This window comes from Ruminococcus sp. YE71 (genome assembly GCF_900119155.1).
In the GTDB taxonomy this organism is placed as follows: domain Bacteria; phylum Bacillota; class Clostridia; order Oscillospirales; family Ruminococcaceae; genus YE71.
This window is the reverse complement of the sequence record NZ_FPIR01000002.1, coordinates 230,686-288,356: the sequence shown is the minus strand read 5'-3', so window position 1 is coordinate 288,356 and position 57,671 is coordinate 230,686. Positions and strand designations below refer to the sequence as shown.

55 protein-coding genes (2 of these 55 only partly in view) are annotated in these 57,671 nt (G+C 54.5%); 20 read left to right on the top strand and 35 right to left on the bottom strand.

The features are described 5' to 3' along the window. The 6 genes from BT142_RS03045 to BT142_RS03020 all read left to right on the top strand — a co-directional run. Positions 1-361, top strand: the 3' portion of a protein-coding gene (locus BT142_RS03045; RefSeq protein WP_242871905.1) for an aminotransferase class I/II-fold pyridoxal phosphate-dependent enzyme. The gene continues 965 nt to the left of window position 1, outside the view; only the last 361 of its 1,326 coding nucleotides appear in the window; its start codon lies off the left edge, out of view; it ends in the stop codon at positions 359-361. A gap of 77 nt (positions 362-438) precedes the next feature. Beyond that, entirely contained in the window at positions 439-879 is a 441-nt protein-coding gene (locus BT142_RS03040) for a GNAT family N-acetyltransferase (RefSeq protein WP_072416723.1), read from the top strand. Positions 880-943: 64 nt separating this feature from the next. Continuing rightward, the gene (locus BT142_RS03035) at positions 944-1,267 is read left to right on the top strand and encodes a cyclic-di-AMP receptor (RefSeq protein ID WP_072416722.1); all 324 of its coding nucleotides are present in this window, start codon (positions 944-946) and stop codon (positions 1,265-1,267) included. Further along, a complete protein-coding gene (locus tag BT142_RS03030; RefSeq protein WP_072416721.1) occupies positions 1,264-2,238 on the top strand; it encodes a DNA polymerase III subunit in 975 nt (324 codons plus the stop codon). The genes BT142_RS03035 and BT142_RS03030 overlap by 4 nt, the downstream gene beginning before the upstream one ends. A 92-nt stretch (positions 2,239-2,330) precedes the next feature. Then, complete coding sequence (locus BT142_RS03025; protein ID WP_072416720.1) at positions 2,331-3,197, top strand: PSP1 domain-containing protein; 867 nt, start codon at positions 2,331-2,333, stop codon at positions 3,195-3,197. Between the two features lies 1 nt (position 3,198). Then, the gene (locus BT142_RS03020; protein WP_072416719.1) at positions 3,199-3,837 is read left to right on the top strand and encodes a hypothetical protein; all 639 of its coding nucleotides are present in this window, start codon (positions 3,199-3,201) and stop codon (positions 3,835-3,837) included. Between the two features lie 79 nt (positions 3,838-3,916). On the opposite strand, the gene recG is transcribed toward BT142_RS03020, so the two are convergent. Continuing rightward, the gene (gene recG / locus BT142_RS03015) at positions 3,917-5,959 is read right to left on the bottom strand and encodes an ATP-dependent DNA helicase RecG (protein WP_072416718.1); all 2,043 of its coding nucleotides are present in this window, start codon (positions 5,957-5,959) and stop codon (positions 3,917-3,919) included. 161 nt (positions 5,960-6,120) lie between these two features. Between recG and BT142_RS03010 the strand changes: the two genes are divergently transcribed. Then, positions 6,121-7,527 carry a hypothetical protein gene (locus BT142_RS03010; RefSeq protein ID WP_072416717.1) on the top strand — a complete coding sequence of 469 codons (1,407 nt, stop codon included), beginning with the start codon at positions 6,121-6,123 and terminating at the stop codon, positions 7,525-7,527. Positions 7,528-7,594: 67 nt separating this feature from the next. Here the strand turns inward: BT142_RS03010 and BT142_RS03005 are convergent, their stop codons facing one another. The 12 genes from BT142_RS03005 to BT142_RS02950 form a co-directional block, all read right to left on the bottom strand. After that, positions 7,595-7,915 carry a DUF1292 domain-containing protein gene (locus tag BT142_RS03005; protein WP_072416716.1) on the bottom strand — a complete coding sequence of 107 codons (321 nt, stop codon included), beginning with the start codon at positions 7,913-7,915 and terminating at the stop codon, positions 7,595-7,597. 12 nt (positions 7,916-7,927) lie between these two features. Next, positions 7,928-8,371, bottom strand: coding sequence for a ribose 5-phosphate isomerase B (gene rpiB, locus BT142_RS03000; protein ID WP_072416715.1), 444 nt, complete (start codon positions 8,369-8,371; stop codon positions 7,928-7,930). 292 nt (positions 8,372-8,663) lie between these two features. After that, on the bottom strand, positions 8,664-9,347 hold the full coding sequence (gene tsaB, locus BT142_RS02995; RefSeq protein WP_072416714.1) for a tRNA (adenosine(37)-N6)-threonylcarbamoyltransferase complex dimerization subunit type 1 TsaB: 684 nt from the start codon (positions 9,345-9,347) through the stop codon (positions 8,664-8,666). Continuing rightward, positions 9,328-9,768, bottom strand: a complete 441-nt coding sequence (gene tsaE / locus BT142_RS02990) for a tRNA (adenosine(37)-N6)-threonylcarbamoyltransferase complex ATPase subunit type 1 TsaE (protein ID WP_072416713.1) — start codon at positions 9,766-9,768, stop codon at positions 9,328-9,330. Before tsaE ends, tsaB begins: the two co-directional genes overlap by 20 nt. Positions 9,769-9,773: 5 nt before the next feature. Beyond that, a complete protein-coding gene (locus BT142_RS02985; protein WP_072416712.1) occupies positions 9,774-10,952 on the bottom strand; it encodes a DUF3810 domain-containing protein in 1,179 nt (392 codons plus the stop codon). A gap of 79 nt (positions 10,953-11,031) precedes the next feature. Then, a complete protein-coding gene (locus tag BT142_RS02980) occupies positions 11,032-12,702 on the bottom strand; it encodes a formate--tetrahydrofolate ligase (RefSeq protein WP_072416711.1) in 1,671 nt (556 codons plus the stop codon). A gap of 95 nt (positions 12,703-12,797) precedes the next feature. Next, a complete protein-coding gene (locus tag BT142_RS02975) occupies positions 12,798-14,018 on the bottom strand; it encodes a transglutaminase domain-containing protein (protein WP_072416710.1) in 1,221 nt (406 codons plus the stop codon). Then, complete coding sequence (locus BT142_RS02970; protein ID WP_072416709.1) at positions 14,008-15,393, bottom strand: hemolysin family protein; 1,386 nt, start codon at positions 15,391-15,393, stop codon at positions 14,008-14,010. Before BT142_RS02970 ends, BT142_RS02975 begins: the two co-directional genes overlap by 11 nt. 168 nt (positions 15,394-15,561) lie before the next feature. Next, complete coding sequence (locus tag BT142_RS02965) at positions 15,562-16,095, bottom strand: phosphoribosyltransferase family protein (RefSeq protein ID WP_072416708.1); 534 nt, start codon at positions 16,093-16,095, stop codon at positions 15,562-15,564. 13 nt (positions 16,096-16,108) lie between these two features. Then, positions 16,109-16,522, bottom strand: a complete 414-nt coding sequence (locus tag BT142_RS02960) for an acyl-CoA thioesterase (protein WP_242871904.1) — start codon at positions 16,520-16,522, stop codon at positions 16,109-16,111. Between the two features lie 433 nt (positions 16,523-16,955). Beyond that, positions 16,956-18,401: a proline--tRNA ligase gene (proS, locus tag BT142_RS02955; RefSeq protein ID WP_072416706.1), complete on the bottom strand. Its 1,446-nt coding sequence runs from the start codon at positions 18,399-18,401 to the stop codon at positions 16,956-16,958. Next, positions 18,355-18,657, bottom strand: a complete 303-nt coding sequence (locus tag BT142_RS02950) for a hypothetical protein (RefSeq protein ID WP_072416705.1) — start codon at positions 18,655-18,657, stop codon at positions 18,355-18,357. Before BT142_RS02950 ends, proS begins: the two co-directional genes overlap by 47 nt. A 141-nt stretch (positions 18,658-18,798) precedes the next feature. Here BT142_RS02950 and BT142_RS02945 point away from each other — a divergent pair, with 141 nt between their 5' ends. The 3 genes from BT142_RS02945 (at position 18,799) to BT142_RS02935 (ending at position 20,909) form a co-directional block, all read left to right on the top strand. Then, positions 18,799-19,158 carry a hypothetical protein gene (locus BT142_RS02945; RefSeq protein ID WP_072416704.1) on the top strand — a complete coding sequence of 120 codons (360 nt, stop codon included), beginning with the start codon at positions 18,799-18,801 and terminating at the stop codon, positions 19,156-19,158. A 162-nt stretch (positions 19,159-19,320) separates the two neighbouring features. Beyond that, positions 19,321-20,211 carry an NAD(P)/FAD-dependent oxidoreductase gene (locus BT142_RS02940; protein ID WP_072416703.1) on the top strand — a complete coding sequence of 297 codons (891 nt, stop codon included), beginning with the start codon at positions 19,321-19,323 and terminating at the stop codon, positions 20,209-20,211. Beyond that, complete coding sequence (locus BT142_RS02935) at positions 20,208-20,909, top strand: elongation factor P 5-aminopentanone reductase (RefSeq protein ID WP_072416702.1); 702 nt, start codon at positions 20,208-20,210, stop codon at positions 20,907-20,909. The genes BT142_RS02940 and BT142_RS02935 overlap by 4 nt, the downstream gene beginning before the upstream one ends. Positions 20,910-20,988: 79 nt before the next feature. Here the strand turns inward: BT142_RS02935 and BT142_RS02930 are convergent, their stop codons facing one another. From BT142_RS02930 to BT142_RS02890, 8 genes are all read right to left on the bottom strand, one after another. After that, positions 20,989-22,308: an aspartate kinase gene (locus BT142_RS02930; RefSeq protein WP_072416701.1), complete on the bottom strand. Its 1,320-nt coding sequence runs from the start codon at positions 22,306-22,308 to the stop codon at positions 20,989-20,991. 515 nt (positions 22,309-22,823) lie between these two features. Then, complete coding sequence (gene atpC / locus BT142_RS02925; RefSeq protein WP_072416700.1) at positions 22,824-23,219, bottom strand: ATP synthase F1 subunit epsilon; 396 nt, start codon at positions 23,217-23,219, stop codon at positions 22,824-22,826. A 3-nt stretch (positions 23,220-23,222) separates the two neighbouring features. Next, the gene (gene atpD / locus BT142_RS02920; protein WP_072416699.1) at positions 23,223-24,617 is read right to left on the bottom strand and encodes a F0F1 ATP synthase subunit beta; all 1,395 of its coding nucleotides are present in this window, start codon (positions 24,615-24,617) and stop codon (positions 23,223-23,225) included. A gap of 527 nt (positions 24,618-25,144) precedes the next feature. Beyond that, a complete protein-coding gene (gene atpG, locus BT142_RS02915) occupies positions 25,145-26,029 on the bottom strand; it encodes an ATP synthase F1 subunit gamma (protein ID WP_072416698.1) in 885 nt (294 codons plus the stop codon). Between the two features lie 67 nt (positions 26,030-26,096). Beyond that, the gene (gene atpA, locus BT142_RS02910; RefSeq protein WP_084659298.1) at positions 26,097-27,908 is read right to left on the bottom strand and encodes a F0F1 ATP synthase subunit alpha; all 1,812 of its coding nucleotides are present in this window, start codon (positions 27,906-27,908) and stop codon (positions 26,097-26,099) included. Beyond that, on the bottom strand, positions 27,901-28,392 hold the full coding sequence (atpF, locus tag BT142_RS02900; RefSeq protein ID WP_072416697.1) for a F0F1 ATP synthase subunit B: 492 nt from the start codon (positions 28,390-28,392) through the stop codon (positions 27,901-27,903). Before atpF ends, atpA begins: the two co-directional genes overlap by 8 nt. A 20-nt stretch (positions 28,393-28,412) precedes the next feature. Continuing rightward, a complete protein-coding gene (gene atpE / locus BT142_RS02895; protein ID WP_347497627.1) occupies positions 28,413-28,637 on the bottom strand; it encodes an ATP synthase F0 subunit C in 225 nt (74 codons plus the stop codon). A 123-nt stretch (positions 28,638-28,760) separates the two neighbouring features. Further along, entirely contained in the window at positions 28,761-29,507 is a 747-nt protein-coding gene (locus BT142_RS02890; protein WP_072416695.1) for a F0F1 ATP synthase subunit A, read from the bottom strand. Between the two features lie 456 nt (positions 29,508-29,963). Between BT142_RS02890 and BT142_RS02885 the strand changes: the two genes are divergently transcribed. Beyond that, entirely contained in the window at positions 29,964-30,371 is a 408-nt protein-coding gene (locus BT142_RS02885; protein WP_072416694.1) for a hypothetical protein, read from the top strand. After that, a complete protein-coding gene (gene nth / locus BT142_RS02880; RefSeq protein WP_072416693.1) occupies positions 30,368-31,018 on the top strand; it encodes an endonuclease III in 651 nt (216 codons plus the stop codon). The genes BT142_RS02885 and nth overlap by 4 nt, the downstream gene beginning before the upstream one ends. 420 nt (positions 31,019-31,438) lie before the next feature. Here the strand turns inward: nth and aspS are convergent, their stop codons facing one another. From aspS to BT142_RS02835, 9 genes are all read right to left on the bottom strand, one after another. Beyond that, the gene (gene aspS, locus BT142_RS02875) at positions 31,439-33,217 is read right to left on the bottom strand and encodes an aspartate--tRNA ligase (RefSeq protein ID WP_242871903.1); all 1,779 of its coding nucleotides are present in this window, start codon (positions 33,215-33,217) and stop codon (positions 31,439-31,441) included. A 25-nt stretch (positions 33,218-33,242) separates the two neighbouring features. Continuing rightward, positions 33,243-34,685, bottom strand: coding sequence for a DUF2130 domain-containing protein (locus BT142_RS02870; protein ID WP_072416692.1), 1,443 nt, complete (start codon positions 34,683-34,685; stop codon positions 33,243-33,245). Continuing rightward, the gene (locus BT142_RS02865; RefSeq protein WP_072416691.1) at positions 34,685-35,215 is read right to left on the bottom strand and encodes a hypothetical protein; all 531 of its coding nucleotides are present in this window, start codon (positions 35,213-35,215) and stop codon (positions 34,685-34,687) included. Before BT142_RS02865 ends, BT142_RS02870 begins: the two co-directional genes overlap by 1 nt. Further along, positions 35,196-35,522, bottom strand: coding sequence for a hypothetical protein (locus tag BT142_RS02860; RefSeq protein WP_072416690.1), 327 nt, complete (start codon positions 35,520-35,522; stop codon positions 35,196-35,198). Before BT142_RS02860 ends, BT142_RS02865 begins: the two co-directional genes overlap by 20 nt. 423 nt (positions 35,523-35,945) lie before the next feature. After that, positions 35,946-37,268 carry a histidine--tRNA ligase gene (gene hisS, locus BT142_RS02855; RefSeq protein ID WP_072416689.1) on the bottom strand — a complete coding sequence of 441 codons (1,323 nt, stop codon included), beginning with the start codon at positions 37,266-37,268 and terminating at the stop codon, positions 35,946-35,948. 14 nt (positions 37,269-37,282) lie between these two features. Then, positions 37,283-37,876: a YdcF family protein gene (locus BT142_RS02850; protein WP_072416688.1), complete on the bottom strand. Its 594-nt coding sequence runs from the start codon at positions 37,874-37,876 to the stop codon at positions 37,283-37,285. Between the two features lie 348 nt (positions 37,877-38,224). After that, positions 38,225-38,638 (bottom strand): methylglyoxal synthase, encoded by a 414-nt coding sequence (gene mgsA / locus BT142_RS02845; RefSeq protein ID WP_072416687.1) that lies wholly within the window; start codon positions 38,636-38,638, stop codon positions 38,225-38,227. Positions 38,639-38,706: 68 nt separating this feature from the next. Further along, the gene (locus tag BT142_RS02840) at positions 38,707-39,444 is read right to left on the bottom strand and encodes a P-loop NTPase (protein ID WP_072416686.1); all 738 of its coding nucleotides are present in this window, start codon (positions 39,442-39,444) and stop codon (positions 38,707-38,709) included. 312 nt (positions 39,445-39,756) lie between these two features. Next, positions 39,757-40,056 carry a hypothetical protein gene (locus BT142_RS02835; protein ID WP_072416685.1) on the bottom strand — a complete coding sequence of 100 codons (300 nt, stop codon included), beginning with the start codon at positions 40,054-40,056 and terminating at the stop codon, positions 39,757-39,759. Between the two features lie 214 nt (positions 40,057-40,270). On the opposite strand from BT142_RS02835, the gene BT142_RS02830 reads away from it, so the two are divergent. Both BT142_RS02830 and BT142_RS02825 read left to right on the top strand, forming a co-directional pair. Then, positions 40,271-40,729, top strand: coding sequence for a DUF4830 domain-containing protein (locus BT142_RS02830; protein WP_072416684.1), 459 nt, complete (start codon positions 40,271-40,273; stop codon positions 40,727-40,729). Between the two features lie 158 nt (positions 40,730-40,887). Then, on the top strand, positions 40,888-41,727 hold the full coding sequence (locus tag BT142_RS02825; protein ID WP_072416683.1) for a prephenate dehydrogenase: 840 nt from the start codon (positions 40,888-40,890) through the stop codon (positions 41,725-41,727). Between the two features lie 242 nt (positions 41,728-41,969). Here BT142_RS02825 and BT142_RS02820 read toward each other — a convergent pair whose 3' ends face one another. The 5 genes from BT142_RS02820 to BT142_RS02800 form a co-directional block, all read right to left on the bottom strand. Then, entirely contained in the window at positions 41,970-42,326 is a 357-nt protein-coding gene (locus BT142_RS02820; RefSeq protein WP_072416682.1) for a hypothetical protein, read from the bottom strand. Between the two features lie 24 nt (positions 42,327-42,350). Continuing rightward, positions 42,351-43,430, bottom strand: coding sequence for a hypothetical protein (locus BT142_RS02815; protein ID WP_072416681.1), 1,080 nt, complete (start codon positions 43,428-43,430; stop codon positions 42,351-42,353). Beyond that, positions 43,427-43,996, bottom strand: coding sequence for an RNA polymerase sigma factor (locus tag BT142_RS02810; protein ID WP_175444878.1), 570 nt, complete (start codon positions 43,994-43,996; stop codon positions 43,427-43,429). The genes BT142_RS02815 and BT142_RS02810 overlap by 4 nt, the downstream gene beginning before the upstream one ends. A gap of 264 nt (positions 43,997-44,260) precedes the next feature. After that, positions 44,261-45,859, bottom strand: a complete 1,599-nt coding sequence (locus BT142_RS02805) for a sensor domain-containing diguanylate cyclase (RefSeq protein ID WP_072416680.1) — start codon at positions 45,857-45,859, stop codon at positions 44,261-44,263. A 45-nt stretch (positions 45,860-45,904) separates the two neighbouring features. Further along, on the bottom strand, positions 45,905-46,480 hold the full coding sequence (locus tag BT142_RS02800) for a hypothetical protein (protein ID WP_072416679.1): 576 nt from the start codon (positions 46,478-46,480) through the stop codon (positions 45,905-45,907). A gap of 521 nt (positions 46,481-47,001) precedes the next feature. On the opposite strand from BT142_RS02800, the gene BT142_RS02795 reads away from it, so the two are divergent. The 6 genes from BT142_RS02795 to BT142_RS02770 all read left to right on the top strand — a co-directional run. Next, entirely contained in the window at positions 47,002-48,108 is a 1,107-nt protein-coding gene (locus BT142_RS02795; protein WP_072416678.1) for a GntR family transcriptional regulator, read from the top strand. Positions 48,109-48,376: 268 nt separating this feature from the next. Continuing rightward, positions 48,377-49,963, top strand: coding sequence for a xylulokinase (locus BT142_RS02790; RefSeq protein WP_072416677.1), 1,587 nt, complete (start codon positions 48,377-48,379; stop codon positions 49,961-49,963). A gap of 46 nt (positions 49,964-50,009) precedes the next feature. Further along, positions 50,010-50,213 carry a hypothetical protein gene (locus BT142_RS02785; RefSeq protein ID WP_072416676.1) on the top strand — a complete coding sequence of 68 codons (204 nt, stop codon included), beginning with the start codon at positions 50,010-50,012 and terminating at the stop codon, positions 50,211-50,213. Positions 50,214-50,685: 472 nt separating this feature from the next. Continuing rightward, the gene (locus tag BT142_RS02780) at positions 50,686-53,286 is read left to right on the top strand and encodes a cation-translocating P-type ATPase (RefSeq protein WP_072416675.1); all 2,601 of its coding nucleotides are present in this window, start codon (positions 50,686-50,688) and stop codon (positions 53,284-53,286) included. Positions 53,287-53,845: 559 nt separating this feature from the next. Then, the gene (locus BT142_RS02775; RefSeq protein WP_072416674.1) at positions 53,846-55,801 is read left to right on the top strand and encodes a CotH kinase family protein; all 1,956 of its coding nucleotides are present in this window, start codon (positions 53,846-53,848) and stop codon (positions 55,799-55,801) included. Between the two features lie 469 nt (positions 55,802-56,270). Next, positions 56,271-57,671 carry the 5' portion of a glycosyl hydrolase 53 family protein gene (locus BT142_RS02770; protein WP_084659296.1) on the top strand. 1,194 nt of this gene lie beyond the right edge of the window, so only the first 1,401 of its 2,595 coding nucleotides appear in the window; it begins with the start codon at positions 56,271-56,273; its stop codon lies off the right edge, out of view.

The window sequence follows — 57,671 nt, the reverse complement described above, 5'->3', positions numbered from 1 at the left end:
CATGGAGTGCGAGTACTCCGACCCCGACGCGGTGGTGCTGATGCTCTCGCCATACAACACCGCCGAGGACTTCGCCCGTCTTGAAGTGTTCCTCACGGGGCTTGAACAGCGCGAAGCCATCCTTCACCCCGACAGCGCCGAGCTCTTCGCCGTGCGCCCCGAGCGGGTGCTCTCCCTGCGCGAAGCCATGCTCTCCCCCTGCGTGAACATCCCCTGCGACGAAGCCGAGGGCAGGATATGCGCTCGGACAGCCATGTCCTGTCAGCCGTCGGTCGCCGCAGTCATGGCTGGCGAACGGATAACGGGCGAAATAATAAAAATTTTAAAAAGGTATGGTATTTTCGGGATAGATGTGTTATAATATAAGGTGGAATATTATTTTTTCTCTTTTTACTATAGAGAGCCGTATCCGAAGCAATAATGTATGGAGATAGACAGATGATCGAAATAAGAGAATGTGATGATCACGAAGCCGCAAAAGAACTGATCCGTGAGTATTCAAAAATAAAGGGTGCGGAATCCTGCTTTATATCCCTTGAAAAAGAACTGGCAGATCTAGAAGGTTTTTATCGGGACGGAGCTCTGCTGCTCGGATATGACGGCGAAAAGCCTGTTGCAACGATCGCGTTCAAGAGGATAGATGATAAAAAAGCGGAAGCAAGGCGATTATTCATCAAACCCGAATACAGAGGGCTCGGCTATGCAAGACCTATGATAAATGCCCTGCTGGATAAATGCCGCGGTTCGGGCTTTGAGGAAGTCCGTTTTACTACAAAGCCCGAAGTGATGAGCGTAGGCTACGCGTTGTATAAGAAAATGGGGTTTGAAGAACTCGAAAACAACAAAGGAACGGTCCTGATGAGAATGGTATTGATCTGATCCCGATCCGTCAGCATAGAACACCTTTTTAAAAAGGGAATATTATTTCAAACGGAGAAACGCTATGAAATTAGTTTACGCTATAGTCAATAACGACGATAACTACGCCGTCTCGAAGGCTCTGCTGAAAAAGGGCATACGCGCCACAAAGCTCGCGTCTACGGGCGGTTTTCTCTCGGCAGGAAACACGACCTTCATCATCTGCTGTGACGACAGTCAGGTGGACACGATAGTCGAGACCTGCCGCGAATACTCACGCAAGCGCAAGCAGTATGTGCCTTCCTCGGCGATACTTGAGACCGAGGGCACAGGCTCGTACCCCGTTGAGGTAGCTATCGGCGGCGCGACCATTTTCGTCACCGATATCGAAAGGTTCGAGCAGGTATGATAAACTTCATCGGAAACGAGACCCAGACAGAGCTGACCGCAAGGCTCATCGCGGCTGACCGCGAACCGCACTCGGTCATCATCTGCGGCGAACATGGGCTCGGCAAACGCACCCTCGCAAAAGTCCTCGCCTCACAGCTTCTCTGCGAGCGCGGCGACGGAACGTTCTGCGGGCAGTGCCGCGCCTGCCGACTTATCGAACAGGGACAGCACCCCGATGTCATGACCGTGCAAAGCTCCGACACGGGCAACTACAAGGTCGAGGACATCCGTGCAGTGGTCTCCGACGCGGTCGTTTCGCCGAACGAGGCGCGGCTGAAGGTCTACATAATCCCCGACCTCGACCGCTCGCGCCAGACGCTCATTCAGGTGCAGAACATCCTGCTGAAGCTCATCGAAGAGCCGCCCGACCACACGGTGATGATACTCACCGCCCGCTCGAAGGAGACTTTCCTCGCGACGATAATCTCGCGAACCCTCCACCTCACAGTCGAGGAGACCGAGCCTGCACAGACCGCGGCGTACCTCGCCGAACAGGGCTGTGACCCTCAGCTTTCCGAGGAGGCGGTCAGACGGTGCGGCGGCAATATCGGCGCCTGCCTCGACTACGTGTCAGACGAAAAAGTCCGCAAACTCGCGGACATCGCGGCGGCGGCTGTTCAGGCGCTTGCCGAGAACGACGAGTACGAACTGCTGAAACTGTTCACGATGGCAGACCAGAAGCGCGACAGCTTCATACGGCTGATGACTTTCATGCAGAGAGCCGTCCGCGACGCTCTGCGGATACACACGGGAACCCAGACTCCCTACGTGTTCTCACAGGAAGCCTGCAAAGCCCTCGCCGCAAAGCGCTCCACCAAGCGCCTGACAGCCGCCTTCGACATCCTCGGCGACTTCTCGGGACGCGCCTCGGCAAACTGCCTGACAAGCATCCTCGTAAACGCCCTCACAGCGGCGCTGATAAAAAGCTGACGCAGAATAAATAAGAGATGTTTTCCGAAAGGGTCGTGCAGTATCTCTTATTTCTAATCTCTTTCATAAAAATCTTTCACGGAGGTCAATATATGGACGTTAAATACATAGGTGTCCGCTTCAAGAGAGTGGGCAAGATATATTACTTTGCGCCCGGCGATATCAATGTCGTCAAGGGCGATAAGGTCATCGTTGAGACGGTTCGCGGAGTCGAGTGCGGCGACGTTGTTATCGAGATACGCGAGATGCCCGAGGAGCAACTCACCTCGCCGCTCAAGACCATTATCCGCATCGCTACCAAACGCGACCTTGAAACTATCGAGCGCAACAAGAAGAAGGAAAAAGAAGCCTTCGCGATATGCGAGGAGAAGATCAAAAAGCACGGCCTGAAAATGGATCTCGTGGACGTTGAATGCACCTTCGACAACAACAAGCTGCTCTTCTACTTCACCGCGAAGAACCGCGTGGATTTCCGCGAGCTGGTTAAAGACCTTGCAGGCGTGTTCCGCACACGTATCGAGCTGAGACAGATAGGCGTCCGCGACGAAGCGAAACTGCTGGGAGGACTCGGCATCTGCGGTCAGCCCTTCTGCTGCTCGCGTTTCCTCGGCGACTTCCACCCCGTTTCGGTCAAGATGGCTAAGGAACAGTCCCTGTCCCTCAACCCCACCAAGCTGTCGGGCAGCTGCGGCAGACTCATGTGCTGCCTGAAGTACGAGAGCGAAGCGTATCAGGATCTTCTGCGCACGACCCCGAAGGTGGGCGCGGTAGTCAAGACCTCGGAGGGCAAGGGCACCGTCATCGACGTAAACCTGCTGACAGGCATCCTCAAAGTCAAGCCCGACAAGAGCGACAACATCCTCACCGTCAAGAAGGACGATGTTGAGGTCATCAAGGACGGCGTGGTGAAGCTCGACAAAAACGAGCTGAGAGCGCTCAAACAGCTGGAGGGCAAGTGATATGCCGTCATCGCTGATACACCTGATGATAGCCGACCTGTTCGCAAAGTCGCACAGCGGCACGGAACGGTGCGTCGGCAGCCTGCCCGACTTCCTGCTGGGCAGCATCGCCCCCGACGCGGTGAACATCGGCGTGGGGATGGCGCCGCAGGAGGTGCGCTACAGGGCTCACCTGCGCTCCCGTGATATCGGCGAATGGCTGGAAAACATACACACCTATCGGCTCGGGCACGAGGAAGAGTTCGCCGACCGCCCCGACCTGCTGAAAGGGGTGCTGATGCACCTGTTCACCGACATCGCATGGGACAACACGGTGCAGCCGTTCCTCTTCGATAGGATGCTGGCTTCGGGCATACCGCGGAACGAGCTCAGCCGCAGGAAATGGGCGGAACTCTCGAAGCTTGAGGACATCCTGCTCACCCTGCCCTACACACCGCCGATACTCGCCGAGCTGAAAAAAGCCGTTCCCCGTGCCGTGACCTCGGTCACCGCCGAACAGCTCACCGACTGGCAGAGCGAAGTCCTCCGCCGCTACGAACACGTCCCCGCCGCCCCCGTCCCGGGCATACTCGACGCAAACGTCATCTTCACCGCCCTGAACGACGCGGACGAGCTCATGAAAAACGAACTCGCACAATAAAAAATCAGAAAAAAAGAGATAAGGTATCACTCCGCGGACACCTTGTCTCTTATCTCTTATTTCTGACTTCTTATCCGTATCAGTTCATTTCCGAGCCTTTTTCTATCAGCCGCAGGGCAAGGTCTTTCAGGACCTTGTTCTCGGGATGTGAGAGGGTCGGGTCGGAGAGGATTACGCGCTCTGCCATTATCTGCGCCTGCCTGAAAACCTCCACGTCACGGGCGAGGTCGGCGATGCGGAAATCGGGCAGACCGTGCTGCTGCTTGCCGAAGAAATCTCCCGGACCGCGGAGTTTCAGGTCCTCCTCGGCTATCTTGAAGCCGTCGTTGGTCGAGCTTATCAGCTTCATGCGCTTTATCACATCAGGGGTGGCGTTCTCGGTGATGAGTATGCAGAAGGACTCGAAGCCGCCGCGTCCCACTCGTCCGCGCAGCTGGTGCAGCTGCGACAGCCCGAAACGGTCGGCGTTCTCGATGACGATGACCGTGGCGTTCGGCACGTCAACGCCGACTTCCACAACGGTAGTCGCCACCAGAAGCTGTATCTCCCCTTCCTTGAAACGGCTCATGACCTCGTCCTTTTCGGCGCCCGTCATCTTGCCGTGGAGCAGCCCGAGACTGTACCCCGAGAACTCCCCTGCGCTCAGCTCCTCGTAGTAGCTCTTCACGTCCTTGATGTCCAGCTCGCTCTCCTCCACCGCGGGACAGACGATGTACGCCTGATGTCCGTCGTCCAGCTGCTTCTTCACGAAGCCGTAAGCCCTGCTGCGGATCCTGCCCGAGATGGCGTAGGTCGAGATGGGTTTTCTGCCGAGGGGCAGCTCGTCGATGATGGAGATGGCGAGCTCGCCGTAGTAGATGAGCGCCAGCGTCCTCGGTATCGGAGTCGCGCTCATGACGATGCGGTGAGGGTCGTTGCCCTTTGCGGAGAGCGCCGCACGCTGCTCCACGCCGAAGCGGTGCTGTTCGTCGGTGATGACCAGCGCCAGCCTGAAAAACTTCACGTTCTCGGAGATGAGGGCATGAGTGCCCACCACCACGTCGTACTCGCCCAGCGAGATGGCGGTCTGCATCTCCTTTTTCTTCTTCGGTGTCAGCGAGCCCTTCAGCAGACCGACCCTCACCCCCAGCGGTTCAAGCAGCCTGCGGAAAGTATCGTAGTGCTGACCTGCCAGTATTTCGGTGGGCGCCATGACGCAGGACTGGTAGCCGTTCTTGTGCGCGAAGTACGCCGCGCCTGCCGCCACCACTGTCTTGCCCGAACCGACGTCGCCCTGAATCAGCCTGTTCATCCGCTCGGGACTGCACATACCCATAACGCAGTCGTCGAGCGCCTTCTGCTGGGCGTTGGTCAGTTTAAAGGGCAGCGACCCCGCGAAATCGTCCAGGTCGCAGTATTTCATGATGAAGTTTGAGTGGCTGTTCTCGTTCTCGCGGCGGTACGCGACTGCCAGCGCATGAACGAACAGCTCGTCGAAGATGAGCCTGCGCCTTGCTTCGGCGGCGCTGTCCATGCTCTTCGGGAAGTGGATGTTCTCCCAGGCGGTGATGAGCGAGCAAAGGCTCAGCTTGCCGCAGACGTGAGGGGGCATAATCTCGGTGACTTCGTCCGAGATGAGGTCGAGGGCACACCTGACCGCCTTGCGCAGGACGTTCTGGGTCAGCCCCTCGGTCAGCGGATAGACGGGCTGGATAAGGTCGGGGGAATCGGCAGGATAAATGGTGGGCGAGGACATCTCCCTGCGGAAAATGTTGCCGCCGAGCCTTCCGTAGAGGATGTAGCTCTGACCCTCCTTCAGCGACGCGAACAGATATTCGGTGTTGAACATGGTGACGGTAACATCGTCGGTATCGTCGGTAAAGACGGCGTGCAGGACGGTCATGCCCTTGCGGATGTGTGCAGGCGGCATTTTCCTGACCAGCCGCGCCCTTATCACCACAGGCTCTTCCCCGAAGTTATCAAGACCCCTCAGCTCAACGGGCGAGGACAGGTCAACATAATCTCTCGGGCAGTACTGTAACAGGTCGTAGACCGAGGTCACGCCCAGCTTTGCAAAAAGTTCGGCGCGTTTCGGGCCTACACCTTTGACATATACTATACTGCGTTCGAGCTTATCGTTCATATCCGCACCTCCGTTGATGGATCATATCATTATTATAGCACACCGTGAAAAAAAAATCAACTTTTTTCAATAAGGGTGTAATATCTCCGCCGCGTTTTGCGTCATATATTGTTGAAGGATGTTTCACACGTACCATCATTTTTCCGAAAGGGGACATTATCATGAAAAAGACAAGATTCCTCGCTGTTCTGCTGGCAGCCGCGATGCTCACCGCCTGCGGAAGCACCGACAGCGATACCGCTACCAAGGAAAAAGCTCAGGCGATGGCAGGCAGTTCGGGCACCGACCCCAACGCACCTTCGCCGAGACTTACCGCCGACCGCATCCACTATGAATTCTCCGAAACGCTCAATGAGGATGTTACTGATAACGAGATCCTCGCTATGGCCGCTATCGAGAACTGGGACAACCGCAAATTCGTTGACGGCTACACCGCTCCCGACACCGCCGAGCCCTACACCCTGCTGCTCGTGCCCGAAGCCGAGGACTTCGACGGCTACATCTCCGAACGCTTCGACCCCACCCGCGAGAACTCCCCAGTCGAGACGGTTGAGGACACCGACCTTTACCTGCTCGTCCGCGCGGATCAGCTCTACCTTATCCCGAGGAATTTCCGCGACGCGGGCAACGGCTTCGCGAAGTATCTCGGCGGCACGGATGAGGAGTCTTTCCTAAAAAACTTCGACCTCATCGCGACTCAGCGCCGCGTCGTCTGCCGACGCTTCCGCGACGACCCCACGGTCAAGTGCTTCTCCTACGATTTCTGGGACATCCGCGTTGAGGACGGCAAGGCGAAGCTGTTCTGGCGATGCTATCTGCCCGACCGCGAAGATATGATGTTTCAGCTCGAACCCGAGTGGTGTACGGGCAAGGAGGTCGATCTTAACGGCGGTTCATCCGACCCCGACAGTTCATCATCCGAACCTGCTCCCCGTCCCGACGTTGACGAAAGCGAGGACATAACCATGGAGCCCGACCGCACCACCCTTTTCGTCGGAAAGGACAGCGGCATGGTGCTTTTCTATGCCACTCCCCTGAACGGCGACACCCCCGACGAGATACAGCTCGAACGGAAAAAGGACGGCGAGTTCGTCTATGCGTCGGTGCTTGTGGACACGGGCGAGCCCGAGCTCACCTACGATGACATAGCAAAGGACGGCATCTACACGGGCATCTACCAGTTCAACACCGACACGGCAGGCGAGTTCGAGTTCAGAGCCGCCTACACCGCCGACGGCGTGACACACATCTCTGTGCCCGTCATTATCAGCATCATCGAAGACAAACCGTCCGACAAGCAGAAGGTGGACAGTGCCCTCAGCGAAGTCACCCGGACTGAAAAGTACAGGTACCAGAAGACCGCCAAAGAGCGCCTTACCGATGTCGAAGCGGTTCTTATCTATCTGAAAGAAAAGGGGCTCGTCACCGACTGGAAGCAAATTAAAGATGACTACGGCGAGTATGTCGAGTTCACATACTCGGACGGTTCGACGGGCGTTGTCGAGATCGACAACTTCATCATGCAGGAAGACCGCCTGAACAATTCAGAACCCGAACCCGAGGGATAACTCAATACAGAAAAACAGCCGTTCGGACGCACATCCGAGCGGCTGTTTTGTACATTATCAGTCAGTCTCAGTCCTCAACGAAGTTGAAGTCATCCTCGTGCAGATCCTTGAAGAGCTCGTAGACCTCGGTCAGCACGCGCTCATCAGTAACAGACACCAGCTGGTCTTCCTCATCGCCCTCGATTATCTCAAGGATAACGACCTCAGCGCTTTCCTCAGCCTCTTCCTCGGTCTCTGCGTAAGGGATGAGAACAGCGTACTGTTTCTCCTCGAAGCCGATAACGTCAACGAGTTCATACTCGTTTTCGTTTCCTTCCTCATCTGTCAGGGTAACTACCTCTACCTCTGCATCTTCAAGTTCCTGGTTCAGATCGATGTTTTCGCTCATTTTTCTTCCTCCTTATTCATTTTCGATAGCCGTGATTTTAGCTATGCGTTTTTCGTGGCGTTCCTCACCCGAGTAGGGTGTCTTTACGAACACGTCGCAAAGGTCGAGAGCCGTACCTTCGCCGACCACTCTTGCGCCGAAGCACAGCACGTTTGCGTTGTTATGTTCGCGTGTCAGCCTTGCCGAGAACGTATCCGAGCAGCAGGCTGCGCGGATGCCCTTGAACTTATTTGCCGCCATCGACATTCCGATGCCCGTACCGCAGATAAGTATCCCGAGGTCTGCCATACCGCTCAGCACCATCTTACAGACCCTGCGTGCCGCGTCGGGATAGTCGCACTTTTCGCCTGCCGCAACGCCCATGTCCATGACTTCAAAGCCCTGTTCTTCCAGGTACTTTGCGCAGGCGAGTTTCAGCTCGGGGGCTGCGTGGTCGTTTCCAATCGCTATTTTCATAGTGGGTTCTCCTTTTCGTGGGTTTATTTTATTGAGTTCTTTTTCGTTTGTTTGTGTTTTCAGGGGGGTGTTTCAGCTTCGCTGAAATCGGGGGTTTGCCGATTTCATGGTGTGGTTGTTCTTTCGTGTGCTTTCTTGTCTGCGGCAATCGAGAGTTTCACTCTCGAGCTCTTGACCAAAGGCTGCCGCCTCTGGACTCTGCCAAGCGCGGTGGCGCTTGACCCACTAATACGCCCCTTTTTTGTGCAGGTTTTTTATTTTGAGCACGGAAGCTTCATTTGAGCCTCTTATTTTATGTTCTGTGGGCTTTGTCTTTTTCGGCTTTTGTGTCCTGGAGGTATGCGGCAGCTAGGTCGTCGGCTTCTGTTGCCCGATCGGGATCTGCCTCGAATATCGCACACAGCGACGACGCTTTTTGCAGTCTGTCCGCAAACGGCGCACACTTCACAGCCGCCTTATCCGCGAAAAATCTCGCCTTTATATCCTCACAGCAATCGCCCGTGATGACAGCTTCATCCAGATCGAGCCCGTTCAGCTCATCCTCGGAACAAACCTTATCGGGCAAAACGCACTTCACGCGCTCCCCGTCCGACTCGTACACGCCAAGGTAAATGACGCCCTTCCTCGCCGCCATCACGCTCACGATCCTGCCGCGGTATGCCGCACAGTTCTGCGCCAGCGCTTCAAGCGTCGAGATACCCGCGCATTTCAGCTGCCCGCACCCCATCGCGATGCCCTTCACCGCCGCGATGCCGATGCGCAGTCCCGTGTAAGAACCGGGTCCCTTCGCGCAGGCGATGCCGTCCAGCTCGCCGAGGGTCAGTCCGCAGTCGTCCAGCAGTTCCTGCACCATCGGCAGTATTATCTGCGAATGGGTCAGCTTGGTGTAAACGCTCTTTTCGGCAAGCACGACTCCCCCGTCCGTCACGGCGGCAGACGCTACCTTGCCCGATGTATCAATTGCCAATAGCTTCAAAGCGATCGTCTCCTGTTATGATTATCTCGCGCACATCGTCGCTCACGCGGCGAAGCTCGATAAAAATGGTGTCCTCGGGGAGCTCGTCCTCAATGTTCTCGCTCCACTCGGCAGCTATCACGCTGTCCTCGTTCATGAAGTCGAAAAAGCCTGTGGTTTCGAGGTCTTCCGCCGAGGTTATGCGGTACATATCGAAGTGGTAGAGCGACAGCTTATCACCGTGATACTCGTTCACCAGTGCGAAAGTCGGGCTCGTCACCTCGTCGCCCAGCCCCATCCCGAGGGAGATGCCCCGTGTGATGGTCGTCTTTCCCGCGCCGAGGTCGCCGCGGTAGGCTATGACCTCACCGCCGCGGAGCAGTCTGCCTATCTTCTCGCCGAGTGCGACCGTTTCATCCGCCGAATTTGTAACGAACCTCAATCCCGTCACTCCTGTTCCATAAAATACCAGTCCAGCAGAAGGTCAACCATTCTGCCGTAGGACTTCTTTCCGTCCTCAACGCCGTTTATTTTCAGCGACGCTTCCATCGCCTTATCGGACGCTTCCGCGACCTTTTTTGAATCCAGCAGACCCTTGTCCGACTCCTGAACCGACTTCCAGTACTCGGAATTGCCGTTCCAGTCGGCGCGGACGCCGTCGGAGATACGGCTGTAAAGCCTGTTTTTCACATCCTCCGAGCAGTTCTCGTCGCACTTGCTCATGACGTATTTCAGCGCCCTGACGTAGCCGCTGTAGCGGTAATCGGTGTTATCGCTGCCCTCACAGGCGAGGAAGGAGATGAAGTTCGCCTCATCCTCGCGGATAAAGCCCTTCGTATGTGCCAGCTCGTGGCAGACGGTGTCGGGCATATTCAGCGCGTACATCTCGGTATTGTAGTTCGCCTCCATCGTGAAGGGGAAGTAGATACCCATCAGGTACTGCTGACTCATGAAGAAGGAATTCTTCACCTTTTTCGGCGTGGTGTAGTAGCCGCCCAGCAGGGGGTATTCTTTTTTCAGCGCCTTGAGGGAAGTCTTCGCGGTCTTGTCCAGATCGGCAGTCAGCACGAACTGACCGTTCTCATCGCGCTTGACCTGCATAGCCAGGTCGTTCGACCGTGTGATGAGGAAATCCGCCAGCTGTTCGAGCTGTGCCGCGGTGTACTTATCCTGCGGATAACCGTACAGCTCGGCAAAAGTCGGTGCGTGGTAGAGCAGGAAGCAGTTGAACGTCTCGGTGAACAGCACGTACACGAACACCCATGCGTAGAACAGCCCGATGACCTTCCCGACCTTCTTCTTCGCTTCGCTGTCGTTCTTCTTGACTATGGCGGTGACGATGCCGATGATTATCGACAGCGGCACGCAGCACAGCCCGATGATGATAAGTATCTCGCCCAGCGAGAACGGCACTTTATCGGTAAAGAACGCAAAGGGCGTCGAAAGCACGGGGAAAACATACTCCTGATAGAACCCGAAAACATCGCGGCTGAGCGTCGGCGCATACTTCTCCATGAACAGATAAGCAAGGTTTGCAAGTCCGCAGACTATCACCAGCAGAACTACTATCGCCGCCTGCATACTTTTGCGGTCGTTTTTGGCTCTTATCGCCGAATGCTCTTCCATTTCGCGTTCCTCCGATCGGTTTGTATCAGATCTGTCCGCATTTTTGATGCGTTATCGTCAGTTTATTTTTTTCGTTAAATCAGAACAGACCCGAGATATTTCCTGCGTTGTCAACGTCGATATTGTTTGCGGCAGGTGCTTTCGGCAGTCCGGGCATGGTCATGATGTCGCCCGTGTAAACCACGATGAATCCCGCGCCCGACGACAGCTTCATGTCGCGGACGGTTATCTCAAAGCCCTCGGGCTTGCCGAGCTTGGTCGGGTCGTCCGACAGGCTGTACTGGGTCTTGGCAACGCAGATAGGCAGGTCGGTCTTGCCGAGTGCCTCGATCTCTTTGAGCGCCTTCTCTGCCTGAGCGGTGTAGATAACGCCGTCAGCGCGGTATATCTCGCGTGCGATGGTGCCTATCTTCTCCTTCACGGGGAGCGCTGTATCGTACAGCGGCTTGTACTGCGAGGGCTTTGTCTCGATAGCGTTCACGACCTTGTCGGCAAGGTCGGCAGCACCTTCGCCGCCCTTAGCGAACACCTCGGTCAGCGAGAACTCAACGCCGCACTGACTGCAAACTTCCTCGATAACAGCTATCTCTGCGTCGGTGTCGTCTGCGAAACGGTTTATCGCAACGACTACAGGCACGCCGAACTTCTGCATATTCTCGATGTGGGTGCGCAGGTTGACAGAGCCCTTTTTCAGAGCCTCGACATTCTCGGTCTTGAGGTCTGCCCTTGCAACGCCGCCGTTGTATTTCAGAGCGCGGATGGTCGCCACCAGAACGACGCAGTTGGGCTTCAGACCTGCGTAGCGGCACTTGATGTCGAAGAACTTCTCCGCGCCGAGGTCGGAACCGAAGCCTGCTTCGGTGATGGTGTAGTCTGCGAGTTTCAGGCAGAGCTTGGTGGCTCTTACCGAGTTGCAGCCGTGTGCGATATTTGCGAAAGGTCCGCCGTGCATGATGGCGGGGGTGTTTTCAAGAGTCTGTACGAGGTTCGGCTTGAGAGCGTCCTTTAAGAGCGCTGCCATAGCGCCGCAGCCCTGAAGCTGACCCGCGTAAACGGGGTTGCCGTCCAGGTCGTAGCCCACGAGGATGCGTTCGAGACGAGCCTTCAGGTCTGCAAGGTCAGCCGCAAGACAGAGTATCGCCATTATCTCGGAAGCGACGGTTATCTGGAAGCCGTCCTCTCTCGGGAAGCCGTTCACCTTGCCGCCGAGACCCACGATAACACTTCTGAGGGCGCGGTCGTTCATGTCCATGCAGCGCTTGAAGAGAATACGTCTCTGGTCGATGCGCAGAACGTTGCCCTGATGGATGTGGTTGTCGATAAGTGCGCAGAGCAGGTTGTTCGCAGCGGTGATGGCGTGCATATCGCCTGTGAAGTGCAGGTTGATGTCATCCATCGGGACTACCTGAGCGTAGCCGCCGCCTGCCGCGCCGCCCTTGATGCCGAACACGGGTCCGAGGGACGGCTCGCGAAGTGCGAGTATCGCGTTCCTGCCCGTCTTTGCCATACCCTCAGCAAGACCTACCGAAACGGTGGTCTTGCCCTCGCCTGCGGGGGTCGGGTTGATAGCGGTCACGAGTATGAGCTTGCCGTCGGGCTTGTCTGCGGTCTTGACGTAGAGCTGTTCCGAGAGCTTTGCCTTGTAGTGTCCGTAAGGCTCAAAGTCCTCCTCCGCGATGCCGAGCGACTTCGCGATCTCGCCTATTCTGAGCATTTTCGCCTGCTGAGCGATCTCGATATCTGTAAGCATGATGTTAACCTCCAAATAGTTTTTATATAGTAGAAGAATCAGATGGGAAATGAGAAGAGCGGAAGCGGCCCCCTTATCTCTCATATCTTATCTGTTCAAAGTATCGTCACTGTTATCACTCTCGTTCTCGGTTCGTTCGAGAAGGAGTAGCTGATGCTTTCGCCGAGTGAGGCGTAGCTTGTGAGCATTGATTTGAAGCTGCCGCTGCCCTCGCCGAACCATTCGTCGCAGACGCGTTCGTAGGTCTCGCTGTCCTCACAGTAGATCCTCAGCGTTCTGTCCGAACCGCTGTAGAAGCAGCCGTTCAGGAATCTTGCAGCCACCTGACCGATGTCGGTATCGGCGGTAATGACGTTGCCCGTGCGGTAGTACCAGCTGCCGAAGCTGTTGCCTGCGGCAGGCTCGGGCATGAACACATTCTTCTTTTCGGTATGCGAAGCCGAGATGTATTCATCGCTTACCAGCAGGTAGTCGTAGCGAATATTCAGCGGGTCGTCGCTGCCCGTAGGGTCGTCCCAGGTAACATCAACGTTATACCATTCGCCGTCCAGCAGCACCTTGTTCCACATATGCGGCTGACTGCCGCTCTCGGGACTGACTGCGATGCCGCTGACAGGCAGGGCGGTTATCCCCGACAGCTCGCATATCAGCGAGAACGCCTTTGCGTAGCCCTCACAGACAGCCTTGCCGCCGATGAGTGCACCGTATGCGCTGTGAGCGTCGGGGGCGGACGGCTCGTACTGACAGCCGAAGATTATCGTATCGTGTATGTAGCATAGCTTTTCGTAGTCGGAGTCGTAACCCACCGCCTGCTCAGCTATCTCGTATGCGCGTTTCACAACAGCGTCGTAGTGTTCCTTCGAGTCCTCCGAACTGCCCGAAAAGGCGGCCGTCAGGCTTTCCACCGTTTCGTCCGACGCTATCGAGACGCTGTACTTGCTGTCCATCGCGTCAGACCAGGGACTCGTCATAACCGTCATGGAGAGAAGGTCTGAAAAATCCTCGTTCCCTATCACTCCCGAAGGCAGTTTTATCTCTGTGTCATGGTTGAAGATGCCGCTGTACAGCCGCATATATATCCCCCGAACATCGTCGGAACAGTTTTCGAGGAAATACGCCGCCGAAGCAGGTGTCTCGGGTATGAAGCCGTAGAGTTCATCGGGGTCGGCAAGTGTCACCGACTCGGTCTTTTTCTCAGCCGCCGTTTCTATCGCCGAAGCGAGCTTTTCCTCGGGGCTTTCGGGCATTATCTCTGAAACGGAGCATGACGCGAACACCACTGCCGCTGTTATCGGCAGCAGAGCCTTAGCTTTCACCGTTGTCTGTCTCCTTTCGCTCCTTATCTATGACGGCTCTCAGCTTGACGATGCGGTTGTCCCTTGCGGAGATGACTCCGAAAGTGATGTTGCCGTAGCGCACCGCAGGCGTCTGACCTTCCTCGGGAATAAATCCCAGCAGGTCGGTCACGAAGCCGCCCATAGTATCGTAATCGTGGTCTTCGGGCAGCGGCGAACCGAGACGTTCCATAGCCTCATCGGGGTCGGCGCTGCCTGAGATATCGTATGTATGAGGTGTTATCTCTTCTATTTCCTCATCCTCGTCCTCGTCGTACTCGTCGCGGATATTGCCGACGATGCGTTCCAGAAGGTCTTCCATCGTCACGACTCCCGCCGTTCCGCCGTACTCATCGAGCACCACCGCTATCTGACGGTTGTTCTCGGTGAAGTAGGTGAACAGTTCGCCGCAGCTTCCCGATTCGGGGACGTATTTTATCTTGTGCATATATTTTGAGGCGGGTATATCCGAGCAGTCGGACTGTAGCACCAGCGGCAGCAGGTCTTTCACATAGATGACCCCGCAGATGTCGTCCACAGTCTCTCTGTAAACGGGTATGCGTGAGAAGCCCGTATCCACAGCGAGCTTTACCACGTCGCCCACCGACGAAGATATCTCCGCGGCACAGACCTCAGTCCTGTGAGTCATGACCTCATGCAGTTCAAGGTCGCCGAACTCGAAGATGTTCGATATCATCTCCGCCTGTTCCTCTTCGATACCGCCGTCCTCGCTCTGGGCGTCGATAAGCTGTATCAGGTCTTCGCCCGTTTCGTCGATGACCTCGGGCTGAACTCCGAAGGGCTTTGACAGCAGTGCCAGAAATCCCCTTCCGAGGAAAGTCACGGGAGCGAACACCCCCAGCATCAGCCGCAGAAAACCCACCGTCCGCAGAGCGAATCTCTCGCCGTTCTCGCCCGAGAGCGAGCCTGTTTTGGCGGCGCGTCTCGGAAGTTCGGTCACGAGCGCTCCGTAGAGTATCATCATGAGTGCGATGGGCAGAGCCGCCGTGACAGCGGTCACCATCTGTATCGAATCCGAGTAGAGACCGCCGCTGAGATTTCTGTAGAACTCATAGCATTCGCGCTTGACGAAATTCCCGAGCAGTATCCATTCGGCGGCGGCGCAGAAAGCACCGCAGAAAATCTGCACGAGGATGACCTTGAATCGGGTAAGCTCGGAGCGTTCCTGCAAAGCGGCGATAGCCGCTGCCCTTTTGTCCCCGCCCATACGTTCGAGTTTTGCGTCGGGGAAACGGGTCACGGTCTGCATGGCAAGTCCGAGAATGTGCATAAAAAGGCAGACTGCCGCAAAGACAGCCGCCCCGATGATAAGATATTGTCGTGCAATACTATCCATATACGCTCTCCTGACCCAGATACAAACGAAGTACTATCTTCTATTTTACACTATTATATCAATGCTGTCAAGTAGGTTTTGCGCAAATCCACACTTTGCTTGCGGGATAAGAAGCGATACTTATCCCTTATCTAAAAAAGGCTGTACGGAACAGTACAGCCTTTTTTCTCACTTCGGGAATACGGGGAGTTTTTCGAGAAATACGATGTCGTCGCGGTCGGCGGCTTTGCCCTCTGCGAGGACTGCTGCCTTGCAAACGATGTTTCCCTCGGCGGCTTCGACCAGCTTTTCAAGCGCGATCAGCGATTCGCCCGTGCTTATAACGTCGTCGATTATCAGCACGCGCCTGCCTCTGAGCTGTGCCGCGTCCTCCTGCGAAAGGTACAGCGTCTGCATCTTCGCGGTGGTGATGGACTTCACGTTCACCGAGATAGGGTCGGTCATGTACAGCTTTGTGGATTTTCTGCCTACGATGTACTGCTTTCCCGACTGCCGCGCACACTCATACGCAAGCGGTATGCCCTTCGATTCGGCGGTCACGATAACATCGAACTCGCCGACCTTTTTCAGCAGCTCAGCCGCACAGGCAACGGTCAGCTCGACATCCGAAAAGATGACGAACGCCGCTATGTCAAGACTGTCATTCACAGGACACAAAGGCAGTTCCCTCGTAAGCCCTGCAACGTGTAATGTGTATGTCATTTTCAGTCACCTCTTAAACGGTCTCATCGGTATCACCCGAAACAATCTTCTCGTAAAGCTCGGGGTATTTCTTTTTCAGGCTGACTACCCTGCCGTCCTTCATGAAGCAGTGTCTGCTCTCGCCCCTGAAGCACACCGAGCCATCCTCCTTGTACATGGTGTAGCCAACGTGCATACGGGCGCCCGAAAAATCTGTGATATGCGCTTCTACCGTCACGGTATCGCCGAAGCGCACCATGCCGACGTACTCGGCGGAAAGCCCCAGCACAGGGCATACCAGCCCCATTTCCTCTATCATGTCGAAAGGTGCGCCGACCTTTTCGAGGTAGACTATCCTCGTTTCCTCCATCCACCTGATGTAGTTGGAATGGTTGACGATACCCATCTTGTCCGTTTCATAATAGAAAACCCTGCGCCTGTAGTTCAAAGAAAGTGCCCTCCCAGCAAAAGTCAGCAAAATATCCCCCATTTCGCTATGTATTGCCGCAAATGATGATTTACCGTGCTGACTGCGTGACCTGCTGGGGAAAACCTTTCTGAAGAAAGGTTCTTCCCCAGACCCCTTTCCAAAGACTTTTAAAACTTTTTGGCAGGGGGCAGACATTCTTTCAAAATGCGGCGAATGACCCCATTTGACTATCCTTTTTGAAAAGCAGCTGCCCCCTGCCAAAAAGAATCAGAAGTTTTAGGGAGGGGGCTTGGGGGAGGATCCTTTTTCAAAAGGGTCTCCCCAAATAAATCACGCATTCCGTATGATAACTCATCATTTATAGCAATACACAACAGGATCGGGGATCAAGATAACGGATATGTCCGCCGAGCGGACGCCGCATCTCTCGTCTTTAATTTCTTATCCGAGATCAGTATGCCTTGCCCCAGAGAACCATGCACTTCGCAGGCTTTCCGCAGCATACGCACTTATCGGAGATCTCATGCTGCTCGAAGGGGATACAGCGCGAACCTGCGCCTGTCAGCTCCTTCACCTTGTCCTCGCAGGCCTCGTCGCCGCACCACATAGCCTCGATGAAGCCGTCGCCCTTTTCGGTAAGAGCCGCGTTTATCTCGTCGATGGTGGTACACTTGTAGGTCTTGTTTGCGCGGTTTGCAGCAGCCTTGTCGTACATACCCTTCGGGATGACGTTGTTCAGTAGGTCGGTCACCTTCTCGGAGAGCTCGCCGAACGCAACGTTCATCTTCTCGCCGCTGTAGCGGACAGCAACAACGCACTGACCGTTCTCGATGTCCTTCGGGCCTACCTCGATACGTACAGGAACGCCGCGCATCTCGTGCTCAGCGAACTTCCATCCCGGGGACTGGTCGCGGTCATCGACCTTGACGCGGATGCCTGCCGCTTTCAGAACGTCGGCAAGTTCGTTAGCCTTTTCGAGAACGCCTTCCTTGAACTGCTGGATCGGCAGGATAACAGCCTGAACAGGTGCCACCGCAGGGGGCAGTACAAGTCCGCTGTCGTCGCCGTGTGTCATGATAACAGCGCCGATAAGACGTGTGGTAACGCCCCAGGAAGTCTGGTGCGGATACTCCAGCTTGTTCTCACGGCCTGTGAACTGGATGCCGAAAGCCTTTGCGAAGCCGTCGCCGAAGTAGTGGGAAGTACCTGCCTGGAGCGCCTTGCCGTCGTGCATCAGCGCCTCGATAGCGTAGGTGGATACCGCGCCCGCGAACTTGTCGCTCTCGGTCTTCTTGCCCTTTACTACAGGCATAGCGAGGGTCTGCTCGCAGAAGTCCGCGTAAACGTTGAGCATCTGCTCGGTCTCGTGAACAGCTTCATCGGCAGTCTCGTGGATGGTGTGACCTTCCTGCCACAGGAACTCTCTCGAACGCAGGAACGGACGGGTTGTCTTTTCCCAGCGAACTACCGACACCCACTGGTTGTACAGCTTCGGCAGGTCGCGGTAGGAGTGAACGATATTAGCGTAGTGCTCACAGAACAGTGTCTCGGAGGTCGGGCGCACGCAAAGGCGCTCTTCGAGCTTCTCCGAGCCGCCGTAAGTCACCCATGCAACTTCGGGAGCGAATCCCTCAACGTGGTCTTTCTCCTTGTTGAGCAGGCTCTCGGGGATGAACATCGGCATACAAACGTTCTCGTGACCCAGCTCCTTGAAGCGGCGGTCGAGGTCGTGCTGGATGTTCTCCCAGATAGCGTAGCCGTAAGGACGGATGACCATACAGCCCTTTACGCTGGTGTACTCAACGAGCTCTGCCTTCTTGCAGATGTCGGTGTACCACTGTGCGAAATCCTCATCCATCGAGGTTATCGCTTCTACCATTTTGTTTTTCTTTGCCATGTCTAAAATCAACTCCATATATATCTTTATTGTATATCTTGTAATTAAGGTCGTACTCGGGGTCGCTCTGAGCGTCGAAAGCTCCGCGCACCTCTGGAGTACCGTCGGGCGTGCTGTCCGCAGGCGGTGTTTTCCTGTGGGAGTCGATGAATTTCGCGAGCCTCGGCGTAACGACGCAGCACACCATGATGACCGCCATCAGTCCCATCGACGTGAGCATCACCCTCACCAGAAGCTTTACAACTTCATTATCCACGCAAACACCCCTCTCATTACATATCCTATCTTTTGATTATACCATATTCCGTCAGAGTTTTCAAGTATTATTTTCCCGAATTTTAAATTTGTTCAACACAGGTACATCATTATGTGGTATCATCTGTTTGAGGTGATATTGATGACTGTCAACTATGTTCACGAGCCCACCGACCTGCAGTGCGGACAGGCTGTGCTGGCGATGGTGACCGGCATCCCCGTCGGCGAGGTCGCACGCATCCTCTGCAACGACCGCGAGACCACCCTTAAAGAGATGAAATCTTTCCTGCGTTCCCGCGGCTTTTATGTCTCGGATGAGCGCGTGCAGGTCGCGGACAAGTCGGCACTTCCGCCGCTCTGTATGCTGAGCCTTGAAACTCCCCGATGCTGGCACTGGTCGCTCTTCTGCGAGGGCGTTTTCTACGACCCCGAACACGGCGTTATGGACGACTTCCCCGCCTCGAACCGCAGATACTACTTCGAGATAAGAGATAAGAGGTAATAAATGCGGCGTTTTGTCGGCTTTGACTTATCGCCGACGGCGATACCTTATTTCTTATCTGAAAAAAATTTTTCTCTCCCTCTTGACAAATGGGGAGTTTTGTGGTATATTTAGTTTAGGCAAATTCAATTTAGCTAAATTTATTTTAAGGAGGACAGGTTTATGTATGATGTTGTTATCGTCGGGAGCGGACCTGCGGGATTGTCTGCGGCGGTGTATGCAAGCCGTGCCGAGCTCTCGTTCGTTGTTGTGGAGCGTGAGTTCATGGGAACGGGGCAGATAGCCGTTACCGACCGCGTGGACAACTACCTCGGTCTGTACGGTATGGGCGGCTACGACCTCGGGGCGAAGTTCCGCGAGCACGCCGAGGCTCTCGGTGCGGAGTTCGCCGAGGGTGAAGTCAGCACCCTCGAAAAGACCGCCGACGGCTGGGACGTTCACCTCGAAGACGGTTCGGTCATCAGCGGCAGAGCCGTTATCTACGCGGCAGGCGCTTCCAACCGCAGGCTCGGCATCAAGGGCGCGGATATGAAGGGCGTCAGCTACTGTGCGGTCTGCGACGGTATGTTCTACAAGGGCAAGACGGTGGCGGTCATCGGCGGCGGCGATACCGCTCTCGGGGACGCGCTCTACCTCGCAAAGCTGGCTGAGAAGGTCTACCTCATCCACCGCCGCGCCGAGTTCCGCGGCAATATGAGCCTGCAAAAGAAGATAGCCGAGACCCCGAACATCGAGCTCGTCCTCGAAGCTGTTCCCACCGAGATAACGGGCGAGGGCAAGGTTTCCGCCATCGTTGTCGAGCAGAAGGGCGAGAGCCGTTCGATCCCCGTGGACGGCGTGTTCACCGCTATCGGTCAGATACCCAACACCAAGCCCCTTGAGGGCGTGGTCGAGCTTGAGGGCGGCTATATAAGGGCTGGCGAGGACGGCAGGACTTCCGCTGAGGGACTGTTCGCGGCAGGCGACGTGCGCACAAAGGCTCTGCGTCAGGTCATCACGGCGGCTTCGGACGGCGCGAACTGTGCCATCTCGGCTGAGGAGTACCTGAGATGAGCACCGCACTTGTCACGGGTGCGAGCGGCGGCATCGGCTCGGCTGTGGCAAGGACGCTGGCAGGCGAGGGTCACAGGGTAATCATCGGGTATCACAGCGGCAGGGACACCGCCGAACGGCTCGCGGAAGAGCTGGGCGGAAAGGCTGTCTCCTTCGACCTTTCACGGCCTGAGAGCCTTTCGGCATCCCTTGAAGAGTGCGGCGAGGTCGGCATCCTCGTCAACAACGGCGGCAGTGAGCACATCGGGCTGTTTCAGGACATGACCGCCCCACAGCTCGCCGCGCTGATGAACACCGACCTGCTTGGTGCGATGGAGCTGACAAGGCTCCTCCTGCCGCAGATGATAAGCCGCCACAGCGGCGTTATCGTGAACATCGCAAGTGTTTGGGGCGAGGTGGGCGCAAGCTGTGAGGTGGCGTACTCGGCGGCGAAGGCGGGTATCATCGGCTTCACGAAGGCGCTCGCGAAGGAAGTCGCCCCCAGCGGCATCCGCGTCAACTGCGTCTCCCCCGGGTTCATCGACACGCGCATGAACTCACAGCTGAACGCCGACGAGCGCGAAGCCCTCATCGGCGACATCCCCCTCTCACGCGCAGGCACACCGCAGGAAGTCGCCGACGCGGTGAGCTTCCTCTGCTCGGAAAAGTCCGCCTACATCTGCGGTCAGACCCTCCGCGTTGACGGAGCGTGGATCTGAACAATAAGATAAAATGACAAGATAAAATGACCCCGCGAGTGTCTCTCACGGGGGCATAATTATTATCAATTATCCATTATTACAGTCTCTGAAGCACGAAGATATCGTAAATAGCCTTGACTGCCTTCTCGAAGTCCTTCTCGCTTACGCCGATGATGATGTTCAGCTCGCTGGAGCCCTGGTCGATCATCTTTACGTTAACGTGAGCGTGTGCGAGTGCCGAGAAGATGCGTCCTGCGGTACCGCGCTCGCTCTTCATGCCTCTGCCCACAACTGCGATAAGTGCGAGGTCGGTCTCGATGTCGATAACATCGGGCTGAACGTTTCTGTGGATACCCGAGAGGATCTCCTGCTCGTGATCGCCGAACTCTTCCTGATGAACGACAACGCTCATGGTGTCGATACCCGAAGGCATATGCTCGATGCTGATGCCGTTCTTCTCGAACTGTTCAAGCACCTTGCGGCAGAAACCGAGCTCACCGTTCATCATGTCCTTCTCGACGTTGACAACAGCGAAGCCCTTCTTGCCTGCGATACCTGTGATGGTATAGAGCGGCTTCTGGCTGGTGGACTCAACGATGAAAGTACCCGGATCTGCGGGCTTGTTGGTGTTCTTGATGTTTATCGGGATACCTGCCTTGCGAACGGGGAAGATAGCGTCCTCGTGAAGAACGGTAGCGCCCATGTAAGCGAGCTCTCTGAGCTCCTTGTAGGTGATGGTGCGGATAGGCTCGGGCTCGTCAACGATGCGGGGATCGCAGATAAGGAAGCCCGAAACGTCGGTCCAGTTCTCGTAGAGGTCAGCGCCTGTGCCGGCCGCCACGATAGAGCCTGTGATATCGGAACCGCCGCGCGAGAAAGTCTTGATAGTATCGTTAGGCATGGAGCCGTAGAAACCGGGAACTACCGCGCGTTCAATAGTCATAAGTCTCTCACCGACAGCCTTGAGGGTGCGAGCGGAATCGAAATTACCGTCATCGCGGAAGTAGATCATCTCAGCGGGGTCAACGAACTCATAGCCGAGGTAAGCGGCAAGCACGATACCGTTGAGGTACTCACCTCTCGAAGCGGCGTAATCGCGGCCTGCGCGTCCGATGAAGCAAGCCTTGACGGTCTCGAACTCCTGAGTGAGGTCAACGTCAACGTTCAGCTCATCGATAATGTCGTTGTATCTCTTCTTGATAGCCTCGAATTCCTTCTCGAAATTCTTGCCCTTTACAGCCAGCTCATAGCAGCCGTAGAGCATATCGGTGACCTTGGTATCATCCTTGAAGCGTTTGCCGGGAGCGGAAGGAACAACATATCTTCTCGACTCATCAGCGTGGATTATCTCTGCCACCTTACGGAACTGTTCTGCGCTTGCGAGCGAGCTTCCGCCGAACTTTACTACCTTTACCACAATACAAAACTCCTTACTTACCGACCATTTTTCTCGGTTCGGTTTCATTATTTTTTTGACCTTTTCTATTATAGTTTATTGCGTTAAAATAGTCAATGTGCAAACAGTACAAGTAATTGTAAATTTTTTATGTACTTGATGTGCGTACTGTTGTACGCGTGCTGCGGACAGTCGAAGACAACACAATGCGGTCTGTTCGCTGAGTACGGACAGACCGCGGTTTTTTGGGTGTTTTTGTTTGTTGTGGGAGCGCTTTTTTGTCGGTCTTGCGACCGACTTGGGGGTTTGCCGATTTCATGATGTGGAACTGTTATTTGGTGCGCTTTTTTGGGGTTTGTGATTGTCGCTTTTCTTGCCTGCGGCAATCGAGAGTTTCACTCTCGAACTCTTGACCAAATGCTGCCGCCTTCGGACTCTGCCAAGTGCGGTGGCGCTTGACCCACTTATACGCCCCTGTTTAGTGCTGGGTTTTTATTTTGAGCACGGAAGGTTCATGGGTGCATTTCTTGTATTTCTTATTTTGTTGCGTTGATTCGGGCCATGGCGCGTTTCAGTGCCATCTGTGTGTGCGCGTACTGTCTCGTCGATAACTGCTGTCTCAGACGCTCCTCGGCACGCTCCTTCGCGGCTTCGGCTCGCTTGCGGTCTATCTCCTCGGGTCTCTCCACCGAATCTGCGAATATCCTCACAAAATCAGGCATGACCTCCAGAAATCCGTCCGAGACTATCGCCCTCTGCCACTCGCCGTTCACCTTGAATCTCAGCTCTCCCGACGTCAGACAGCATATCATCGCTTCATGCCCGGGAAGAACTCCCCTCATGCCGTCCGTGCAGGGAAATTGCAGTGACTCGCACTCCCCGTGGAAGAAATTGCGGTCAGCCGCCAGTATGTCGAGCTTAAAGGTCGCCATAGCTTACTCCTCCTCAAGCTTCTTCGCCTTCGCGACAACGTCGTCAATGGTGCCGACGTTGTGGAACGCCGCTTCGGGATAGCCGTCCATCTCGCCGTCGAGTATCGCCTTGAAACCTCTAAGCGTCTCTTCGAGCGGTACATAGCATCCCGGCACGCCCGTAAACGTCTCCGCAACATGGAACGGCTGCGAGAGGAATCTCTGTATCTTTCTCGCTCTCATAACGGTCTTCTTGTCGGCTTCGTCCAGCTCTTCCATACCGAGTATCGCGATGATGTCCTGAAGTTCCTTGTATTTCTGGAGCACTTCCTGAACGCGTCTTGCGATGCGGTAATGTTCCTCGCCCACGATATCGGGTTCGAGGATACGGCTGGTGGAATCCAGCGGATCGACTGCGGGGTAGATACCCTGTTCAACGATCTTTCTCGACAGAACGGTAGTCGCGTCGAGGTGAGTGAACGTGATAGCAGGCGCAGGGTCGGTCAGGTCATCCGCAGGCACGTATACCGCCTGAACGGAGGTGATAGAACCGCTCTTTGTGGAAGTGATACGCTCCTGCAAAGCGCCCATTTCGGTAGCAAGAGTCGGCTGATAGCCAACTGCGGAAGGCATTCTTCCCAGCAGAGCGGAGACCTCGGAGCCTGCCTGCACGAATCTGAAGATATTGTCGATAAACAGAAGAACGTTCTGATGTTCAACATCGCGGAAGTATTCCGCCATAGTCAGACCCGTCTGAGCGACTCTCATTCTCGATCCGGGGGGCTCATTCATCTGACCGAACACGAGAGCGGTCTTAGCGAGAACGCCCGAATCGGTCATTTCGTGCCAGAGGTCGTTACCCTCACGGGAGCGTTCGCCGACACCCGTAAAAATGGAGTAGCCGCCGTGTTCGGTCGCAACATTTCTGATAAGCTCCTGGATAAGAACGGTCTTACCAACGCCTGCTCCACCGAAAAGACCTATCTTACCGCCCTTAGCGTAAGGTGCGAGCAGGTCGATGACCTTGATACCCGTTTCGAGTATCTCAACAACGGGCGACTGATCCTCGAAAGCAGGCGGAGTGCGGTGAATCTCCCATTTTTCGTCAGCGCCGCAGTCGCCCTTGCCGTCGATAGTCTCACCGAGGACGTTGAACATTCTGCCGAGGGTCGCCTCACCGACGGGGACCTTGATGCAGCTTCCCGTAGCGGTAACTTCCATACCCTTGCAGAGGCCGTCGCTTGCGGCGAGCATTATTGCTCTGACTATATTGTGACCCATGTGCTGAGCGACTTCCATGACTCTTGTCCTGCCGTCGAGCTCGACGGTCAGAGCGTCACGGACGTGCGGCAGTTTTCCCGACGCGAACTCCACGTCGATTACTGCGCCCAGTACCTGAACTATCTTACCTTTTTCCATGTCTGTTTTTCACCTTTCGTAAAGTGATTATGACCTATCTGATGTTATTTTTATGCGCATCCTGCCGTACTCGTCCGAACCGTTTTCTTGCTGCCCGCGCAGGGGCTTGCTCGCACCGTGGCTTTGAGCTTATTTCAGCCTTTGGGCGTATGGTTGCGATGTTGTGTGCGGTTTGTCGGTCTTGCGACCGACTTGGGGGGTTCGCTCGAATCGCTGCGCTCTCTCACGAAATGAAATCGGCAAATTCTGTGTTCTTGAACATTTGTGATGTTCTCTCATTTCGCGCCTTTCGGGGCGTGTTCTGTTTTTGCCGATTTCATGGGGTGGGTTGTCATTTTGTGCGCTGTGGGGGTGTTTGCGGTTGGTGCTTTTCTTGCCTGCGGCAATCGAGAGTTTCACTCTCGAGCTCTTGACCAAAGGCTGCCGCCTCCGGACTCTGCCAAGCGCGGTGGCGCTTGACCAACTTATACGCCCCTGTTTTGTGCGGGTTTCTTATTTTGAGCACGGATGCTTCATGGCGTACTTTTTTATGTGTGCTTCTGTGCTCTTGCTCCGCCGACTATTTCCGTTATTTCCTGCGTTATCGCGGCTTGTCTTGCTCGGTTATAATCCAGCGTCAGCTCGGCTATCATGTCCTTCGCACTCGTCGTCGCAGCATCCATCGCCGACATTCTCGCATTCTGCTCGGAACAGAAACTCTCCGTCAGCGCTCCGAATATCACACCCTTGATGTAGTTCGGTACAAGCGTGTCAAGCACTTCCTCGGGCGACGGCTCGAATACCGCTATGTCATGCCTGTCCTCCTCGTCGGAATTCGCTTCCGCAAAATCCTCACGGTCAAGAGGCAGCAGCTTGAACGTCCTCGGTATCTCGGTGTTTCGCTGCATATCCGTGTAGATGACGTGTACTTCGTCCAGCCGCCCCGCCAGAAACAGCTCGGTCAGCGTCTCCTGAATGCGCCTTGCGTAGTACAGCTTCGGGTCCTGCGCCGAGTACAGAAACTCCGCGTCAACATTCTGACCCGTCCTCAGAAAATAGTTCCTACCCACCGAACCGATAACATACAGCGTGTTGTTCTTGTGCTTTTTCAGCTCCTGCTCGGCGAGTTTGAGTATGTTGTGGTTGTACGCGCCGCAAAGTCCCTTGTCGCCTGTGATGACGATGTAGCCGTACATCTTCTCATCGTCGGGCTTGTTACGCCCCCTGTCGAAGAACGGATGCTCAGCCACCTCGGCGTGTTTGAGGATGTGGTGGATGGTGTATTGCAGGCTGTCAGAGTACGGCTCGGTGCGTTCCAGCGCCGCTCTCGCCTTTTTCAGCTTTGATGAGGAAATGAGATACATGGCATTGGTTATCTTCATTATATCCTTGATGCTGATAATGCGCTCTTTTATCTCACGCATATTTGCCATCGGTATTCACTCCTTTGGTGCCTGTGTTGATGATAATGAATATAGTGTCGCTTTTGGTTTATTCGGCTCACTTATCCTTGGTCTTGAAGTCCTTGACAGCGCCGATTATCTCCTCTTCAAGCTCGGGAGAGAGAACTTTCTTCTCGTTCAGCTCTGCGATTATCTCGGGATAAGCCGCCTTGATGTACTCCATCAGCTCGCCGCGGAAGAACACAACTTCTTTCAGCGGCACGTCCTGCAACAGCTTGTGGTTAGCCGCACAGAGCAGGATGACCTGCTCGTACATCGGCAGAGGACGGTAGAGGGGCTGTTTGAGGAGCTCCATGAGTCGGTCGCCGAAGTCCAGCATATCCTTTGTCGCCTTGTCCAGGTCAGAGGAGAACTGTGTGAACACTTCCATCTCGCGATACTGTGCCAGATCCATACGCAGAGTACCCGAGACCTTCTTCATCGCCTTGGTCTGAGCCGCACCGCCCACACGCGATACCGAAAGACCAACGTTGACCGCAGGTCTGACGCCCGCGTTGAACAGCTGAGTCTCCAGGAATATCTGTCCGTCGGTGATGGATATTACGTTTGTCGGGATGTAAGCCGAAACGTCGCCCGCCTGAGTCTCGATGATAGGCAGAGCGGTGATAGAACCGCCGCCGTGCTCGTCATCCAGTCTCGAAGAGCGCTCAAGCAGTCTCGAATGCAGATAGAATACGTCACCGGGGTATGCCTCACGTCCGGGGCTTCTTTCCAGCAGAAGGCTCATGGCTCTGTAAGCAACGGCGTGCTTTGACAGGTCATCGTACACGATGAGAACGTCCTTGCCCTGCTTCATGAAGTACTCCGCCATAGCCGTGCCCGAATAAGGCGCTATCCACTGGAGCGGTGCGAAGTCCGAAGCCATAGCCGCCACGACGATGGTGTAATCCATAGCGCCGTGCTTCTTGAAATCGCTGACTACCTTCGCCACGGTAGAAGCCTTCTGACCGATAGCGACGTAGATGCAGATCATGTTCTGACCCTTCTGGTTGATGATGGTATCGGTAGCGATAGAGGTCTTGCCCGTCTGACGGTCGCCGATGATGAGCTCACGCTGACCACGGCCTATCGGGAACATGGAATCAATCGCCAGTATGCCCGTCTGCAACGGCACCGAAACGCTCTTTCTCACGCAGACGCCGGGGGCTTCTGCCTCAACGGGGTAGTAATCGTCCGCTTCGATGGGATCGCTGCCGTCGATAGGCGTACCGAGAGCGTCGATAACGCGCCCGATGAACTTCTCGCCCACGGGGACGCCTGCACGCTTCTTTGTGCGGATAGCCCTCGAACCCTCGGTCAGGCCGTCCTCTGAACCGAACAGAACAACGCCCACAGAATCGCGGTTGATGTTCTGCACCATGCCCCTGACGCCCGTCTCGAACTCAAGCAGCTCGCCGTACATGGCGTTGTCGAGTCCCGTGAGATTTACGATACCGTCGCGGATATTGGTGATAACGCCCGTCTCCGCCACCGAGACCTTCGCCTCGAAATCGCCTATCTCGCTCTTTATCATAGAGATGACGCTGCCGTCGCTGCTGACGCCTTCAAGACGTTCCAGCACGCCTGATTTCAGGTCTTTGACAGCGCTCTTCACGCTCTTGTCGTAGGTGATGCCGTCGATGTCGAGCATATAACCGCCGATAAGGCTCTCGTCGATGATGACGTCGAGCTTAACGTTCTCCTTGCCGACCTTTTTGGCTATCGAACGCTCGAACTCCTCTACGAGTGCATCGTCGGGCTTTTCGGCGCAGTATAATCTGTATTCCGACCCTCCCGAACGCTTCTTACGCTCATAGCTCTCGATAAGCTCGGGAAGTTTCTCGGCAAGGCTCTTAAATTCGTCAGTCATTGCCTGCACCTACCTCCGCCAGTATCTGCTTGGCGAATTCCTTGTTGCTGTCCTTATCGATATTGCGCTTGAGGACCTGCGAAGCCGCCATAACAGCAAGCTCAGCTATCTCCTCGCGTGCGTTCTCGACAGCCTGCTCACGCTCACGCTCGATGGTCTTTCTTGCGCCTGCAAGAAGCTCGGCAGCCTCTTCCTCAGCGTTAGCGACGATATCCTCGCCCTGCTTTTCGGCTCTCTTCTTAGCGTTTGCGATTATCTTGTCAGCCTCGTCGTCCGCCTTAGCCAGACGCTCGTCGAGCTGTGCCTTAGTGGAATCAGCCTCTGCAAGTGTTTTCTCAGCAGTCTCGATATCCTTCTGTATCTTAGCCTGACGCTCGTCCATTATCTTTGTGACGGGCTTGAACAGGAATTTTCTGAGAAGCAGGAAGAACACGAGCAGGTTTATCACTGTCCACAGAATATCCCATGGATTAATGTTTAACATATTGTCTCATTCCTTCCGAATCACTTAACAACGAATATGAGCATGATAGCTATCAGCAGACCGTAGATAGCGGTAGCCTCGGCAAGTGCGCAGCCGAGCAGCAGCGCGGTATTGATAGCACCCTTAGCCTCAGGCTGACGTGCGATAGCGTCACAGGCATGACCTGTAGCGATACCGATACCGATACCTGCACCAAAACCCGTTAAAACTGCGATAGCAGCTCCGATTGCAATATTCATAATAATACACTCCTCTTTTACTTTAAAGTAGAAATTAGAAAGCAGAAATAAGAGATCAGACAGATGCGGCGAGCAGTTTTCAGATGCCGTGACCTGCACAGACCGCTTTTCTTATTTCTTATTTGATTCTCACTCTTCGTCCTCAATGGATTCGTGTATGAACAGCGAGGTCAGGAACACGAAAATGTATGCCTGCAAACAGCCGTCGAAAATATCGAAGTAGAGAGAGAACGGCAGCGGCAGTACGACAGGACATACTATCTTCAGCAGCTCCATGATGATGAACGCTGCAACAACGTTACCGAAAAGTCGCAGACAGAGCGACAGCGGACGTATGCCTATCTCGAGGATGTTCATCGGCAGCATGACGGGCGTAGGCTTGAGCAGCGACTTGAAGAAGCCCTTCACGCCTCTGTGACGGAAGTTCGCTCCCTCGATAAGGCAGATGCTCATGAGAGCCAGTGCCATCGTGACGCTCAGATCCTTTGTCGGGGGTTTGAGACCGATCAGACCGATAACGTTCGACACGCCGATGTAGATGAGTACCGTTCCGAGATACGGGAAGTATCTCATTCCGCCCTCGCCCATATTCTCGCGGCAGAAGTTGCGTATCCAGCCCACAGCGGCTTCGAGCACCAGCTGCTTCTTGTCGGGCACGAGCTTCAGATTCCTCGTTGCGAGCGCACACAGCACAGTGACCACTGCCATGATGAGCCAGGTGATTATCGTGGATTCATAAACGGGTATACCGCCCGAAACTCCCGGTATAGGTATGCGGAATATGACCTCACAATTTATCTGCTCCAGTATCTCCTCGGAAATGCTCTTTCCTGCAAACAATGTCGGCTGTACCGACGCGATATCTGAAAGTACCATAAAGTTTCACCTCCTGTGATATTCCACTTTCCACCGCACCGCACGCAAACAAAAAACCGACAGGCTGACCGCAGCAAACAAATCTTTCTGGCGATCATCTTATCGGTAAAATCGTCGTTATTGTGAAATGCCGTAGAAAATGAAAATATATAAAGTAGATATTTCCATACTTTATCTTTATTATATACCACTTTAAATGGTTTGTAAAATTCATTTTTGGAATGGCACACATATAAATTCATACATAATGCAGCACTTTGTACAACTACTGTTCCCCACTCCGATCTTTTTTATAAAAATAGTCTATTATCGCCCCTTTTCGTGATTGACATTTATTGATTTTTATGGTAAAATGAAAACAGCAAAAAATTCGGATCAGAGGTAAGAGATGATGTGTCCGCTCCGCAGGCGATACCTTCTCTCTCATCTCTTATCCAATTCTTCGGAGGTATTTCTATGAGTCAGATAAAGTACAATGAAAAACAGGAAGCGTTCGAGCTGCCCTATAAGCTGTGGGATAAGGATGTCACTGTGCTCTTCTACGTGGAGGAGGAACAGGAGATAATGGATAACATCGCCGTTATCGCCGACGCTCTCGCGAAGGTAGACCGCAACCTCGAAAAGATCGCCGAGGTCATCCTCCGCGACGCAAAGGGCTGCGGAAAGCTCCGCCCCGACCCGAAGGAGTTCTCGAAGGCACTGTCCATCACCGACACCTTCGTGGAGCTTGACGAGGGTGAGGTCTACATCCGTTTCGTTGTCGCCGACAGCTCGGGCTATCTCAAAGACAGGCTTGAGCTCGAATACGGCGAGTCGATAGGCGTTGAGGTCATCGGCTGGTACGGCGAGGAACTGGGTCTGTGAGAGAGTCGAAAGCGAAAAAACGCGGCCGCGCCGAACAGGTCATAGCTCTCCTCGAACAAAAATATCCCGACGCGCTCTGCTCCCTCACCTATCAGAAGCCCCACGAACTGATGATAGCAGGACGGCTCTCCGCTCAGTGTACCGACGCGAGGGTGAACATCGTCACGAAGGAGCTGTTCGCAAAATACACGAGTATCGAAGATTTCGCGGCTGCCGACGTGGAAGATGTCGCGGAGATCATCAAGCCCTGCGGTCTCTACAAGACCAAGGCGCAGTCGGTGGTGGGGATGTGCCGCAAACTGATGGAAGACTTCGGCGGCGAGATACCCGACACCCTTGAAGAGCTGACCACCCTCCCCGGCATCGGGCGCAAGACCGCGAACCTCATACTCGGGGACGTGTTCGGGAAGCCTGCCGTGGTCGCCGACACCCACTGCATACGCATCTGCGGAAGGCTGGGCTTCACGACGACGAAAGACCCCGTCAAGACCGAGACCGAGCTCCGCGAACTGCTCCCCCCCGAGAAGTCCTCCGACTTCTGCCACCGCCTCGTCCTCTTCGGACGCGAGACCTGCAAAGCACGCGGACAGCGCTGCGGCCAATGCGAGCTGAAAGACTTATGCCCGAGCTTCAACAAAACCACCTAAGGCGGAGAGTTTCTCTCCGCCTTTTTTGCTGACTGCGGGTACTTCTTGGGGGAGACCCTTTTGAAAAAGGGTCTTCCCCAACCCCCCCTCACTAAAACTTTTAATACTTTTTGGCTTTTGGGTGATTCTTCCTTACTTTGTGCAGATTGGGAAGAGTTGCGCTCTTCTCTTCAATGGACAGTCCCTTGCCAAAAAGACGTACACAAGAGCGTAACGCTTCATTTGCGGTATTTATCAGATAGTCACTCTTGAAACGGTGATAGTCTATCTTCCCGACCACATCTATCAGACGACATATTAAAAGTCTTTGGAAAGGGGTCTGGGGGAGAACCTTTCTTCAGAAAGGTTTCCCCCAGTAAAACCTGCACTCTCCCCGCAAAAAAGGGCGGGAGAAAGCTCCCGCCCTTTGGTCAGACCGAATTATTCTTTTATTGCGATACCAAGCTCGTCAAGCTGCTCGCTGTCAACAACAGACGGGCACGCGCTCATAAGCTCGGAGGCGTTCTGCACCTTCGGGAAGGCTACGACGTCGCGGAGAGAATCCGCGCCGCAGAGCATCATGGCAAGTCTGTCGAGACCGAAGCCCATGCCGCCGTGCGGGGGCGAAGCGTAGCGGTAAGCGTCCACTAAGAAGCCGAACTTCGCCGCGATCTCCTCGTCGGTGAGACCCAGCGCCTCGAACATCTTCTGCTGGAGCTCGAAGTCGGTGATACGCATGGAACCGCTGGAAAGCTCGGTGCCGTTGAGCACGAAGTCGAACGCCTGCGCACGTACCGAAGCAGGGTCGCTGTCGAGGTCTTTGAGACACTCCTCCATCGGCATGGTGAACGGATGATGCATAGCCAGCCACTTGCCGCTCTCGTCGTCGTACTCGAAGAAAGGCATCTCGGTGATAACGAGGAAGTTGAGCTTGTCGGCAGGGATGATGTCGAGTCTCTTAGCCACGATGAGACGCAGTGCGCCCAGTACAGGCAGAACGACCTTGTCCTTGTCCGCCGCGATGAGCACGAGGTCGCCTTCCTTAGCGCCCAGTGCGTTGGTTATCTTTTCGAGGTCGCCGTCCTTTAAGAACTTCTTGAAGGAGCAGTTTGCGCCCTCGGAAGTCCAGCGGATGTATGCAAGACCCTTCGCACCGATGCCCTTTGCGTGCTCGGTGAGCTTGTCGATCTCCTTGCGGGTGTAGGTAGCAGCGCCGCCCTCGGCAACGATGGCACGCACCGAACCGCCTGCTTCAACAGCGCCCGTGAACACGGGGAACTCGATGCCCTCGACAGCCTTGGTGATGTCCTGTATCTCCATGCCGAAGCGGGTGTCGGGCTTGTCCGAGCCGTAGCGGTTCATCGAATCCGCGAAGGTCAGTCTCGGCAGCGGCAGAGTAACTTCCTTTCCGAGCACGGTCTTCACAACGTGTGCAAGGAAGCCCTCGCCCGTAGCGATAAGGTCGTCAACGTCCACGAAGCTCATTTCAAGGTCGATCTGGGTGAACTCGGGCTGTCTGTCAGCACGCAGATCCTCGTCGCGGAAGCAGCGTGCGATCTGCACGTAGCGGTCGTAGCCCGATACCATCAGCAGCTGCTTGTAGATCTGGGGCGACTGGGGCAGAGCGTAGAAGCTGCCCTTGTGTACTCTCGAAGGCACCAGATAGTCTCTTGCGCCTTCGGGGGTCGAACGCATCATCATCGGGGTCTCGATCTCAAGGAAGCCGTTGGAGTAGAAGTACTCTCTTGCCGCCTTTGCGATCTCGTGACGCATGATGAGGTTCTTTGTCAGCTTGGGGTTTCTCAGGTCGAGGTAACGGTAGCGGAGTTTCAGCTCGTCGTTTACCTTGTCGGAGTTCGTGACCTCGAAAGGAGTGGTCTGCGCCTTCGAAAGGATGCGCAGGTCGGTGACAGCCACCTCTACCTTACCCGTCTTCATGTTTGGGTTAGCCTGGTCTCTGTCGCGGATAACCCCCTTCGCCATCAGCACGTACTCGCTCTTGACCTGCTGAGCCTTAGCGAATACTTCCCTGTCGGTCTCGTCGTTGAACGCCAGCTGGACAAGTCCCGTGCGGTCGCGCAGGTTGATGAAGATGATGTTTCCCACATCTCTTACCCTGTCCGCAAAACCGCATACGACTACCTCGCCGCCGTCCAGCGGGACCTCCGCGCAGTAGTGAGTCCTTTTCAGACCCTTCATTGTGTCAAGTTTCATTTCCATATGATCTCTTCCTCTTTATAATATATTAGTCAGTGATGTCTTCTTCGTCGTCATCGTCCTCCGAGACCGTGAGAGCCGCCTGCTTCTGAGCTTCCAGCATATCCTTCACGCTCGGAGCGTTCTTGGTGAGCTTCTTGATGGTGAGCTGTTTCTGCGCCTTGTCGTTTGCGAGCCGCAGGTTATCAGCCGACTTTTTCAGGTCTCTCTTCACGTCCTCCAGCTTCTTGATGGAGTCGTCTATCTCCTTGATAGCCTTCTCGAACTGAGTGCTTGCGAGATTGTAGTTTCTCGCAAAGCCCGTCTTGAAGCTCTCCATATTGTTCTCGAAGTTGGTCAGGTCGATGTTCTGACGTCTGGCTTCTTCCAGCTGTTTCTTGGTTTCCAGCGACTTCATAGCCGCGTTCCTCAGCAGAGTTATCATGGGTATGAAGAACTGGGGACGGATGACATACATCTTCCCGTACTCGTAGGACACGTCCACGATACCCGCGTTGTAGAACTCGCTGTCCTGTTCCAGCATCGAGACCAGAACGGCGTACTCGCAGTTCTTCTCGCGTCTGTCCTTGTCCAGCTCCTTGAAGAAGTCCTTGTTGTGATGTTTGGTCTTTGTGGTGTCGTTCTCGTTCTTCATCTCGAACATGATGGAGATGAGTTCCACGCCGTCTATCTCCTCGCGGTAGATGTAGTCGCCCTTGCTCCCCGACTCGCTTATCGCGTTGTCCTTTGCGAAATAAGCGTTGGGGAACGCCGTCATCCTGAGCTTGTTGAACTCGTCCTCGCAGTGCCGTTCAAGGCTCTCGCCCACCATTTTTGTGGTGAGCATCTTCTTGTAGTTCTTCTCCTGTTCAAGCTCTTCTTCCTTGTGCTTGAGCAGGGTCTCATACCTGGTCTTCTGGGAATCCAGTTCGCTTTCAAGCTCTATCCTGACGTTCTTCTTTTCCAGCTCGAACTTCTCCTCCATGACGGACTTATCCTTGTTCATCGAGGAGATAGTATTTTCAAGCTCGTTTATCTTCTTATCCTTTTCGGCGTTCGCCTCTGCGAGTCGGAGTTTCGCGTCCGAATCCGCCATTTCGAGCTTATGTTTCAGGTCGGCTATCTGCGAATCCCTGTCCGCGACAGACTTTCCTATCTTTTCCAGCTCGGCGTTCTGTTTCCGTGCAAGTTCTGCGCTCTGTTCCGAGAGTGCGTGTTCCTGCCTTTCCTGCGCAAGCTCTGCATCGCGTTTCAGCTCAGCTATCACGCTGTCCTTATCCAGTAGCGCCTTTTCCTGCTCGGCCTTCAGGCGTTCCATCTCGCTGTCGAACTTCTGCTGTGCGATAGTTCTTTCGTCCTTCAGCTTATCATTGAGACGTTTTTCCAGCTCATCGTTGAACTCATGCGTCCGCACCTGCTGTAATAGCGCGGCGTAGTCGCTCTCATCAACGGTGAACACCTGCCCGCATTTCGGGCATTTCAGCTCTGTCATCAGCCATCATCCTCCTTCTTGTCCGCTTTCGCGAAAGTGTCAAGATAACTTCTGATATACGATTCCGAGCGGTCGTAAGCCATCAAGAGCAGACCGATGACCATGACAGCCCCCGTCACTCCTGCGCCGACGTATTCTTTAAGTGCGGCGAGCGCCAGCACCAGAGCGATGCAGACCAGCGTCCACAGCCAAGCGACCACCATCACGCCTATATTGCGTCTGATATGCCCCGTGAACACGGCTCTCGTACCGTCAGCCGCCTTATCGTCGGGCTTTGAAATGACCCCGTAGAACCCTGCCGACGAGCCGTCGTGCTTTTTCGCGCGGTGATAGAATATTTCCGTCCTGCCCGTCTTATCGGTGCTCCCGAAGTAGCAGCTTGTCAGCTTATGCTTCTTGATGAACTCGCTTGCCGCCACGAAGCTGGGTCGGCGTGTGTAGTCCTCCATCTCGCGGTTAAGGCGTGTCCTGCACTGATTCGGGGTCATCTTGGTCTCTATCCTTACCTTCTTAGGTATCAGCAGAAACATTTTTGTACTCCTCGGGAATGAACACCTTATCGTTCATCTTTATCTCGCCGCCCTCGGCAACGTCGCAGTACATTCCGTAGATGCTTCCGCAGGCAGGGCACTTGAACTGGTGGAATATCTTCCTCTTGTACCACTTGCCGTCAACGTACACCTTATCGAGCGGACAGGTCTGATAAACGATCTCAAGGTCGTTATGCATGACCATCCTGATAAAGCTGTCCAGACACAGGAAATACTCCTGCGGATTGTGTATCGTCACGAGGGGTATATTCTCGCAGATGACACATCTTTTGCTTTCGTCTGCCATGATCTTCCTCCGTTTATTTTTTTGGTTGATTATTTTTAGGGGTTGGTGTCTTTGGTCGGGTCGGGCAGGGGATCTGTTTTGGCTTCGCCAAAATCGGGTCTTCGCTCGAATCGCTTCGCTCTCTCACGAAATGAAATCGGCAAATACTGTGTTCTCGAACATTTGTGATGTTCTCTCATTTTGCGCCTTTCGGGACGTGTTTCAGGGTTTACCGATTTCATGGGGAGGAGCTGCTTTGGGTGTGCTTTCTTGCCTGCGGCAATCGAGAGTTTCACTCTCGAGCTCTTGACCGAAGGCTGCCGCCTCCGGACTCTGCCAAGCGCGGTGGCGCTTGACCCACTGATACGCCCCTGTTTTGTGATGACCTTTTATTTTGAGCTCGGAAAGTTCATTTGTGCGCTCTTGCGGACACCTTATCTCTTATTATTTCAGAAGTTCCAGGCCTTCAAATTCTTCGCCGCTCAGCTGCTGTGCTATCAGCATGGCATTGAACACCTGACCGAATCTGTCGTCGAGGGGGATGTCCGTCTCTTCGCCGCTTACCATATTCCTCAGCTTCGCAACGCCTGCTTCAAGCTCGTTTCCGCCGATGATTACCGAGAACTTCGCCTTGACTTTATCCGCATACTTCATCTGCGCTCTTACGCTCCTGCCGACAACGTCGCACTCGGCTCTCACACCGTCCGCTCTCAGCGCACGGCATATCTGCATAGCCTTCACCGAAGCGTCGTCGCCCATCGAACCCACGTAGATATCACAGGTCTCCTCCTGTGCGAACTCAACGTTCAGGCTCTCCATCGTGGTGATGAGTCTCTCCAGTCCCATGCCGAAGCCCAGCGCAGGACACGGCTTGTCGCTCAGCGTCTCGATAAGACCATCGTAGCGTCCGCCGCCGCATACAGTGCTCTGCGCACCGATGCCCTCAGCCACGAACTCGAACACCGTCTTGGTGTAGTAGTCCAGACCGCGGACGATGTGCGGGTTCACCTCGTACTTGATGTCCATAGCGTCGAGGTAGCTCTTGAGCTTGTCGAAGTGCTCGCTGCACTCCTCGCACAGGTAGTCGAGGATGATGGGCGCCTCAGCCGCGATGGAAGAGCATATCTCGCTCTTGCAGTCGAGTATTCTCATGGGGTTGCGTTCAAGTCTGCCCTTGCAGGTATCGCAGAGCTTGTCGAGGTGCTGTCCGAAGTACTCTCTCAGTGCGCTCTGGAACTTTGCTCTGCAAGTCGGACAGCCGATGGAGTTGATGTACAGCTTAACCTGCTCAAGACCTGCCGCGTCGAGGATGCCCCTCGCCAGCGAGATGACCTCAGCGTCTGCGCGGGGGTCTTTCGTGCCTGCCATTTCCACGCCGAACTGGTGGAATTCTCTGTAGCGGTTCGCCTGTGCCTTCTCGTGACGGAAGCAGGAGAGGATGTAGAACAGCTTCTGGGGGAGACCCTCATTGAGCAGTCCGTTCTGGATGATAGCGCGGACGGTGCCTGCCGTTCCCTCGGGGCGCAGAGTGAAATCCTCGTCGCCTGCCGCCGAAACGGTGTACATCTCCTTCTGAACAACGTCGGTCGTATCGCCCACCGAGCGGACGTAGAGCGCAGTGCTCTCGAAGGTCGGGATGCGTATCTCCTTAAAGCCGTAAGCCTCAGCGTGGGACTTCACCAGTCCCTCAACGGTATTCCACTTGTACATCTGCGAGGGTACGACGTCCCTCGTGCCCGTAGGTCTCTGGATCAATAACTGTGCCATTTTTCACTTTCCTTTCATATGTCAATGTTTTCGATCTTGCCAATGTTTGCGTAGTATGCGAGCTTCATGCACTCCTCTTTCGCAGTGCGTCTGCCCTTATCGGTGAGCATCCAGTTCGAGCGTCTTGTACTGCCGAAGTCGGCAGGTGCGGTGACGAAGGTATACTGCGGAAGTATCGCCCGTGCGAGAAGCACAGCCCGTCTCATGTGGTAAGCGGTCGTGACGAGGACTATCCGTCCGCAACCTTCTACGCGCCCGAGAATGGGCTCCGACAGCAGAAAATTCTCTTCTGTAGTCATAGACTTGGTCTCGGTGAGGATGTTCTCCCGTCCGATACCGAGTTCATCCGCGGCTCTGAGCATCGACTGATACTCGGGCATTTCCCCGAACTTAGTCATCTGCACCCTGCCGCCGCAGAACAGATATTTTTCCGCGCGCGTCTGCCCGAATATCTCATGTGCAAACGGCACTCTGTACTCGCAGGCCTTCCTGCTCCCCGGCACCATCACAAGGTCGCCCGACTGTCCCCGATATTCCAGCCCCCCGAACAGCAGCCTGTCAACGACCGCCTCAGAGAGCAGGTTTTCTTTCAGTTCAGTTAATCTCATAAAAACAGTTCAAAAGTCAAGAAAACCATCGCCGAAAGCGATACCGTTTCCCTGATCTCTTATCGAAAAAAAGCGGCAGTCCCCCGCAATACAAGGGACAGCCGCGGCTGTGATACCACCCTTATTCGTCGGGAAAATGCCCCCGACGCACTCATCATCTCTTTAACGCAGAGGATACGCATACGCTTTATCACGCACGGACTCGGAGGGTGTCATAATCATCGGCGCAGACTGCGGACGCTCACACCGTACCGTCCTCGCTTTGCAGCTGCCTCTGCCGACGCTGCTTTCCCTCGTCAGCGTCTTTATCAGATAATCAAATAATTGTTTACAGACAATATCCTGTCATCAGTACTCGGCAGAAGTCGGGTTAACGATATTTCTCCAGTCGAGGTCGCCTCTGTCAAGGGCATGGATGAGCGCCTCGGCAGTAGCTATATTGGTAGCGACAGGGATATTATGCACGTCGCACAATCTGAGAAGGTCAGCCTCGCTCGGCTCGTGCGGCTTTGCGCTTATAGGGTCTCTGAAGAACAGCAGAAGGTCGATCTCGTTGCAGGAGATACGTGCCGCTATCTGCTGTGCGCCGCCCTGTACTCCGCTCATATAACGCTGTATCCTGAGCCCAGTAGCTTCAGAAACGAGCTTGCCCGTTGTACCGGTAGCGCAAAGAGTGTTTCGGCTCAGAACTCCGCAGTATGCGATGCAGAACTGTACCATAAGCTCCTTTTTGGTATCATGAGCGATCAATGCTATATTCAATGTCGATACCCCCTCAATGTTCTTCACAGGTAATTTCGCGACCCGTAAGCCGCGGTGATGTTCTATAATTATGCTTTGATGGAGAGCGGGATGTGCTCGCCCTTAATTCTTCTTGAGATCGCCGAGAATGCGATGAAACCCATCGAGCTCGACGACAGCGGTGCGCCCTTTCCTGTTGCCAGCGGGATCGCCGAATCCTCGGGGATAACGCCGAGAAGCTGAACGCCTACGGTGTCGATGATAGCATCGAGGTCGTCCATATCCTCATACTCGAAAATGCGCTTGTTTGCTTTATTTATAAGAAGTCTCTGCTTCTGGTTGCCTCTCTTGTAGAACTCATCCGACATCATGCGTGCGTCTCTTACGCAGACAGGGTCGGGAGTCGTAACGATAAGGATGAGGTCGGAATTCGTAACAATGTTGAATACCGAGCCGTTGATACCCGCCGAGGTGTCAACGATGATGTAGTCAAAGTACTTTCTCATCTCGGTAGTGATATTCTCGATATCCTCAGCTCTCAGCTCAACGAACGGGTCTGACGGAGCGCAGAGCACCGACAGGTTCGATGCGAGCTTAACAGTAGTAGTAGCCTTGTAAACGTCGCAGGTGCCTTCGATAACGTCACCGAGATCGTAGGTGATATTTCCCTGCATACCGAGCATTATATCCATACATCTCAGACCGAAGTCGAGCTCGATGATAAGAGTACGGTTGCCCTGCTTAGCGAGTGCGTAACCGAGGCACGCGCTGATAGAGGACTTGCCGGTTCCTCCCTTGCCGGAAGTAACAGCGATGATTTTCGACATATATAGATCTGCCCCTTTCGTATACGGCATCAATGCCATACATGGCAAGTACCGTCCGCAGAGGAATCTTTCTGCGGGGTATTATGACGACTGAAACAGCAGGGCGCACCCCACCGCACAGTGTTACCTAATATATATTTTACCACATAATTTGAAATTGTCAAAGAGATTTTGACCAAAAAATTGAATTTCGTTAGTTTAATAAAATTCCCACATACCTTTTTGTGCAACTTTCACGAAGAAAACCGAGTGAAAATGTGCCAAAATAAGCAAAAATATTATTACCCTTTTACAGAAGTATTTCCGAGGTACTCAGAGGGAAGCCCTGACGGAGCGTATCCTGAATCTCATGCCCTTAGAGAGTGCAAATTTAGTGACCGAAGCCCTCATCCGCTCCTCGTTCTTATTGAGCAGGCTGACGATGAGCTTATCCTTGAAATCCTGGGGCAAAGCGTTCACCGTCCTGACGATGAAATCGCTGTCCCCTGCCCTTGCAGCCAGCATCCGTATCATGGGGTTCTGAGCGTCCTTCAGCTTCTCCCCCACCACGGGCATGAGCGCCGCCGCCACGCTGCCGTAGTCAATATCATCAAGCTCTATCTCGATCTTCATATAAACCTCCAAAAATATGAAATAAGAATAAGCGATAAGAAAGAAGGCAGCATCCGCGCAGCGGACACCTTATTTCTTATTTATTCTCTCTTATTTATTATTTACTATTCTACCACACGGTCATGGGTTTGTCAATCTTGCTCCGTCGGGCTTGTTCTATTTGTCCGCTTCGGCGCATATATTACAGCAAATCCATTTAAGCGAGGAGATACATATGTATATCAAGACCGTTAAGCTGAAAAAGCCCGTACTTGTCGTGCTGATACTGACCGTTGCCGCCGCTGTGCTGCTCGTCGGGGTGCTGACCGCGCTTCGGCTCGGCAAGGACAAGAACGTTTATCGCACGTCCACCGAGCAGCAGCGTCAGTCGCTCATTAGCGAGCTCGGCTGGGAGACCTCCGCCGAACCCTCCGAGCACAAGACCATCACCATCCCCGAAGAATTCGACGAGGTGTACAAGAGCTACAACTCCCTCCAGAAGGAACAGGGCTTCGACCTTGAGGACTTCAAGGGTCAGAAAGCCGAAGTCTACACCTACCCCATCCTCAACTACCCCGACCGCAAGGACTCCATGCAGCTCACCCTCATAAGTGTCGGCGGCGTACTCATCGGCGGAGATGTCTGCTGCACCGAGCTCGACGGCTTCATGCAGGGGCTTCTTCCCTGCGAGTGAGAAAACCGCCGCGATATTTCCTCTTTTTTTAGGCAGGACGGAGAAATTTCGTCCTGCCCTGTTTTTGCTGTTGACATTTCCGCTTTTTGGTGCTATACTTTAAAGGACAAAAACATTAAAGCGCACAGACTGCGCTTTTTTAAGGAGTGCATTCAAACATGAAAATAGCTATAGTCGGACTCGGACTGATAGGCGGTTCGCTGGCAAAGGCGATAAAGAAAAACACCGATGACACGGTATACGGCATCGACATCTCGGGAACAACGGTCGCATCCGCTCTTTCCGAGGAAGCCATCGACTACCCCATCGAGACCGAGCGTCTGAACATCTGCGACATCGTGATCGTGGCTCTTCACCCGAACGAGACCATCGACTTCATCCTCAGCAACAAGCAGAATTTCAAGAAGGGCGGCATCGTCATCGACTGCTGCGGCGTCAAGGAGACGATAGTTAACGCTGTCGAGCAGCCGCTTGCGGACGAGGGCGTGCGTTTTCTGGGCTGTCACCCGATGGCAGGCCGTGAATTTTCGGGATTTGCGTACTCGCTGGACAACCTCTTCGAGAAAGCAAGCTTCATCATGACCCCCACCGACAACACCCCGATAAGCGCGGTCAAGGAAGTCTCGGCATTCGCGTACAAGATCGGCTTTGCGAAGTGCGTGGTATCATCGCCGTCCGAGCACGACGAGATAATCGCGTTCACGAGCCAGCTCGCCCACGTTGTATCGAGCGCCTACATCAAGAGCCCGACCCTCGACAAGAAATCGGGTTTCTCGGCTGGCAGTTTCAAGGACCTCACCCGAGTTGCGAAGCTGAACGCCGATATGTGGACAGTCCTTTTCGAGATGAACTCCAAGGCTCTGACCAACGAGCTTGACAGCATCATCAGTGCGCTGACCGACTATCGTGACAGCATCAAAGCCCACGACTCCGAGCGTCTGCACCAGCTCCTCGAAGAAGGCACACGCCTTAAAGAGAAGAGCAACAATATGTACTGATCTTGGGTTTCGCTATTAACTTGTCTGTTATTAAAGCCGTATCGCTCTTTTTGTGTCAGAGCGGTACGGCTTTGTTGTTTTTATTTATTTTTTATGGTGTGTGTTGTTGAAATCGCTTCGCGATTTTGGGGGTGTTTCGCTCGAATCGCTTACAGGTCAGAGCGACCTTCTCGGGGGGCTCCCTCCCTCCTAAACTTTTTGAGACTCTGGCGAACACAAGACGGTGGTTCTTGTCAAAAAAATTAAAAGTCTTCGGAAGGGGGTACGGGGGAGAACCTTTCTTCAGAAAGGTTTCCCCCGTCAAGACCCGCACTCCCTTCCGTCCTCAGCACAAACACCCGCACCGCAAACGCGATGCCTGCTCCCAGCGCCGTCGTTCCGATAAACAGCCCCATCAGCTCCGCCATGTAATTATGCCCCACAACGTTCAGCAGTACCTCACACAGCCCGTATACCACCGCCGAAACAGCCGCCGCTCTCACCGCCGACCTCTTTAGCCTTACAGCTCCGCTCGCCGCGAAACCCACCGCGAAACCTATCAGCAAAAACCAACAGCTGTCCGATCGGAAAAGCTCCTCAAGTATCGGTAAATATTTCATAATGTTCTCCCCTTTCTTTTTTCGTCACGCGCCGAACATATCTGTTATCGCCGCCGCCGAATCGTTCGTGAAGCACAGCAGACTGCCGTCCCCCGTCGAAACGTACATATATCCTTCTTTGTTCAGTGATATCTCTATATTGCAGTAAGTCTCGTTATCGTCCCCGAGATGCAGGTAAAAAGTCACGGCGTTTATCTTCGCGCTCTGCGGAAGTTCAGCCATGTCCACCGCCTTGCAGCTGTCGGGATCGGCGAAAAGCATTCCCCACACGTCCGACTGGAAATCAAGGTCGCCGTAAGACTTTATCTCCTGTCCGACCACGCCCACGCGGTCGCTGTGCAGATAATGCCTGAACCCGAAGTCCCTGAACATCCCCATGAACGTGTCCGAACTGTAATTCTCGTTCACCACGATCTCGAAATTGCCGTCCGACTCCGCAAGCGCTATCGCCCTCGCCGGGAAGTTGTCGAACCCGTAAAGCACGATGCCCTCACCCGAAGCCGTCCCTGCGAACTTGCCCTTGTGTACCGCACTCGACTGACCCTCTATCCTGTAGGTCGTGCCGTCGTCCGCGGTAAAGGTCGGTTTTACGTCCGCCGTTTCAGCGTCCTCAGCCGCGGCTGTGATCCCGTCCGAGGGCATTACCGCGTCATCATTATGTGTCTCTTCCGTTATGTCGTCGTTTTTGATGCCGTTATCCGACTTATCCTTTACCGTACCGATATTGTCCTGCTGTCCGTCTGCATCGGCGGTCTTTCTGTCGCCTGCCGCCGCGCCGTCTCCGCCCGAAGGTGCATCCGCCGAGATACCCTGCGCAGCCTCTTCGCTGTTCTCCCGTGCGATAGCTTCGTCGGTCACTGTAAGTTCGGCGCTGTCCTTCTCGATACCGCCGTTCTGCATCTGCATCGCCGACACGCCTATCACGAGCACCATGACAGCCGCACACGCTGAGAGTGCCGACCGCATGGTTATCTTTCTGCGGCGGTTCTTAGCGCGGATCTCCTCCGCAAAATCGTCGTCGAGCGCCTCCGCCACATACCGCTCATTTGTCTCGGACAGCAGCGAATACAGCTCAAAACCTCTGTTATTTGTAATGTCTTTCATCTGCTCTCCCTCCCCACTCCGTAGACTCCCGAGTCGGTCAGCATCTTTCCGAACCGCTTGCGAAGCCTGTGCATGGTAACGCCCAGACTGTTCGCCGAAACGCCGTAACGTGCGGCTATCTCGGCAAGCGGCTCCCCGAAATAATATCTGCGCATGAAGAACACTCTCTGTTCCTTCGGCAGTGTCTCAAGAAATTTCTCAAGCACCTCACGAACAGCGTCATTCTCCGCTTCCTCTGCGCGGTCTGGTATGCATTCGCTGAGTTCCTCAAAGGGGATATCCTCATCGCCGCCGCGCTTCTGCGCACCTTTTCTCCTGAACACATCGAGCGAAAGATTGCGCACTATCTTCGACAGGAACGCCGCCAGAGAGTCAGGCTTCTGCGGCGGTATGCTGTTCCATACCTTTAAATAAGTATCGCTCACGCATTCCTCCGCGTCGCGGCTGTCGCCGACTATCCGCACCGAAATGCTGCGGCAGAGTGCGCCGTACTTCGATTCCGTTTCGGATATCGCCCTTTCATTCCTTTCAAAGTACAGAGCGATTATCTCGGAGTCTTCCAACATTTTGTACCTCCCGAGGGGTGCGGCCCACATTGTGAGCCCTGAACCGTTCACTTATATTGACGCAGAACAGACCGATATTATTACGCTGCGTTTGTAAACATTTTGTAAACACGCTGTAATACTCTTCTGCGCATCTGCCTTAATTCTACCACATCCGCCCCGCAAAGTCAAGGCAGCCCAAAAAGAAAGGCGCAGCCTTACGACTGCGCCCTCTTTAAAAATAGGAGAAACATAATAGGAGAAATGAACGATGGAAGAAGTCTGTTAATTAAGCGACTTGTAGTCTATCATGCCGTATGTAGCCTCGCCCGTCTGGTTGGTCATGTCCTTCAGAGCGGTGATGACCGACGTATCGAGAGTACCCGACTTCTTGACTACAGCTACCTTGTACTTCGGGTAGATAGTGCCGTAACTCTCGGTGTCCATGGGAACGAGAAGCTGACGGAGAACGGTGTTGACCTTGTCGAGCATGGCGTCTGCATCCCAGAACTCGCCTTCGCCCTTGACCATGACTACGAACTCATCCGAACCTGTACGGTATACGTTGTCCTCGCCGAATGTTTCCTTGAGGTTGTCAACTGTGCGGACAAGCATCTGGTCGCCCGAGTCGTTACCGAACTGGGAGTTTATGCTGCTGAAATCGCTGATGTTGAACATCGCGAAGAAGTGTTTGCCCGCAGCCTCGGAAGCCTTCTCACTGTTGACCGAGAAGCTGATACGGTTGTTTACGCCTGTAAGAACGTCCTTGAACATTGCGGTGTCGAGGGACTTCTTTGTCATCTTGTTCTTTGCAATGGTGGAAACGAGCTTCTGGTTGATCATCTGCTGACGTCTGGTGATAAGGTTGAATACTACGATCAGACCGATGATAACTACCGCGAAGATACCGAGGTAGATCCTCATGGTGGTGGTAAGTGCGAAAACTTCGCTTGTCTCGTCGTCGATCATTATGATCCAGCCGTGCTTGGGGATATAAGCGTAGCTCGAAATGTACTTGGTCTTTCCGTCCTTGTACTCGAATTCGCCCGTCTTGGACTCGCTGCTTCCGCTGAGGTCAGCGCAGAGCTTTACGATCTCGGGGTTTGTAGCCTCGATGTCGATGTTCATGGCGTCCTTGTTGAAGATGTACTTGTTGTTCTCAACATTTACCATGCTGTAGAAGGAGTGCTCGATACCTCTTACGGGGATCTTGTCGAGGGTATCTACCAGACCGCTGGTGTAAATACCGAGACCAACAAGGCCGATAGGCTTATCGTAATCGTCGTATACCGCGATGTACATGGAGATACACTGCTTGCCGCTGGCAGGAGAAATGATGATGCCCGCGTCATAGAGGCCGCCTTCGCCGTTGAGCATAGCGTCCTGGAGCTGCTTCAACTTATCGGGATCCTTACGGGTGGTGATGCCGACAACGTCGGGGTTGGTCTGGGTAAGAACGAGGGTCTCCCAGGTACCGATCCACACGCCCTCAAGATTATCGATGTTCTTGCCGAACTCCACGGTATAATCCTGAGCCGCAGCCTGTAATTCAGCCGCCTTCGGGTCGGCAACGTCCTTCTTCAGTTCCTTGTCAACGAGGTCGTGGTAGTCGTAGACCTTGCCGTATTCCAGCAGATCCTTTACCTGAGAAGCCTTACTGAATGCGCGGAGCGTTCCCTCGGCGTTCTCGATATAGCTCTCGATTATGTTCGCACGCTCATCGGTGATAGCACCCATGTGCTGAACAGCATTCTCGTGAGTCTTCATACTAATCGTCTTAGTGATGAACAGTGACAGTCCAAGCATGACGATCAGCTGGACTATCAGCACAGTATTAAGGGTATTGAAGCCCTTACCCGCATCTTTCTTTTTATTTTTACTCATGTCGGATTACCTCTCTGTTTCATTAGATTTTTGTTAAATTTTCCCTTAGCCGAACAAACCGAACAGCTTTTTCTTCTTCCCCTTCGGCTGATCGAGTTCTTCGAGGAACTCGTCATCATCGTCGTCGTCATCGACGCCGTCCATGATGCTGCTCAGCCTGTCTTTGAGCAGGTCGCCCTTTGCGCTGATATTCCTCAGCGGAGCCGAATTCTGCACAGGCGGCGGCATCTGACCTCCCCCTGCGAATCTGGCAACTTCCTGGAGCGGTATCATCCTGTCGGGCATAGCCACGAGCGCTCCCGCGTTCTCCGGCCCCTGAGACAAAATGTAGTTCACGCAGCCGCTGCAAGGCAGCAGTGCCGTTCCGCTCATCGCATTGATAAGGATGAGCTCCCCTATCGCCGTATCGCCGTATGACTGCATATTCATCACCGCGTCGATCTCGGCGTGTTTTTCGGTCATTACCCCGTTTACAGGCTCGGCACGGCTCACGCCGTAGTATATCCTCCCCTGCGGCGTACAGATAACGCACACCGTTTTATCGGGAGTGATAACCTCACCGCCTGCGGCGATCCTGTTGACGGTATCGACCGCTGCTGCATAGATCGCATCAAATGTCATCTGAACAGACCCCCTTCATTGCATACAGACCCCTCTCGGCAATAAATTGACAATGCCAAAATATTCCTTTATTTTTTCCTTAATATGTACGGCAAATTAACAAAACTTCTCGTTCAAGATATAAGAAACAAATTTAATTAAAAATCCGTGTACGTTTTTGTATAAATTTCCGTATATTAATAATATCATAATATTTCTTAAAATGCAAGGAAGAGGCCACATTTTTTACAAAAAGTTCATATTTGCATTTTTCAAAAATTGCGGTCGTGACAGCTGACAACTCTGTGACCGTTGAAAATACACGGTTTTCGTCGCATTTCGTGACCCCGTCTGAACGCCCCCGATTTAGGCAAATGTTTTACAATATGATTTCGTGGAAATGCACAATAAACCCGACGGCGAATTAATTGTATCAACAAATTTTGCGGACAAATCGCGGAAAAATATTTACAATCCGCATATCACATGATATAATTTGTACAGACACAGACATCGCCGCCGCCTTTAAGGAGAAACAGAGCATGGACAATTTTAAATATCTGATGATAGTTGACTGGGCGAAGGACTACATCCGCAGGGAAAATCTCGGCGCAAATGACAGGTTCCTGACCGAAAAACAGCTCTGCGAGATCCACGGGGTCAGCCGCCAGACCGTGCGTCAGGCTCTCCTCAGGCTCGAAAGCGAGGGAATGCTCGTCCGCATGAGGGGCAGCGGCACCTTCGTCGCAGGCAGGAACGGCCGCCAGAACGAGACGCGCACCGCCCCAGTGAAAGGCTGCATCGGCGTCATCTCGACCTATTTCAGCGACTACATCTTTCCTCATATCGTCACGGGCATCGAGAGCGTGCTCGCCGAAAACGGCTGCACCATGCAGCTCGCCATCACCCACGATCAGGTCTCCGAGGAGGCGCTGGCGCTGGAAAAAATGCTGTCGAACGACGTACTCGGGCTCATAATCGAACCCTCAAAAAGCGCCCTTCCCAACCCGAATACCGAGCTTTACGCAAGGCTTCGGCGCGAGAATATCCCCTACGTTTTCTTCAACGCGCGCTACCCCTGGTCGGACGCGCCCTGCGTCTCGATGGACGACGAAGCCGCCGGCAGGATAGTCACCGACCACCTCTTCGACAACGGTCACACGCGCATCGCGGCGCTGTTCGCAGGGGACGACATTCAGGGGCATCTGCGCTACAGCGGCTACATGAAAAGCTCCCTCGCCCACGATGTCACCAACGCCGAGAAGAACGTGTTCTGGTTCGCGACGAGCGAACGGAGCGATATGTTCCGCTACGCAAAAGACCGCCTGCTGGAGCTTTTCAGCGGTGCGACGGGTGTGGTCAGCTACAACGACAAGCTCGCTCTGCGGGTGCTGCGGCTGTGCAGCGAGAACGGCATCAGAGTCCACGAACAACTCTCGGTGGTCAGCATCGACGACTCGCGCTACGCCTCGGTCTGCGAAGTACCGCTGACCTCCGCCCGACACCCTCACAGACAGCTGGGCGAAGCCGCTGCCGAGCTGCTGCTGAAAATCGTGCGCGACCGAGACTGTCAGCCCGAGGACAGGCTGTTCACCCCCGAGCTGATGATACGCCGCTCGGTGTGTCCGCCAGTTCTACAGAGCGTTTAGGGCATTATGACCAAAGATGACCGAACGGACGACGCACCAAAGTTGTACGTACATTTTCAAACATAGCATACAACTCGGGCAAAAGCGTTCTTCCGTCGGCATCCGACTGCAATAAATGGGCATCTTCCGCAATATGCCCCCAAAAAAAACACGGCTGTAATAAATTCCATATAGAAATGAGTGCGGTGAAGCGTGTCGGCTGCGATGTGCCCACCGCACTTGTTCTGAAAACACATCGGCATTCATTTATAATAAAGGAGGCTCTCACATGAGCACTATCGAGTATATCAAAAACGGCAGATGCGTCATCGGCATCGAGTTCGGGTCAACAAGGATAAAAGCCGTCCTCATCGGCGAGGACTGCACACCCCTCGCATCGGGAGCGTACGACTGGGAGAGCCGCCTGACCGACGGCATCTGGAGCTACCCCCTCGAACAGATACACGAGGGTCTGCGCGTGAGCTTCGCGGAGCTTATGCGGGACGTCCGCGAAAAGTTCGCTACCGAGCTCACATCGGCGAAGGGCTTCGGCATCTCCGCCATGATGCACGGCTACCTCGCCTTTGACGCAGAGGGCAGACTGCTCGTCCCCTTCCGCACATGGCGCAACACCATCACAGGCGAAGCCGCCGACAGACTCACTGCCGAGCTGGGCTTCAACATCCCCCAGCGCTGGAGCATCGCCCACCTTTATCAGGCGATCCTGAACAAGGAAGAGCACATCGGGCAGGTGTCGTTCATCACCACGCTGGCAGGCTATGTGCATATGCTGCTGACGGGCAGAAAAGTCATCGGCGCAGGTGATGCGTCGGGCATCATGCCCATCGACCCCTCGTCCTGCAACTACGACTCGAAGATGATAAAGCGCTTTGACGAGCTGACGGCAGGCACGGCGTTCACGCGCTCCCTGGCGGACGTTCTCCCCGAGATAGTCCCCGTCGGCGAATGTGCGGGCGTCCTCACCGACGAAGGCGCGGCGCTCCTCGACCCGACAGGCACTTTCAGAGCGGGAGTCCCCTTCTGTCCTCCCGAGGGCGACGCACAGACTGGCATGGCCGCCACCAACAGCATCACCCCGAAGACGGGCAACGTTTCGGCAGGCACTTCGATTTTCGCGATGATAGTCCTTGAAAAAGCCCTGAAAGCCGTTCACCGCGAGATAGACATAGTCACCACCCCCGACGGCGCACCCGTCGCCATGGTACACTGCAACAACTGTTCCTCCGACCTGGACGCGTGGGTGAAGATGCTGGGCGGTTTCCTCTCGGCGGCAGGATGTGAGAAGACGAAGCCCGAGCTGTACGACCTGTTCTACTCTCTGGCTGACAGCGGCGACCCCGACTGCGGTTCGGTCATCGCCTACAACTACTACGCAGGCGAGCAGGTGACCGAGCTCGAAGAAGGCAGACCCCTCGTGTTCCGTCAGCCCGACTCGGCTTTCACCCCCGCGAATTTCGCCCGAAGCCTTGTTTACTCCACCGTCGCCACCCTGAAACTTGGCATGGACATCCTGACGGGGCAGGAGCAGGTCGGATTAGACCGCATCTACGCCCACGGCGGCCTTTTCAAGACCCCCGTCCCGACGCAGAACATCCTTGCGGCGGCGCTGGGGTGCGATGTGACCCTGATGAAGACCGCAGGCGAAGGCGGCGCATGGGGCATCGCGCTCCTTGCGAAGTACATGACCCGTGAGGACAGACAGCAGACCCTCGCGCAGTTCCTGTCCGACGATGTCTTCGCGGATACCGAGGGAAGCACCGTTTCGCCGAAGCCTTCCGACACCGAGGGTCTTGCGGCTTACATGGAGCTTTACAAGAAGGGGCTTGCCGCCGAACGTGCCGCCGCACGGGTCTGACCTCCGCGGACGGAGCATCCAAAATACACGAAGGAGATAGAGCATCATGACTACTTTGGGAGAAGATTTCGGATTGACGGAATACTCCGACGAGTTCATCAAGAAGATCGTCAGTTACAGAATGAACATCTTAAAGAACAGCGTACCGCGGGAGTACTATACCTGCGAGGAGATCGCCGAAATGGAAAATTGCAGTATCGACGACGTAGAAAAAATACTTGCCGCGACAGCGATAATGTGGACGCACTGACATTTGTTCGGTGCAGTCGGATAAGTACAGTGCCCCGAAGTGCCGTCAGACGCTTCGGGGCTGAACTTATCGGCAGGTGTGACGCGGCGCTCACGAACCTTAATTATGAACGTTTTTTACGTGTTCGTGAAAAAACAGCTCCGAAATTTGCCCCGTAACGTGCAATTTGTAAAAACTCATGAAAAACGCTTGACAAAAAACGCATTATAATGTATAATATATTCCGTAAAAGAGAGTAGTCGGCAAGCACACAGCTTGCGTGAACGGCGTCAATCACGATAGCGGCAGGGTCGAAAGCCTGTTGACCGCCATCCGCTGTCCACTCAAATGACGAGACTTTTATTAGAACAGAAATGCAGTCGGCATAGCGGCTTCCGTGTCGGAGGGCTATATTGTTTTGCGTTTTTTCTGTTTTAATAAAAGCCTCGTTTTTTTATGATTACTCAAGTTTTTTGCAGAAAGGACAAGCACTATGGCAGACCGCTACAGACAGACCCCCGAACAGCTCTACGACGAGCTGAACTCATCCGCTACAGGACTGACCTCAGAGGGTGCGAAGGAAAATGCCGCCAAATACGGCAGGAACGAACTCACTCAGGGCAAAAAGAAGACTCCCCTTCAGATCTTCCTCTCCCAGTTCGCGGATTTCCTCGTTATCATCCTTATCATCGCCGCGATAGTCTCGGCTTTCACTCACGATGTCGAGAGCACTATCGTTATCGTGGCAGTTATCACCATGAACGCGATAATCGGTACTATCCAGACACTCAAAGCAGAGCGCAGCCTTGACAACCTCAAAAAGCTCAACTCCCCGAACGCGAAGGTCGTCCGCAACGGCGAAAAGCTCATCGTTCCCTCCGAGGAAGTCACCGTCGGTGACGTCGTTATCCTCGAAGCGGGCGACAGCATCCCCGCTGACGGCAGACTTATCGAGTCGGCATCCTTGCAGACCAACGAGTCGGCGCTGACGGGCGAATCGCTCAACATCGACAAGAGCGTTGACAACATCGACCGCGAAGTCCCCCTCGCAGACAGAAAGAACATGGTATTTTCGGGCAGCTTCGTCACCTACGGACGCGGAAGCTACATAGTTACCGACATCGGCATGAACACCGAGGTCGGCAAGATAGCCACCCTCATCCAGAACGCCGACGAGCGCAAGACTCCCCTCCAGAATACCCTCGACAACTTCGGCAAGAAACTGTCCGTCGCGATACTCTTCATCTGCGCACTCGTCTTCGGTCTCTCCCTCATGAGAGCAAAGACCATCAACTTCGAGTCGGTGATGGCTTCCCTGATGTTCGCGATTGCCCTTGCAGTTGCGGCTATCCCCGAAGCGCTCAGCTCCATCGTCACCATCGTTCTCTCCTTCGGTACACAGAAGATGTCCAAGGAGAACGCCATCATGAGAAAGCTCCAGGCAGTAGAAGGACTCGGCTCGGTATCGGTCATCTGCTCGGATAAGACAGGCACCCTGACCCAGAACAAGATGACCGTCCGCCGCATCGTCTGTGACGGCCACAGAATAGTTGACACCAGCGTTGATGTCAGCAACGTACACGAAAAAGACCTCATCATCTCGTCGGTGCTCTGCAACGACTCCTCCTGCAAGGACGGCGTTGACATCGGCGACCCCACCGAGACCGCACTCATCCACTTCGCTCACAAGGTAGGTCTTTCGGATGAGGAGATACGCGAGAATTATCCCCGTATCAGCGAAATACCCTTCGACTCCGACAGAAAGCTCATGTCCACCCTCAACGTGGTCAACGGCAAGCACATCATGTACACCAAGGGCGCTACCGACGTCCTCATCGACCGCATGAACGTCACCGAGAGCGAGAAGAACGACATCCGTCATCAGGTGGAGCATATGTCCAAGAAGGGTCTGCGTATCCTCTGCTTCGCTTACAAGGAGTTTGACGGCGACACCATCGACATTCCCGACGAGAACGACCTCGAATACATGGGTCTTATCGCCATGATGGACCCGCCGCGTGAGGAATCCAAGCAGGCAGTCGCCGAATGTAAGAGTGCAGGCATCAAGCCCGTAATGATAACAGGCGACCACCTCATCACCGCTTCGGCTATCGCGAAGGAGATAGGCATCCTGGAGAGCTTCGACGAGGCAGTCGAGGGCAGCGCTCTCGACCAGTACACCGACGAACAGCTCGTTGACTTCGTAGTTGACAAGAGCGTTTATGCGCGTGTAACTCCCGAACACAAGATACGTATAGTAAAGGCATGGCAGACCCGCAACAACATCGTTGCCATGACAGGTGACGGCGTCAACGACGCTCCCGCCCTCAAACAGGCTGACGTCGGCGTTGCGATGGGTATCACGGGTACCGAGGTCTCGAAGGACGCGGCGGCTATGGTACTCGCGGACGACAACTTCGCGACCATCGTTAAGGCTGTCAAGAACGGCAGAAACATCTACGACAACATCAAGAAGTCCATCCTCTTCCTGCTGTCGGGCAACCTGGCAGGCATCATCGCGGTGCTGTTCAACTCCATCGCAGGCTTTGCGGCACCCTTCGCGGCTATCCACCTGCTGTTCATCAACCTGCTGACCGACTCGCTCCCCGCTATCGCGCTGGGTCTTGAGCCCCACTCGGATGAGGTAATGAAGCGCAAGCCCCGCCCCGCAAACGAGTCGATAATGACCAAGCAGTTCCTCTTCGGCGTCAGCTACAGCGGTATCATCATCGCAATCGCTACGATAATCGCCTTCATCATCGGCAAGCAGACCAGCAACGAGCTCGGCATGACCATGGCGTTCGCGACCCTCTGTATGTCGAGACTGTTCCACGGCTTCTCCGCCAAGGACGACGAACCCGTCATCTTCACGAACAAGTTCTTCAACAACAAGTTCGGTCTGCTGGCGTTCGTCGCAGGCATGATCTTCCTGAACCTCGTGCTTCTCGTGCCCGGTCTCCACAGCCTGTTCAAGATCTCGAAGGATCTCGACACCTCGGGCCTCCTCGTTATCTACGGTCTTTCGATCTGCTCCATGCTCGTTGTACAGGGCTTCAAGTTCCTGCTCATGACCATGAACAAAAACAAGGCATAATACATCTGCCCCTGAGCGTCCCAAACACTCAGGGGCGTTTTTATTACTGCCTGCTGGTTTAACCGGAGGAAGCTAAGGCGGCCCCCATTCCAAAGACTTTTAATATGTCGCTCGTTTGGTGTGGTCGGAAAGATAGACTCTCACCGTTTCAAGAGTGGCCATCTTATAAATACCGCAAATGAAGCGTTACTCTCTCATGAACGGCTTTTTGGCAAGGGGCAAGCTATTGAAGAGAAGAACTGCAAACTTCCCGACCTGAACATAATCAGGAAGAAGCACCACAAGCCAAAAAGTATTAAAAGTTTTAGTGAGGGGGTCTCCCCCAAGAATACCCGCCCCCCTCTGCGAGCATTTTAGCTTATAAGAATATATGCGTGTATTTTTGTACGGCAGAGGGGTCGGAGTGGCATGAGCTTTGAAATAGCGTTGGTTCGCTGTGTGGAAAGGCGTTCATATTTTTATATATAAGTCATACATTATTAACCAAAAACACGGCAGAATGTGATAAACTTTTATATAACAGTTACTCTTTCGGACAATTATAACGGAGGTCATAGATATGAACAGAAAGAAACTCGCCTGCTGCATGGCGGCACTCGTTCTCGCACTTACGGGCTGCGCTTCGGGCGGCGGCAAGAACAGCAGCAGCGCTTCCTCAGCCACCGCTTCACAGAGCGAAGAACAGGCAGGCACTCAGGAGAAAAAAGAAAAGAAACAGAAAGAAAAGATCATCGCCGAGGAGACCCTCGAACTTTCACAGGAGAGCGGCACTTACGCTTCGGGATTCGAGCTGACCATCTCCCCGAAAGACGGTCAGTCGGGGGACATCTACTATACCCTCGACGGCAGCGACCCCCGTACAAGCAGCACCCGCATCAGGTACGATTCCCCCGTGGAGATAACCGACCGCAGCTCCGATGCGAACATAGTTTCGGCAGTTGACGTAGGTCTCATCTCGGGCAACTTCACCAAGTACGACCGCAGGGAGCACACCTACTCCCCCACCGTTTCCGCGCCTGCCGACAGCGCCGTGGACAAGTGTACCGTCATAAGGGCGGCACTCGACGGGGCTGATTCGGTGGTCAGCACGCGCACATATTTCATCGGCGATATGTCGTCCCACATCCCCGGGGCGGCAGCCGCTGCCGAAGCCTCGGGCAAGCCGCTGGCGGTCATCAGCATCAGCATGGACTACAACGACCTTTTCGACTACGAGAAGGGCATCTACGTCAAGGGCAAGATCTTCGACGAAGCGTTGGAGCAGCGCGTCGCAGGCGGCGAAAACCTCGACGAGGAGAGCGCGAGGAAAATGCCTGCCAACTACAATCAGCGCGGCAAGGACTGGGAACGCACCTGCTCGGCGGAGATGCTCGAAGTCTCGGCGGACGGCGTGACCACCGCCTTCTCGCAGACCTGCGGCATCCGCATACAGGGCAACTACTCGCGCTCCGACTGGCAGAAGGGCTTTCGCCTCTACGCGAGAAAGGACTACGGCACAAAGCAGTTCTACTCCCCCGTTTTCGGCGAGGAGAACAAGGACATCGACGGCGACACTATCGACAGCTACAAGACCCTCGAACTCCGCGCAGGCGGAAACTGCGCTTTCCTGCCCAAGTTCAACGACATCTACTGGCAGGTGATGTCCGCCGAGCTCGACTGCGCCACAAAGGCTTCCCGTCCCTGCGTGGTCTACCTCAACGGCGAATACTGGGGCGTGTACATCCTCGAAGAGGATTACTCGGACAACTTCATGGAGTCCCACTACTGCGTGGATAACGGCAGCGTGGTCATCTACAAGGGCGACGCCGAGACATATCAGAAGGGCTACAAGCTGGACGAGGGCAAGCTCCCCGACGGCGTGACCGACGAGGACTACTTCATCAAGGAGCTGAACACCTTCCTCAGCAGTCACAACAGCCTTGCCGACCAGTCCGATTTCGACGAGCTGGCGAAGCTTGTGGACACCGACAGCCTGCGCGACTACTTCCTCGCGGAGGTCTGGATAAACAACAAGTGGGACTGGCCGGGCAAGAACTGGTCCATGTGGCGCACCGCCGAGAATGACGGCAGTGAGTACGGCGACGGAAGATGGCGGTTCATGTTCTACGACATGGAGTTCGGCGGAGTCAGCGGCATGGGCGACGCCTACACCAACACCGTCAAGGAGGACAACTACAAGCCGAAGGGTCTGCTCGATCAGGGCACGAACAACCCCGCGGTCAAGAGCTTCGCGCTGGCGATGACAAACGACGCTTTCCGAGCCGATTTCTGCGAGCGGCTGAACGCGATGGGAAGCGGCATCTACGAAGAAGGCCACGCGAACGAGGTGCTCGACGGGTTCACGGCGGCGTACTCTCCGCTGTTCGACCAGTTCTTCGCGAGGTATCCGGGCTCGGGCGACACCGACAACGCCATAAACGGCGGCTACGGCTCGGTGCAGTGCATCAAGGATTTCCTCGGCAAGCGTGCCGATGCCATAAGCAGTATCACCGACTGGATAGAAAAGAATATCTGATAGCCCGGAGCTGTCCGAAAGGACAGCTCTTTTTGCGTATGAATTTAACAGATAGATATTTCATGCAGGATGTCATGTGCCGAGCAAATTGTGAATATCAGCCGTTATGCATTCGCATCGCTCGGATAATGAGATATACGAAAACGTTATTTGTGTCATTTTACGGATAAAATGCTGATATTTACCGCCGAAGAAGGCAACAAACGCGCCGATTTGCGCAATAATCGGCAGGCTGAGCGCAACAGGTGCGCAAACGTTTTCGCAATTCGATACAAAAATTCGTGAATAATGCACAGTTATGTACTCTGAATTTAGTTGAAAATTGCCGTTGACATAACAGGATATGTATGGTATCATTTCATTTAAAAGCAACCGATTGCGCAAGAGCAGTCTGTTCCTGCGCCCGATCGGTGAAACGGGACGATCGAAATAATACAGACTGATAGCAAAGAAAGCGAAAGGTGCGAAGATGAACACACTACTCAAAAGGCTCGCCGCCTGCACGGTGGCACTCACGATGCTTATGTCGGCAGGCTGCGGAAAGAAGGACAAGTCCGCAGGCGGTACTTCGGGCACGGCAGAGGACAGCTCGGCGGCGGAAACGCTCGCTAAGGACATCAAGATGCCCGCCCTCGAAACTGTGACCCAGACAAGCGACTCGCTGTACGTCAAAAAGGTGGACGGGCTGACCGACAGCTTCATCATGGGCGCGGATATCTCAAGCGTCATCTCGCTGGAAAAGTCGGGGGTCAAATACTACGACTACGACGGCAAGGAAGCCGACATCTTCGAGGTGCTGAAGGCTTCGGGCGTCAACTACATCAGAGTCCGCGTCTGGAACGACCCGAAGGACTCCGACGGCAACGGCTACGGCGGCGGCAACTGCGACATCGACACGGCTGTGGAGATCGGCAAGCGCGCCACCGCGGCAGGACTGAGACTTCTGGTGGACTTCCACTACTCGGACTTCTGGGCAGACCCTGCCAAGCAGATGTGCCCTAAGGCGTGGAAGGACATGGAGATCGAGGAGAAAAAGCAGGCGCTGTACGACTACACCGCCGACTGCATGAAGAAGCTCAACGACGCTGGCGTTGACGTGGGCATGGTACAGCTCGGAAACGAGACCAACGGCGCCATGTGCGGCGAGAAGATATGGATGAACATCTACTACCTGATGGACGCAGGTTCGCGTGCGGTCCGCGAGAGCAACCCCGACGCGCTCATCGCGGTGCATTTCACCAACCCCGAATCCACCGACAGACTGCTCAACTACGCATCAAAACTCGACTACTACCACCTTGACTACGATGTGTTCGCGTCATCCTACTACCCCTACTGGCACGGCACACCCGAAAACCTGACGAGCATCCTGAAAGAGATCTCCGACACCTACGGCAAGAAGGTGATGTGCGCCGAGACTTCCTGGGCTTACACCCTCGAAGACGGCGACGGCAGTACCAACAACATCGGCGACGCTGTCACCTACGAGAAGCCCTACCCCTTCACGGTGCAGGGACAGTCGCGTGAGCTTCGGGACGTTATCGAGGCGATAGCGAACGTGGGCGACGCAGGCATCGGCGTGTTCTACTGGGAGCCCGCATGGCTTCCCGTCCCGGGGGACAGCTGGGAAGAAAAGTCGGCGCTGTGGGAGGAAAACGGCGCAGGCTGGGCGGCAAGCTACTCGGTGGAGTACGACCCCGACGACGCAGGGCTCTACTACGGCGGATGCTCGTGGGAAAATCAGGCGATGTTCGACTTTGAGGGCAAGCCCCTCGAATCGCTCAAGACCTTCGCACTGGTGAGAGAGGGCAACGTCCTCGACCCCGTTCCCGACGCGATAAAGGACACCGACATGATAGTAAGGCTCGGC

Excerpts from the sequence above, each read along its gene's own strand:
- BT142_RS03040 (WP_072416723.1), top strand. The coding sequence starts at position 439 with ATGATCGAAATAAGAGAATGTGATGATCACGAAGCCGCAAAAGAACTG.
- BT142_RS03035 (WP_072416722.1), top strand. The coding sequence starts at position 944 with ATGAAATTAGTTTACGCTATAGTCAATAACGACGATAACTACGCCGTC.
- BT142_RS03030 (WP_072416721.1), top strand. The coding sequence starts at position 1,264 with ATGATAAACTTCATCGGAAACGAGACCCAGACAGAGCTGACCGCAAGG.
- BT142_RS03025 (WP_072416720.1), top strand. The coding sequence starts at position 2,331 with ATGGACGTTAAATACATAGGTGTCCGCTTCAAGAGAGTGGGCAAGATA.
- BT142_RS03020 (WP_072416719.1), top strand. The coding sequence starts at position 3,199 with ATGCCGTCATCGCTGATACACCTGATGATAGCCGACCTGTTCGCAAAG.
- recG (WP_072416718.1), bottom strand. The coding sequence starts at position 5,959 with ATGAACGATAAGCTCGAACGCAGTATAGTATATGTCAAAGGTGTAGGC.
- BT142_RS03010 (WP_072416717.1), top strand. The coding sequence starts at position 6,121 with ATGAAAAAGACAAGATTCCTCGCTGTTCTGCTGGCAGCCGCGATGCTC.
- BT142_RS03005 (WP_072416716.1), bottom strand. The coding sequence starts at position 7,915 with ATGAGCGAAAACATCGATCTGAACCAGGAACTTGAAGATGCAGAGGTA.
- rpiB (WP_072416715.1), bottom strand. The coding sequence starts at position 8,371 with ATGAAAATAGCGATTGGAAACGACCACGCAGCCCCCGAGCTGAAACTC.
- BT142_RS02985 (WP_072416712.1), bottom strand. The coding sequence starts at position 10,952 with ATGGAAGAGCATTCGGCGATAAGAGCCAAAAACGACCGCAAAAGTATG.
- BT142_RS02980 (WP_072416711.1), bottom strand. The coding sequence starts at position 12,702 with ATGCTTACAGATATCGAGATCGCTCAGCAGGCGAAAATGCTCAGAATA.
- BT142_RS02970 (WP_072416709.1), bottom strand. The coding sequence starts at position 15,393 with ATGGATAGTATTGCACGACAATATCTTATCATCGGGGCGGCTGTCTTT.
- BT142_RS02965 (WP_072416708.1), bottom strand. The coding sequence starts at position 16,095 with ATGACATACACATTACACGTTGCAGGGCTTACGAGGGAACTGCCTTTG.
- proS (WP_072416706.1), bottom strand. The coding sequence starts at position 18,401 with ATGGCAAAGAAAAACAAAATGGTAGAAGCGATAACCTCGATGGATGAG.
- BT142_RS02945 (WP_072416704.1), top strand. The coding sequence starts at position 18,799 with ATGACTGTCAACTATGTTCACGAGCCCACCGACCTGCAGTGCGGACAG.
- BT142_RS02940 (WP_072416703.1), top strand. The coding sequence starts at position 19,321 with ATGTATGATGTTGTTATCGTCGGGAGCGGACCTGCGGGATTGTCTGCG.
- BT142_RS02935 (WP_072416702.1), top strand. The coding sequence starts at position 20,208 with ATGAGCACCGCACTTGTCACGGGTGCGAGCGGCGGCATCGGCTCGGCT.
- atpC (WP_072416700.1), bottom strand. The coding sequence starts at position 23,219 with ATGGCGACCTTTAAGCTCGACATACTGGCGGCTGACCGCAATTTCTTC.
- atpD (WP_072416699.1), bottom strand. The coding sequence starts at position 24,617 with ATGGAAAAAGGTAAGATAGTTCAGGTACTGGGCGCAGTAATCGACGTG.
- atpG (WP_072416698.1), bottom strand. The coding sequence starts at position 26,029 with ATGGCAAATATGCGTGAGATAAAAGAGCGCATTATCAGCATCAAGGAT.
- atpA (WP_084659298.1), bottom strand. The coding sequence starts at position 27,908 with ATGACTGACGAATTTAAGAGCCTTGCCGAGAAACTTCCCGAGCTTATC.
- atpF (WP_072416697.1), bottom strand. The coding sequence starts at position 28,392 with ATGTTAAACATTAATCCATGGGATATTCTGTGGACAGTGATAAACCTG.
- BT142_RS02890 (WP_072416695.1), bottom strand. The coding sequence starts at position 29,507 with ATGGTACTTTCAGATATCGCGTCGGTACAGCCGACATTGTTTGCAGGA.
- BT142_RS02885 (WP_072416694.1), top strand. The coding sequence starts at position 29,964 with ATGAGTCAGATAAAGTACAATGAAAAACAGGAAGCGTTCGAGCTGCCC.
- aspS (WP_242871903.1), bottom strand. The coding sequence starts at position 33,217 with ATGGAAATGAAACTTGACACAATGAAGGGTCTGAAAAGGACTCACTAC.
- BT142_RS02870 (WP_072416692.1), bottom strand. The coding sequence starts at position 34,685 with ATGACAGAGCTGAAATGCCCGAAATGCGGGCAGGTGTTCACCGTTGAT.
- BT142_RS02865 (WP_072416691.1), bottom strand. The coding sequence starts at position 35,215 with ATGTTTCTGCTGATACCTAAGAAGGTAAGGATAGAGACCAAGATGACC.
- BT142_RS02860 (WP_072416690.1), bottom strand. The coding sequence starts at position 35,522 with ATGGCAGACGAAAGCAAAAGATGTGTCATCTGCGAGAATATACCCCTC.
- hisS (WP_072416689.1), bottom strand. The coding sequence starts at position 37,268 with ATGGCACAGTTATTGATCCAGAGACCTACGGGCACGAGGGACGTCGTA.
- BT142_RS02850 (WP_072416688.1), bottom strand. The coding sequence starts at position 37,876 with ATGAGATTAACTGAACTGAAAGAAAACCTGCTCTCTGAGGCGGTCGTT.
- BT142_RS02840 (WP_072416686.1), bottom strand. The coding sequence starts at position 39,444 with ATGTCGAAAATCATCGCTGTTACTTCCGGCAAGGGAGGAACCGGCAAG.
- BT142_RS02835 (WP_072416685.1), bottom strand. The coding sequence starts at position 40,056 with ATGAAGATCGAGATAGAGCTTGATGATATTGACTACGGCAGCGTGGCG.
- BT142_RS02830 (WP_072416684.1), top strand. The coding sequence starts at position 40,271 with ATGTATATCAAGACCGTTAAGCTGAAAAAGCCCGTACTTGTCGTGCTG.
- BT142_RS02825 (WP_072416683.1), top strand. The coding sequence starts at position 40,888 with ATGAAAATAGCTATAGTCGGACTCGGACTGATAGGCGGTTCGCTGGCA.
- BT142_RS02820 (WP_072416682.1), bottom strand. The coding sequence starts at position 42,326 with ATGAAATATTTACCGATACTTGAGGAGCTTTTCCGATCGGACAGCTGT.
- BT142_RS02815 (WP_072416681.1), bottom strand. The coding sequence starts at position 43,430 with ATGAAAGACATTACAAATAACAGAGGTTTTGAGCTGTATTCGCTGCTG.
- BT142_RS02810 (WP_175444878.1), bottom strand. The coding sequence starts at position 43,996 with ATGTTGGAAGACTCCGAGATAATCGCTCTGTACTTTGAAAGGAATGAA.
- BT142_RS02805 (WP_072416680.1), bottom strand. The coding sequence starts at position 45,859 with ATGAGTAAAAATAAAAAGAAAGATGCGGGTAAGGGCTTCAATACCCTT.
- BT142_RS02800 (WP_072416679.1), bottom strand. The coding sequence starts at position 46,480 with ATGACATTTGATGCGATCTATGCAGCAGCGGTCGATACCGTCAACAGG.
- BT142_RS02795 (WP_072416678.1), top strand. The coding sequence starts at position 47,002 with ATGGACAATTTTAAATATCTGATGATAGTTGACTGGGCGAAGGACTAC.
- BT142_RS02790 (WP_072416677.1), top strand. The coding sequence starts at position 48,377 with ATGAGCACTATCGAGTATATCAAAAACGGCAGATGCGTCATCGGCATC.
- BT142_RS02785 (WP_072416676.1), top strand. The coding sequence starts at position 50,010 with ATGACTACTTTGGGAGAAGATTTCGGATTGACGGAATACTCCGACGAG.
- BT142_RS02780 (WP_072416675.1), top strand. The coding sequence starts at position 50,686 with ATGGCAGACCGCTACAGACAGACCCCCGAACAGCTCTACGACGAGCTG.
- BT142_RS02775 (WP_072416674.1), top strand. The coding sequence starts at position 53,846 with ATGAACAGAAAGAAACTCGCCTGCTGCATGGCGGCACTCGTTCTCGCA.